This window comes from Rhizobium sp. AG207R (genome assembly GCF_027109195.1).
GTDB lineage: Bacteria > Pseudomonadota > Alphaproteobacteria > Rhizobiales > Rhizobiaceae > Rhizobium > Rhizobium dioscoreae.
Genome location: NZ_JAEPVT010000015.1, coordinates 1 through 57,316, shown reverse-complemented (window position 1 = coordinate 57,316; position 57,316 = coordinate 1). Strand labels below are relative to the sequence as shown.

At 60.2% G+C, this 57,316-nt stretch carries 54 protein-coding genes (1 of these 54 cut by a window edge); 28 read left to right on the top strand and 26 right to left on the bottom strand.

All coding sequences use genetic code 11. The annotated features are described in order from the left end of the window. Both hemJ and hemE read right to left on the bottom strand, forming a co-directional pair. Positions 1-490, bottom strand: partial view of a protoporphyrinogen oxidase HemJ gene (gene hemJ, locus JJQ51_RS29125; protein WP_173004663.1) — the 5' portion only. 56 nt of this gene lie to the left of the window's left edge; 490 of the gene's 546 nt are visible here — the first part of the coding sequence; it begins with the start codon at positions 488-490; its stop codon lies beyond the left edge, outside the window. Next, positions 490-1,524 (bottom strand): uroporphyrinogen decarboxylase, encoded by a 1,035-nt coding sequence (hemE, locus tag JJQ51_RS29120; RefSeq protein WP_113389662.1) that lies wholly within the window; start codon positions 1,522-1,524, stop codon positions 490-492. The genes hemJ and hemE overlap by 1 nt, the downstream gene beginning before the upstream one ends. A 401-nt stretch (positions 1,525-1,925) precedes the next feature. Between hemE and JJQ51_RS29115 the strand changes: the two genes are divergently transcribed. Genes JJQ51_RS29115 through dnaQ form a run of 5 tightly spaced genes read left to right on the top strand, consistent with a single transcriptional unit; the run spans position 1,926 to position 5,565 of the window. Continuing rightward, a complete protein-coding gene (locus JJQ51_RS29115) occupies positions 1,926-2,747 on the top strand; it encodes a pyruvate, water dikinase regulatory protein (protein ID WP_113352854.1) in 822 nt (273 codons plus the stop codon). A gap of 33 nt (positions 2,748-2,780) precedes the next feature. Continuing rightward, positions 2,781-3,380: a Maf-like protein gene (locus JJQ51_RS29110; protein ID WP_113389661.1), complete on the top strand. Its 600-nt coding sequence runs from the start codon at positions 2,781-2,783 to the stop codon at positions 3,378-3,380. Continuing rightward, positions 3,373-4,230, top strand: a complete 858-nt coding sequence (locus JJQ51_RS29105; RefSeq protein ID WP_113420571.1) for a shikimate dehydrogenase — start codon at positions 3,373-3,375, stop codon at positions 4,228-4,230. Before JJQ51_RS29110 ends, JJQ51_RS29105 begins: the two co-directional genes overlap by 8 nt. 1 nt (position 4,231) lies before the next feature. Continuing rightward, positions 4,232-4,831 (top strand): dephospho-CoA kinase, encoded by a 600-nt coding sequence (gene coaE, locus JJQ51_RS29100; protein ID WP_269245596.1) that lies wholly within the window; start codon positions 4,232-4,234, stop codon positions 4,829-4,831. A gap of 17 nt (positions 4,832-4,848) precedes the next feature. Continuing rightward, positions 4,849-5,565 (top strand): DNA polymerase III subunit epsilon, encoded by a 717-nt coding sequence (dnaQ, locus tag JJQ51_RS29095; protein ID WP_113389659.1) that lies wholly within the window; start codon positions 4,849-4,851, stop codon positions 5,563-5,565. Positions 5,566-5,639: 74 nt separating this feature from the next. On the opposite strand, the gene secB is transcribed toward dnaQ, so the two are convergent. Further along, entirely contained in the window at positions 5,640-6,122 is a 483-nt protein-coding gene (gene secB / locus JJQ51_RS29090) for a protein-export chaperone SecB (protein ID WP_069613913.1), read from the bottom strand. A gap of 94 nt (positions 6,123-6,216) precedes the next feature. Beyond that, on the bottom strand, positions 6,217-6,735 hold the full coding sequence (locus JJQ51_RS29085; protein ID WP_113333428.1) for an FxsA family protein: 519 nt from the start codon (positions 6,733-6,735) through the stop codon (positions 6,217-6,219). Between the two features lie 146 nt (positions 6,736-6,881). Here JJQ51_RS29085 and JJQ51_RS29080 point away from each other — a divergent pair, with 146 nt between their 5' ends. From JJQ51_RS29080 to gyrB, 5 genes are all read left to right on the top strand, one after another. Beyond that, a complete protein-coding gene (locus JJQ51_RS29080; protein ID WP_113333427.1) occupies positions 6,882-7,583 on the top strand; it encodes a Tim44/TimA family putative adaptor protein in 702 nt (233 codons plus the stop codon). Continuing rightward, the gene (gene mltA, locus JJQ51_RS29075; protein WP_113395796.1) at positions 7,580-8,698 is read left to right on the top strand and encodes a murein transglycosylase A; all 1,119 of its coding nucleotides are present in this window, start codon (positions 7,580-7,582) and stop codon (positions 8,696-8,698) included. The genes JJQ51_RS29080 and mltA overlap by 4 nt, the downstream gene beginning before the upstream one ends. Continuing rightward, a complete protein-coding gene (locus JJQ51_RS29070; RefSeq protein WP_269245595.1) occupies positions 8,698-9,282 on the top strand; it encodes a Smr/MutS family protein in 585 nt (194 codons plus the stop codon). The genes mltA and JJQ51_RS29070 overlap by 1 nt, the downstream gene beginning before the upstream one ends. Next, entirely contained in the window at positions 9,279-9,644 is a 366-nt protein-coding gene (locus tag JJQ51_RS29065) for a helix-turn-helix domain-containing protein (RefSeq protein WP_113333424.1), read from the top strand. The genes JJQ51_RS29070 and JJQ51_RS29065 overlap by 4 nt, the downstream gene beginning before the upstream one ends. Positions 9,645-9,792: 148 nt before the next feature. Beyond that, a complete protein-coding gene (gyrB, locus tag JJQ51_RS29060; RefSeq protein ID WP_269245594.1) occupies positions 9,793-12,222 on the top strand; it encodes a DNA topoisomerase (ATP-hydrolyzing) subunit B in 2,430 nt (809 codons plus the stop codon). Between the two features lie 65 nt (positions 12,223-12,287). On the opposite strand, the gene JJQ51_RS29055 is transcribed toward gyrB, so the two are convergent. Both JJQ51_RS29055 and JJQ51_RS29050 read right to left on the bottom strand, forming a co-directional pair. Next, complete coding sequence (locus JJQ51_RS29055; RefSeq protein WP_113389657.1) at positions 12,288-12,887, bottom strand: nitroreductase family protein; 600 nt, start codon at positions 12,885-12,887, stop codon at positions 12,288-12,290. Between the two features lie 78 nt (positions 12,888-12,965). After that, a complete protein-coding gene (locus JJQ51_RS29050) occupies positions 12,966-13,256 on the bottom strand; it encodes a DUF2218 domain-containing protein (protein WP_269245593.1) in 291 nt (96 codons plus the stop codon). Positions 13,257-13,418: 162 nt separating this feature from the next. Here JJQ51_RS29050 and JJQ51_RS29045 point away from each other — a divergent pair, with 162 nt between their 5' ends. The 11 genes from JJQ51_RS29045 to JJQ51_RS28995 all read left to right on the top strand — a co-directional run bounded on the left by JJQ51_RS29045 (position 13,419) and on the right by JJQ51_RS28995 (position 25,449). Continuing rightward, complete coding sequence (locus JJQ51_RS29045; RefSeq protein WP_269245592.1) at positions 13,419-14,372, top strand: glutathione S-transferase family protein; 954 nt, start codon at positions 13,419-13,421, stop codon at positions 14,370-14,372. A 63-nt stretch (positions 14,373-14,435) separates the two neighbouring features. Beyond that, the gene (locus tag JJQ51_RS29040; RefSeq protein WP_269245591.1) at positions 14,436-15,854 is read left to right on the top strand and encodes a pyridoxal phosphate-dependent decarboxylase family protein; all 1,419 of its coding nucleotides are present in this window, start codon (positions 14,436-14,438) and stop codon (positions 15,852-15,854) included. A gap of 149 nt (positions 15,855-16,003) precedes the next feature. Then, complete coding sequence (locus tag JJQ51_RS29035) at positions 16,004-16,846, top strand: fumarylacetoacetate hydrolase family protein (RefSeq protein ID WP_113333418.1); 843 nt, start codon at positions 16,004-16,006, stop codon at positions 16,844-16,846. A gap of 298 nt (positions 16,847-17,144) precedes the next feature. Beyond that, positions 17,145-18,422 (top strand): polyhydroxyalkanoate depolymerase, encoded by a 1,278-nt coding sequence (gene phaZ / locus JJQ51_RS29030; RefSeq protein ID WP_269245590.1) that lies wholly within the window; start codon positions 17,145-17,147, stop codon positions 18,420-18,422. A 320-nt stretch (positions 18,423-18,742) separates the two neighbouring features. Next, the gene (locus JJQ51_RS29025; protein WP_113333416.1) at positions 18,743-19,183 is read left to right on the top strand and encodes a DUF2852 domain-containing protein; all 441 of its coding nucleotides are present in this window, start codon (positions 18,743-18,745) and stop codon (positions 19,181-19,183) included. A gap of 89 nt (positions 19,184-19,272) precedes the next feature. Further along, positions 19,273-20,034, top strand: a complete 762-nt coding sequence (locus JJQ51_RS29020; protein WP_269245589.1) for a M48 family metallopeptidase — start codon at positions 19,273-19,275, stop codon at positions 20,032-20,034. Positions 20,035-20,307: 273 nt separating this feature from the next. Then, positions 20,308-20,982 carry a phosphoribosylanthranilate isomerase gene (locus tag JJQ51_RS29015; protein ID WP_269245588.1) on the top strand — a complete coding sequence of 225 codons (675 nt, stop codon included), beginning with the start codon at positions 20,308-20,310 and terminating at the stop codon, positions 20,980-20,982. Next, positions 20,979-22,193, top strand: a complete 1,215-nt coding sequence (gene trpB / locus JJQ51_RS29010) for a tryptophan synthase subunit beta (RefSeq protein ID WP_269245587.1) — start codon at positions 20,979-20,981, stop codon at positions 22,191-22,193. The genes JJQ51_RS29015 and trpB overlap by 4 nt, the downstream gene beginning before the upstream one ends. Positions 22,194-22,203: 10 nt before the next feature. Next, entirely contained in the window at positions 22,204-23,043 is an 840-nt protein-coding gene (gene trpA, locus JJQ51_RS29005) for a tryptophan synthase subunit alpha (protein WP_113389651.1), read from the top strand. A gap of 109 nt (positions 23,044-23,152) precedes the next feature. After that, complete coding sequence (gene accD, locus JJQ51_RS29000) at positions 23,153-24,064, top strand: acetyl-CoA carboxylase, carboxyltransferase subunit beta (RefSeq protein WP_069613931.1); 912 nt, start codon at positions 23,153-23,155, stop codon at positions 24,062-24,064. 56 nt (positions 24,065-24,120) lie between these two features. Continuing rightward, a complete protein-coding gene (locus JJQ51_RS28995) occupies positions 24,121-25,449 on the top strand; it encodes a bifunctional folylpolyglutamate synthase/dihydrofolate synthase (protein WP_173002577.1) in 1,329 nt (442 codons plus the stop codon). Between the two features lie 270 nt (positions 25,450-25,719). On the opposite strand, the gene trxA is transcribed toward JJQ51_RS28995, so the two are convergent. The 13 genes from trxA to JJQ51_RS28930 form a co-directional block, all read right to left on the bottom strand. Continuing rightward, entirely contained in the window at positions 25,720-26,040 is a 321-nt protein-coding gene (gene trxA / locus JJQ51_RS28990) for a thioredoxin (protein WP_069613933.1), read from the bottom strand. Between the two features lie 75 nt (positions 26,041-26,115). Continuing rightward, a complete protein-coding gene (addA, locus tag JJQ51_RS28985; protein WP_269245586.1) occupies positions 26,116-29,682 on the bottom strand; it encodes a double-strand break repair helicase AddA in 3,567 nt (1,188 codons plus the stop codon). After that, positions 29,675-32,866: a double-strand break repair protein AddB gene (gene addB / locus JJQ51_RS28980; RefSeq protein ID WP_269245585.1), complete on the bottom strand. Its 3,192-nt coding sequence runs from the start codon at positions 32,864-32,866 to the stop codon at positions 29,675-29,677. The genes addA and addB overlap by 8 nt, the downstream gene beginning before the upstream one ends. A gap of 4 nt (positions 32,867-32,870) precedes the next feature. After that, positions 32,871-33,602, bottom strand: a complete 732-nt coding sequence (locus JJQ51_RS28975; RefSeq protein WP_113352875.1) for a nucleotidyltransferase family protein — start codon at positions 33,600-33,602, stop codon at positions 32,871-32,873. A gap of 143 nt (positions 33,603-33,745) precedes the next feature. Then, a complete protein-coding gene (locus tag JJQ51_RS28970) occupies positions 33,746-34,459 on the bottom strand; it encodes a hypothetical protein (protein WP_113352876.1) in 714 nt (237 codons plus the stop codon). A 34-nt stretch (positions 34,460-34,493) separates the two neighbouring features. Then, positions 34,494-36,005, bottom strand: a complete 1,512-nt coding sequence (gene tsaE, locus JJQ51_RS28965) for a tRNA (adenosine(37)-N6)-threonylcarbamoyltransferase complex ATPase subunit type 1 TsaE (protein ID WP_113389646.1) — start codon at positions 36,003-36,005, stop codon at positions 34,494-34,496. Further along, complete coding sequence (locus tag JJQ51_RS28960; RefSeq protein ID WP_269245584.1) at positions 36,002-38,581, bottom strand: PAS domain-containing sensor histidine kinase; 2,580 nt, start codon at positions 38,579-38,581, stop codon at positions 36,002-36,004. Before JJQ51_RS28960 ends, tsaE begins: the two co-directional genes overlap by 4 nt. 204 nt (positions 38,582-38,785) lie before the next feature. Beyond that, positions 38,786-40,186: an adenosylhomocysteinase gene (gene ahcY / locus JJQ51_RS28955; protein ID WP_113352879.1), complete on the bottom strand. Its 1,401-nt coding sequence runs from the start codon at positions 40,184-40,186 to the stop codon at positions 38,786-38,788. A 183-nt stretch (positions 40,187-40,369) separates the two neighbouring features. Further along, positions 40,370-40,645, bottom strand: a complete 276-nt coding sequence (locus JJQ51_RS28950) for an HPr family phosphocarrier protein (RefSeq protein WP_069613940.1) — start codon at positions 40,643-40,645, stop codon at positions 40,370-40,372. Positions 40,646-40,664: 19 nt separating this feature from the next. Then, the gene (locus JJQ51_RS28945) at positions 40,665-41,066 is read right to left on the bottom strand and encodes a PTS sugar transporter subunit IIA (RefSeq protein ID WP_015338202.1); all 402 of its coding nucleotides are present in this window, start codon (positions 41,064-41,066) and stop codon (positions 40,665-40,667) included. A gap of 140 nt (positions 41,067-41,206) precedes the next feature. After that, complete coding sequence (locus tag JJQ51_RS28940) at positions 41,207-41,671, bottom strand: HPr kinase/phosphorylase (protein ID WP_113333405.1); 465 nt, start codon at positions 41,669-41,671, stop codon at positions 41,207-41,209. A gap of 8 nt (positions 41,672-41,679) precedes the next feature. Then, positions 41,680-43,473, bottom strand: coding sequence for a sensor histidine kinase (locus tag JJQ51_RS28935; protein ID WP_186450364.1), 1,794 nt, complete (start codon positions 43,471-43,473; stop codon positions 41,680-41,682). 105 nt (positions 43,474-43,578) lie between these two features. Beyond that, a complete protein-coding gene (locus JJQ51_RS28930; RefSeq protein WP_197044218.1) occupies positions 43,579-44,310 on the bottom strand; it encodes a response regulator transcription factor in 732 nt (243 codons plus the stop codon). A gap of 351 nt (positions 44,311-44,661) precedes the next feature. Here JJQ51_RS28930 and JJQ51_RS28925 point away from each other — a divergent pair, with 351 nt between their 5' ends. The 3 genes from JJQ51_RS28925 (at position 44,662) to JJQ51_RS28915 (ending at position 47,719) form a co-directional block, all read left to right on the top strand. Continuing rightward, complete coding sequence (locus tag JJQ51_RS28925; RefSeq protein WP_113352881.1) at positions 44,662-46,272, top strand: phosphoenolpyruvate carboxykinase; 1,611 nt, start codon at positions 44,662-44,664, stop codon at positions 46,270-46,272. A 117-nt stretch (positions 46,273-46,389) separates the two neighbouring features. After that, the gene (gene arfB / locus JJQ51_RS28920; RefSeq protein WP_069613945.1) at positions 46,390-46,824 is read left to right on the top strand and encodes an alternative ribosome rescue aminoacyl-tRNA hydrolase ArfB; all 435 of its coding nucleotides are present in this window, start codon (positions 46,390-46,392) and stop codon (positions 46,822-46,824) included. A gap of 286 nt (positions 46,825-47,110) precedes the next feature. Then, positions 47,111-47,719, top strand: coding sequence for an alpha-ketoglutarate-dependent dioxygenase AlkB (locus JJQ51_RS28915; protein ID WP_113352882.1), 609 nt, complete (start codon positions 47,111-47,113; stop codon positions 47,717-47,719). A 3-nt stretch (positions 47,720-47,722) separates the two neighbouring features. Here JJQ51_RS28915 and coaA read toward each other — a convergent pair whose 3' ends face one another. The 7 genes from coaA to hisB are packed head-to-tail and all read right to left on the bottom strand — an operon-like array spanning position 47,723 to position 52,389. Then, complete coding sequence (coaA, locus tag JJQ51_RS28910) at positions 47,723-48,718, bottom strand: type I pantothenate kinase (RefSeq protein ID WP_113352883.1); 996 nt, start codon at positions 48,716-48,718, stop codon at positions 47,723-47,725. A gap of 5 nt (positions 48,719-48,723) precedes the next feature. Continuing rightward, the gene (locus JJQ51_RS28905; RefSeq protein WP_113352884.1) at positions 48,724-49,038 is read right to left on the bottom strand and encodes a phosphoribosyl-ATP diphosphatase; all 315 of its coding nucleotides are present in this window, start codon (positions 49,036-49,038) and stop codon (positions 48,724-48,726) included. Positions 49,039-49,051: 13 nt separating this feature from the next. After that, positions 49,052-49,840: an imidazole glycerol phosphate synthase subunit HisF gene (gene hisF / locus JJQ51_RS28900; RefSeq protein WP_113250780.1), complete on the bottom strand. Its 789-nt coding sequence runs from the start codon at positions 49,838-49,840 to the stop codon at positions 49,052-49,054. Continuing rightward, a complete protein-coding gene (gene hisA / locus JJQ51_RS28895; protein ID WP_113352885.1) occupies positions 49,837-50,580 on the bottom strand; it encodes a 1-(5-phosphoribosyl)-5-[(5-phosphoribosylamino)methylideneamino]imidazole-4-carboxamide isomerase in 744 nt (247 codons plus the stop codon). Before hisA ends, hisF begins: the two co-directional genes overlap by 4 nt. 25 nt (positions 50,581-50,605) lie before the next feature. Beyond that, positions 50,606-51,256: an imidazole glycerol phosphate synthase subunit HisH gene (hisH, locus tag JJQ51_RS28890; RefSeq protein WP_113352886.1), complete on the bottom strand. Its 651-nt coding sequence runs from the start codon at positions 51,254-51,256 to the stop codon at positions 50,606-50,608. Positions 51,257-51,258: 2 nt separating this feature from the next. Continuing rightward, entirely contained in the window at positions 51,259-51,756 is a 498-nt protein-coding gene (locus tag JJQ51_RS28885; protein ID WP_113352887.1) for a DUF2628 domain-containing protein, read from the bottom strand. 24 nt (positions 51,757-51,780) lie between these two features. Then, positions 51,781-52,389, bottom strand: a complete 609-nt coding sequence (gene hisB / locus JJQ51_RS28880) for an imidazoleglycerol-phosphate dehydratase HisB (protein ID WP_015338215.1) — start codon at positions 52,387-52,389, stop codon at positions 51,781-51,783. Positions 52,390-52,602: 213 nt separating this feature from the next. Here hisB and hslV point away from each other — a divergent pair, with 213 nt between their 5' ends. From hslV to JJQ51_RS28860, 4 genes are all read left to right on the top strand, one after another. After that, a complete protein-coding gene (gene hslV, locus JJQ51_RS28875) occupies positions 52,603-53,130 on the top strand; it encodes an ATP-dependent protease subunit HslV (protein WP_113333876.1) in 528 nt (175 codons plus the stop codon). 47 nt (positions 53,131-53,177) lie between these two features. After that, positions 53,178-54,488, top strand: coding sequence for an ATP-dependent protease ATPase subunit HslU (gene hslU / locus JJQ51_RS28870; RefSeq protein ID WP_095433434.1), 1,311 nt, complete (start codon positions 53,178-53,180; stop codon positions 54,486-54,488). A 163-nt stretch (positions 54,489-54,651) separates the two neighbouring features. Next, entirely contained in the window at positions 54,652-55,605 is a 954-nt protein-coding gene (locus tag JJQ51_RS28865) for a DUF1402 family protein (RefSeq protein WP_113352888.1), read from the top strand. Positions 55,606-55,724: 119 nt separating this feature from the next. Then, positions 55,725-57,119, top strand: coding sequence for a cytochrome P450 (locus tag JJQ51_RS28860; RefSeq protein WP_113333878.1), 1,395 nt, complete (start codon positions 55,725-55,727; stop codon positions 57,117-57,119). Positions 57,120-57,316: the final 197 nt, after the last annotated feature.

Here is a 57,316-nt window from a genome sequence, read left to right as displayed (position 1 = left end):
GCGCCTCGTTCATCATTCGCCAATAACGCGCCGAGCGCTTGTTTTCATCCCTGGCGAAGGCGCGCACTGCAGCGCTGAAATGGCCGTGAACGGCCGATAGCAGCACAACAAGTCCGATCTTGGCGTGCAGCCAGCCGCCCTGGAAATCATAGACAGACCAGGCAAGATAAAGCCCGAATATCCAGGTCAGGATCATCGCCGGGTTGATGATATAGCGCAGCAGACGCTGCTCCATCACCTTGAAGGTCTCGGATTGCTGCGATCCCGGCGCGGCATCGGTGTGATAGACAAACAGCCGAGGCAGATAGAACATGCCGGCCATCCACGAGATGACGGCGATGATGTGCAAAGCCTTGATCCAGAGATAGAGATCGGCCGGATGCCAGGCGAACAGACCGATCGCCAGCACCGCAAAGATCAGGATCATGAAATAGGCCCGCCGTCCGGCCTTCTGGCCCGGCGCGGAATCCGTCTGCTTTTCCACCGTCATCAGCTCCTCCATCCCCGCACGCGTTCGACCAGCGCCGCCACATTGGCCGGATCGGCCTGCGGCGTGATCCCATGCCCGAGATTGAAAATCAGCGGGCCATTTCCGAGTTGCTGCAGGATATCGTCGATACCGTCGTCCAAAGCCTTGCCGCCGGCAACCACGCGCATCGGATCGAGATTGCCCTGCACCGGCCCGTCCTTCTGCAGTTCCCGAGCAAAGGCCAAAGGCACCGACCAGTCGAGGCCGATCGCATCGGCACCCGTCTTCTGCCGATAGGTTTTCAAGAGATAGCCCGCACCCTTGGCGAAGGCGATCACCCGAGCCTGTGGCCGCCGCGCCTTGATCGATGCGATCATCTTCGCGACCGGTTTGACGGCAAAAGCCTCGAATTCCTTCTCACCAAGCACACCAGCCCAGGAATCGAAAATCTGCACGGCATCCGCACCGGCATCGATTTGCGCCACGAGGTAATCGGCTGATATGTCGGCAAGCAGCATCAGCAGGTGTTCGAAGGCCTTGGGATAGCGATAGGCAAATAGCCGCGCAGGGGCCTGATCCGGCGTGCCGTGTCCGGCGATCATATAGGTCGCAACGGTCCAGGGAGCGCCGCAGAAGCCGAGAAGCGTGGTTTCCTGAGGCAAGTCCTGCCGCAGCCGGCGCACCGTCTCCATGACAGGCTCCAGATACGCCGTGATGCCCTCCGGTTTCAAAGCCATGATGCCCGTCTCGTTGATCGGGTCCATTTCCGGCCCATGTCCTTCGGTGAAACGAACATTCCGCTTCAGCGCATCGGGGATGACGAGAATATCGGAGAAGAGAATGGCCGCATCAAAGCCATAACGGCGGATTGGCTGCAGCGTCACTTCGACGGCGTGATCCGGCGAATAACAGAGATCGAGAAAGCTTCCCGCCTTCGCACGCGTTTCACGATATTCGGGTAGATAACGGCCTGCCTGTCTCATCAGCCAGAGCGGGGGAGGGGTGAGCGTTTCTCCGCTCAAGACCCGCATGATCTTCCGGCGTTCATCGGTCACAGACGTCGTCCTATATAAAACCAAACATATATTGAAAGGTTTCTATTTCTTAGAGTCGGTGAGTAGCAAGGATTAAAGTTCATCCCTTGCCTGTCCAATTTGTCGCGCCTCGCGCATAAATTTGGAGAGATTTCGAGATCGCAAGCCAATATGTGGATAAGAGAGGCGATTTTTCAATCTTTTGAGGAGGTTGAAGAGAAATTCGGCTTTTCGCCATCTGGGGACAAGTCGGGGATGGGCGAGGTGTTGTCGATCTTATCCACATTGCTCACAGCCACTGCGAAAGCCATCTCTCGAAAATTCCAAATGTGGAAAACTCGGCCGTTTTCCACTTGCCCAAGATGGCACCCTTCCCGTACCTCTCTTTTCTCCCGAGATATCAACAGGCGACGGAAAGTAGCGTGGAAAACCGGACGAGCTTCTTTCATCTGCACCTGATTTCTGACTCAACGGGCGAGACTCTCATCTCCGCCGGCCGCGCTGCCTCTGTGCAATTCCATGCTAGCCAGCCGATTGAGCACGTCTATCCGCTGATCAGAAATCGCAAGCAGCTTCTGCCTGTATTGGAAGCGATCGATCACAGCCCCGGCATTGTCCTCTATACGATCGTCGATCGCGAACTTGCCGATTTCATCGCCGAGCGCTGCAGGGAGATGGGCGTACCATCCGTCAATGTTCTCGAGCCGGTCATGAACGTCTTCCAGACCTATCTCGGCACGGCGTCGCGTCGGCGCGTCGGCGCGCAGCATGTGATGAATGCGGATTATTTCGCCCGCATCGAAGCGTTGAACTTCACCATGGATCATGACGACGGCCAGATGCCCGATGACTATGATGATGCCGATGTCGTCATCATTGGTATCAGCCGCACCTCGAAAACACCGACGAGCATCTATCTGGCGAACCGCGGCATCAAGACGGCCAATATTCCGATCGTCCACGGCGTGCCATTACCGGAAAGCCTGATCAAGGCGACAAAGCCGTTGATCGTCGGATTGGTGGCGACGACAGACCGGATCTCGCAGGTTCGCGAAAATCGCATCCTCGGTACGACTCCTGGCTTCGACCGCGGCGACTACACCGATCGGGCCGCCATCTCCGAAGAGCTGAAATATGCCCGCTCGCTCTGCGCCAGACATAACTGGCCGATCATCGATGTCACGCGTCGTTCGATCGAAGAGACTGCTGCCGCGATTGTTGCCCTCCGACCCAAGCTGCGCTAAGCGCTGCACATGATTATCTCGGAGGCAGCCGTCATGACCTCGCCCCTTATCCTCGCATCGTCCAGTCCGTTCCGCCGGATGCTGATGGAAAATGCTGGACTGCATTTTCAGGCTATTGCTGCCGATATCGACGAGCGCGTGATCGAAGCACCCCTGGAAATGGGTGGTGCCAGCCCGGATGCTGTCGCGCTCGTGCTGGCAAAGGCGAAGGCAAAAGAGGTGAGCGATCGCTTCCCCGGATCGCTCGTGATCGGTTCGGATCAGACCATGTCGCTCGGTGCTCAGGTCTTTCACAAGCCGAAGTCGATGGCCGAGGCGGAAAATCATCTGCGGACACTATCGGGTAAAACCCATCGGCTGAACAGCGCCATCGCTTTGGCACGCAACGGCGACATCATCTGGGAGCATGTATCCCACGCCGATCTGACCATGCGGGAGCTGCCGGCCGATTTCATCCATCGACATCTGAGCCGCGTCGGGGAAAAGGCATTGTCGAGCGTCGGCGCCTATCAGCTTGAGGGCGAGGGCATCCAGCTTTTCTCGAAAGTCGACGGCGATTATTTCACCATCGTCGGTTTGCCGATGCTGCCGCTTCTGGAAAAACTGCGAGAGTTGGGGACGATCGATGGATGATTCACGTGAAACACAGAGCGTAAACGCTTTCGTAACGGGTTATCCGGTCCGGCATTCGCGCTCGCCCTTGATCCACGGTTACTGGCTGAAGCAGCTCGGGCTTGCCGGTAGCTACCGGGCACACGAAGTTCCCGTAGAGGCTTTCGAAGCCTTCATCTCATCCTTGAAGGATGGTTCCAGCGGCTTCGTCGGCGGCAACGTCACCATCCCTCATAAGGAAGCAGCCTTCAAGCTCGCCGATAGGCCCGACGAACTTTCGGAAGAATTGGGCGCGTCCAACACCCTGTGGCTTGAAAATGGCAAGCTGCATGCAACGAATACCGATGGCCGCGGCTTCACAGCGAATCTCGACGAGCGTCATCCCGGTTGGGATCGCAATGATCGTGCGGTCATCCTCGGAGCAGGAGGTGCCAGCCGCGCTGTCATCCAGGCGGTGCGCGACCGCCGCTTCAAGGAAATCCATGTGGTCAACCGCACGGTTCAGCGAGCGCAGGAACTGGCGGATCGCTTTGGCGCGAGGGTTCATGCGCATCCGATGGCCGCACTCGGCGAGGTCATGCAGGGTGCCGGCCTCTTTATCAATACGACCTCGCTCGGCATGGATGGCGAAGTGGCACCCCGGATCGATTTCTCTCCTCTTGTGGAAGACGCCGTCGTCACCGACATTGTCTATGTACCGCTGAAGACGCCGCTTCTCGCTCAGGCCGAGGAGCAGGGCTTCGCCATCGTCGATGGTCTTGGCATGTTGCTGCACCAGGCCGTGCCGGGCTTTGAAAAATGGTTCGGAAAGCGTCCTGCGGTCGATGAAACCTTGAGGGCATTGATCATCGCCGATATGGAAAAGCACTAGCATGATCAGGATCGGACTGACGGGATCGATCGGTATGGGAAAGTCGACCTCGGCGAAACTCTTCGTTGAAGCCGGAATCCCGGTGAACGATTCCGATGCGGTCGTGCATGATCTCTATAGCGGCGAAGCCGTTCCCTTGGTCGAAGCTGCTTTCCCCGGGACAACGGCTGACGGCAGGGTCGATCGGCAGAAGCTAAGCCGAAAGCTTGCTGGCGATCCCTCTGGCTTCAGGCGTCTCGAAGCCATCGTTCATCCGCTGGTGCGCGATCGCGAGCGTCAGTTTCTGGAACGTCAGCGCAAGGCCGGCGCCGATATGGTGGTGCTGGATATCCCGCTGCTCTTCGAAACCGGCGCCGACAAGCGATTGGATAAGATCGTCGTCGTCAGCTGTGATCCACAGATTCAGCGGGAGAGGGTGCTTGCTCGACCGGGCATGACGGAGGAAAAATTCAACATGATTCTCTCCCGCCAGACGCCGGATGCGGAAAAGCGGGCACGCGCCGATTACGTCATCGATACGAGTGGAAGCATCGAGGCGGCCGGCGAACAGGTCAAAGAGATCATCGCGGATCTGCGGCGCAAACAGCAGAGCAAGAAATAGGAAAGCGGAGTTTCGATATGCGCGAAATCATTTTCGATACGGAAACCACCGGCCTCGACAACAGGGCTGACCGTATCATCGAAATCGGCGGCATCGAGCTCTTCAACCATTTTCCGACCGGAAAGACGCTGCACATCTATATCAATCCGGGCGACCGCAAAGTGCATCCCGATGCTCTGGCCGTGCACGGCATTACCGATGAGTTCCTGACGGGCAAACCCCTCTTCGAAACCGTCGCGGACGAAATTCTTGAATTTTTCGGCGACGCCAAATGGATCGCGCACAACGCCACCTTCGACATGGGCTTCGTCAACGCGGAGTTCGCAAGGCTTGGCCGCCCGCCGATCCTGCCCGACATGGTGATCGATACGCTCGCCATGGCGCGCCGCAAGCATCCGATGGGGCCGAATTCGCTGGACGCGCTTTGCCGTCGATACGGCATCGACAATTCGCACCGCACGAAACATGGAGCGCTGCTCGACTCCGAACTGCTGGCCGAAGTCTATATCGAGATGATCGGTGGCCGGCAGACGGCGCTCGGGCTCGGCAGTTTTGTCGGTTCATCGGCGCGCTCGCGCCAGAGTGAGGATGCTGGCGAGGTGGTCGTCGATATCTTTACTCGACCCAATCCATTACCCATTCGGCTGAGCGAGGAGGAGCTTTCGGCTCATGCTGCACTGGTCAGCAAGCTCGGCGCGAAGGGCATCTGGTCCAAATATCGCACATCCGAGTAAATTGCTTTTCTCGCGTACAAAAAGAAATGCCCGGATTGGTGTCCGGGCATTTCTGTTTCCAAGAGATGGAAATCTTAGTTCGGAACAGCCGAAACCTGAGCGCGGGCCTGTTCTTCGGCCATGCGCTGCGTGAACATCTGCGCAAAATCGATCGGGTCGATCATCAGCGGCGGGAAGCCGCCATTGCGCGTGACGTCGGCGATGATCTGACGTGCGAAGGGGAACAGCAGGCGCGGGCATTCGATGAAGAGCAGCGGCAGCATGTGTTCCTGCGGGAAGCCGGTCACGCGGAAGACGCCGCCATAAACCAGCTCGGTGTGGAAGAGAACGCGCTCGCCATCTTTGGCTTCGGCACTCAGCGTCAGGACCACGTCGAAATCGGAATCCGACAGCGGGTTGGCGTTGACGTTCACATTGATATTGATGTCGGGAGCATTTTCCCGGGCCTGGAGCGAGCGCGGAGCACCCGGATTTTCGAAGGAAAGATCCTTGGTGTACTGAGCAAGGATGCTGAGGCTCGGGCTGGCTGCACCGTTGCCGTTGGTCTCGTTGGCCATGGGGTGTCCTCTCACGTCTCGATGGGTGTCGCCATCTAGCATTTAGAAAAGGGGCTTACAACCCTTATGGCTCCGGCGCTCCGGAGGCCGTTGTCTAGTCTTCCAGCCGCTTTTGATCCGACCAGGGCGAGTTGCGGTTCGGCTCCCGATGGAAATCGCCTTCGTCGAGATCGACGACGTTTCCGGGTTTGTTCGGCCGGCCTTGCGGTCCGGCGCCCGGGCTTTGCCCGCGGCGGAACGCCCGCGAATTGCCGACGACGACGATGCGCTTGCGCAAAACCTGCCAGGCGAGATCACGTACGGCCGGGATGAAAAGCAGCAAGCCGATGATATCGGAGATGAAGCCGGGCAGCATCAGGAAGAAGGCGGCAACGACGATCATGGCGCCATGCACCATCTCGCGGCCGGGATCGCCGCCGTTGCGGCTTTCGGCCGAGATGCGCTGAAGAATACCGATGCCCTGTATCCTCAAAAGAGCGGCACCGAGTAATACGCTGAGGATGACGAGCCCCAGTGTCGCCCAGACGCCGATCATCTTTCCGACGACGATGAATCCGGCGATTTCAGCCAGAGGCATCAGAAAAACGACGATAGGAAGAAGTGATAGGCGCATGTTACGGTGGTCCTGAGAGCGGGTTTCTTCGCGTAAGCGTTGGTTTCTCGCATATAATAAAGAAACCGGGCCGCTATTTGAATGATAGATCGATGCGGACTATATGGGGACTGATCTTTTAATTTTAACGGTGGTTCCGATACGAGATGGGTGCAAACGACTTTGTGACGATCTTTTTCCTGGTGGCGGCGGTGCTGATCTTCTTTCAGCTGCGCAGCGTTCTTGGCCGCCGCACAGGAAATGAGAAGCCGCCGCGCGATCTCTACGGCTCCGCAGATCCGGTAAACGGCCCGACGCCGCCGGATGCCGGCAAGGTGGTGACCTTGCCGCGGCGCGATGGCACCGAAGAGGAAGACCGTTTTGCCGCCATCGATGCCTTCACCCCGGCCGGCACGCCGCTTAATGATTCGCTGCGCGAAGTGAGCAAAGCCGATCCTTCCTTTAATCCGAAGGAATTCGTCAACGGTGCCCGCATGGCCTATGAGATGATCGTCATGGCCTTTGCCGAGGGCGATCGCAAGTCGCTGAAGGGACTGCTGTCGCGTGAGGTCTATGAGGGCTTCGATGCCGCCATCGCCGATCGCGAAGCCAAGGGTGAAAAGGTCAAATCGACCTTCGTCGGCATCGACAAGGCCGATATCGTCACCGCCGAAGTGAAAGGCACGGATGCCCTGATCACCATGCGCATCATCAGCCAGATGATCTCTGCCACCTACGACAAAGCTGGCACCTTGATCGATGGCGATGCTGAAGCTGTTGCCGAGATCAGCGACCTCTGGACCTTTGCGCGCGACACACGTTCGCGCGATCCGAACTGGAAACTCGTGGCGACCGAATCGGAACAATGACGAGCCCATCGCAGGAATTCAGGCTGGAGCCGGTAACCTTCGCCAATCTGAAGGGCTGGGAGGAGGACGATCCTTCCAGCCTTTTTCGCGCCATGAAGGACTGTCGCACTCACATCCGCGATGTGAAGCCCTATCGCACGGGTGCGGTGGGACTGACGGCCGACGATCTCCTGACGCTCCTCGATGCCGCAGAAGGGAAGGAACCGCGCAATGCGGCAGAAGCCCGTGCTTTTTTCGAGGAGCACTGCCAGCCTTTCTTCATTCGCCGGGATGGCGGTGCCAGTGGTTTCGTGACCGCTTTCTTCGAGCCGGAAATAGCCGTTTCGGCTGTGCCAGACGGAACCTATCGGTATCCCTTCTATCGCAGACCGGATGATCTGATCGATTTGGATGATAGCAACCGGCCCGCCGAAATTGATCCGTCCTACATGTTCGGCAGGCTTCAGGGTGGCGCAATTTCCACCTATCCAGACCGCGGCGAGATCGATCGGGGCTATCTCGAGGGCAAGGGGCTGGAAATTGCCTGGGCGAAATCCAAGGTCGACGTCTTCTTCGTGCATGTACAGGGCGCGGCGCGTCTGCGCTATCCGGACGGGCGCCTCGGCCGCATCACCTATGCCGCCAAGGCTGGTCATCCCTTCTCGGCCGTCGGGCGTTTGCTGATCGACCGTGGGCTGCTGGATCGCACGACGATCTCCATGCAGACGATCCGCGACTGGCTCTACGCACATCCGGAGCAGGTCGATGAAGTCCTCTGGCACAATCGGTCCTATATTTTCTTCCGTGAGGCCGATGTCAGCGATCCCGCTCTCGGGCCGATTGCAGCGGCGAAGGTGCCGCTGCTGGCTGGCCGTTCTCTTGCGGTCGACCGGCTCATTCACACTTTCGGTTTTCCCTTCTTCATTCGGTCTGAAAGCCTGACCCATCTCGATGCCGGCAAGCCCTTCGCCCGGCTGATGCTGGCGCTCGATACGGGTTCCGCTATCGTCGGGCCGGCGCGCGGGGATATCTTTACCGGTTCGGGCTACGATGCAGGCGAGCTGGCCGGCACCGTGCGCAACGATGCCGATTTTTATATACTCATTCCGAAGGCGGCGGCGCAGAGGTTCGGCTGATGGCCCCGGAACGGAAGGACAAGGAACGAAAGCTCAGCGCGGAGGATCGCATCCTCTGGGGTAAGGTCGCCAAGAGCACGCGCCCTATGCCAGGACGCGTGGCTGATATCGAGGCCTTCGAAGCCGCACTGCAGGCAGAAACCGAAAGCGAGGAACGCACCCGGGCTGCAAAGACGAAACCCGTATCTCCCTCGGCTGAAACGCAGGAAGCCCCGGCGCCGGCCAAGCAGCCCGCCGGTCGTCATCATCCGCTCGAACGTCCCGTCAAGCGCAAGATCGCGAGGGGTCATCTGGCGCTGGAGGCGAGGATCGACCTTCACGGCCTCTTCCAGAGCGAGGCCCATGGCATGCTTCTGGATTTCCTGATGCGCGCCCATAGCCGCGGCCTGCGCCATGTGCTCGTCATAACAGGTAAGGGCAGCTCCATGGGCAGCGAGGGGGCGCTGAAGCGTGCCGTGCCGCTGTGGTTCTCCAAACCTGAATTCCGGTTCTTGATATCGTCCTACGAGACGGCAGCGCAGCATCATGGCGGCGAAGGTGCGCTCTATATTCGCCTGTCGCGCCTGAAAGGGGAGAAGCCTTGACCCCGTTCGGCGAAGCGGTTCGCAAGCTGCGCCTGCGCAAGGGCGTCTCGCAGAAGCAGATGGCGGCTGCGCTGAACGTGACTCCGGCTTATTTATCCGCCTTAGAACACGGAAAGCGCGGTCTGCCGACCTTCGATCTCCTGCAGCGCATCGCCGGATACTTCAACATCATCTGGGACGAGGCCGAGGAATTGTTCCTGCTCGCGCGATTTTCCGACCCGCGCGTCGTCGTCGATACCTCTGGGCTTGCACCGGAATATACGGCCTTTGTCAACCACTTAGCCGGCAAGATCCGCAACCTTGACGCGGCAACGATCCGCGAACTGTCAAAGGTTCTGGAAAATGCCGGAAAAACCGGCTGAAAACCGCCTTAATCCCCTGTTTTATACCTGATTTCGGGGCCTTCCGTTTGGAACTTCAGGGTGAAACATCCTATATTCAGGCTAGGAAAAACCGCTGATTCGCAAGGGATCGGCGATATTCTCTAAACGCTGGAAAGACTTCAATAAAATGACCGATATTACCGATAATGGCGGCAATGCCGAATATGGTGCAGATAGCATCAAGGTTTTGAAAGGCCTTGATGCCGTGCGCAAGCGTCCGGGCATGTATATCGGTGACACGGATGACGGCTCGGGCCTGCATCACATGGTTTATGAGGTCGTCGACAACGCAATTGACGAAGCCCTGGCCGGCCATGCCGATATCGTAACGGTGACGCTCAATCCCGACGGCTCCGTCACCGTCACGGACAATGGCCGCGGCATCCCGACGGATATTCACAGCGGCGAAGGTGTTTCGGCGGCTGAGGTTATCATGACCCAGCTTCACGCCGGCGGTAAGTTCGACCAGAATTCCTACAAGGTCTCCGGCGGCCTGCACGGCGTCGGCGTTTCGGTCGTCAACGCGCTTTCCGTCTGGTTGCGCCTGAAGATCCGCCGCCAGGGCAAGATCCATGAGATGAGCTTTACCCACGGTGTTGCCGACGCGCCGCTGAAGGTAACAGGCGATGCCGGCGAAGCCACCGGCACCGAAGTCAGCTTCATGCCGAGCGCTGAAACCTTCACCATGACGGAATTCGATTACGGAACGCTGGAGCATCGCCTGCGCGAACTCGCTTTCCTGAATTCCGGCGTCCGCATTCTTCTGACCGACAAGCGGCATTCCGACGTCAAGCAGGAAGAAATGCTCTATGACGGCGGCCTGGAAGCCTTTGTCGCCTATCTTGATCGCGCTAAAAAGCCGCTGGTTCAGAAGCCGGTGTCGATCCGCAGCGAAAAGGACGGCATCACCGTCGAAGTGGCAATGTGGTGGAACGATAGCTACCACGAAAACGTGCTCTGCTTCACCAATAACATTCCGCAGCGCGACGGCGGCACCCATATGGCCGGCTTCCGCGCGGCTCTGACGCGCCAGATCACCTCCTATGCCGATTCGTCTGGCATCACCAAGAAGGAGAAGGTGACGCTGACGGGCGACGACTGCCGCGAAGGCCTGACCGCCGTGCTGTCGGTCAAGGTTCCCGATCCGAAATTCTCCTCGCAGACCAAGGACAAGCTGGTTTCATCCGAGGTTCGTCCGGTGGTCGAAAGCCTGGTCAACGAAGCCCTCAGCACCTGGCTAGAAGAACATCCGTCCGAAGCCAAGGTTCTGGTCGGCAAAGTCGTCGAAGCTGCTGCGGCTCGCGAAGCCGCTCGCAAGGCGCGCGAACTGACGCGCCGCAAGGGCGCACTGGATATTGCCTCGTTGCCCGGCAAGCTTGCCGACTGCTCCGAGCGCGATCCCGCCAAATCCGAAGTCTTCCTCGTCGAGGGTGACTCGGCAGGCGGTTCGGCCAAGCAGGGCCGTTCGCGCGAAAACCAGGCCATCCTGCCGCTGCGCGGCAAGATCCTGAACGTCGAGCGTGCCCGCTTCGACAAGATGCTGTCGAGCCAGGAAATCGGTACGCTGATTACGGCGCTCGGCACCGGCATCGGCAAGGACGAATTCAACGCCGAAAAGCTGCGCTATCACAAGATCATCATCATGACGGACGCAGACGTCGACGGCGCGCATATCCGCACCCTGCTGCTGACCTTCTTCTTCCGGCAGATGCCCGATCTCATCGAGCGCGGCCATCTCTACATCGCCCAGCCGCCGCTCTATAAGGTGACGCGCGGCAAGTCGGTGCAATATGTCAAGGATGAGAAGGCGCTGGAAGAGTATCTCATTGGCCAGGGCACCGAAGATACCAGCCTGCGCCTCGGCAACGGCGAAGTCCGTACTGGCCAGGATCTGCGCGAAGCGATCTATGATGCGCTGCGCCTGCGCACGCTGATCGATAATCTGCATTCCCGCTACAATCGCGCCGTGGTCGAACAGGCTGCAATCGCAGGGGCCCTCAACGCCGAAATGGTCAGCGATCCCACGCGGGCGGAAGCGCTCGTCAACGACGTTGCCAAGCGGCTCGACGTCATCGCCGAGGAAACCGAACGCGGTTGGAGCGGTGCTGTGACCGGCGAGGGCGGCCTGCGCTTCGAGCGCACGGTGCGTGGCGTCAAGGAAGTCGTCTTCCTCGACATGGCGCTCATCGGTTCACAGGATGCCCGCCTGATCGACCAGCTCGGCTCGCGGCTGAAGGAAGTCTATGTCACACCGCCGAAGCTTGTTCGCCGCGATGGCGAGACGGAGATTTCCGGTCCCCGCCAGCTACTGGACACGATCTTTGCCAGCGGCCGCAAGGGGCTGACGCTGCAGCGCTATAAAGGTCTTGGCGAGATGAATGCCGAGCAGCTCTGGGAAACGACGCTTGATCCGAACGTGCGCTCGCTGCTGCAGGTAAAGGTCACGGATGCGACCGATGCCGACGGTCTGTTTGCCCGGCTCATGGGCGATGAGGTCGAGCCGCGGCGCGAATTCATTCAGGATAACGCGCTGAGCGTTGCCAATCTCGACATCTGATCGTTTACATCACATGCAAAAAGGGGCCCGCCGGATGTTTCGGCGGGCCCTTTTCTTTTCATCGGTTACTTGGCGATGAAGGTGCCGTTGAAAGCAAGTTCCGAAAGTGGTTTGCGCTGGCTCGGCACCTCGCGCTCGCGCAGCTTTTCCGGAAGCTGGTTCTTGTCACCGATCTTGCCAATCGCGACGGCCGCTTCGACGCGGAAGCCATCCGGAATACCGAGGACTTCATAGGATTTCTCGACGTGGAAGCCAGTCATGCCATGGGCTTCATAGCCGGCTAAATGTGCCTGTATTGCCAGGAAACCCCAAGCCGTTCCGGCGTCGAAGGAATGGCTGTAGCTCGGCTTCTGTTCGGCCGAACCAAGCTCGCCGCTGTGGGTGCGGGAAATGACGAAAAGCAGCGCGCCGGCGGATTTCACCCAACCTTGATTGAAGTCGATCAGGACGCTCAAAAACCGATCCCAATGTTCCGAGCCGCGCAGCGCATAGAGGAAGCGCCAGGGCTGCAGGTTCGAGGCGGAAGGTGCCCAATGCGCCGCTTCCAGAATGGTCAGCAGGTCTGCTTCCGGCATCGCCTCGTTGGAATAGGCGCGCGGCGACCAGCGGTCGAGAAAGAGCTTATCGATCGGATATTGGGATTCGCGGCTGTTGCTTGATGTCATGAGGGCTTCTTTCCTTGGAGATGATTGGCCGTGGGCGGTCGAAGCTGGCCGTTGGCTGGTTATGAAAGGGACGGAAACTTAAACTGGAGCAGTCCAGCTCGCGTCAAGCTCCTCGCGGAAGGCGAAGCGCTTGAGGTGGTCGGCAACGACGTTCTGCATGCGCTCAAGGTCTTCGGGCTTTTCGACCGTCAGCGTCATGACGAGGGTGCCGGGCTCGGCTGCCAGATCGAGGAAAGTTTCCGCGCTGAACGGCACCTTGCCGACAGCCGCATCGAATTCCACGCTGAAGCGATGGCTCCAATGCTTGCAGAGCTGCTGGAGATAGCGACTGGCATGGTCGGTCCTGACGTGGGAAACGGATTTTGCCATGGGATTTCTCCGATAAACCTGTTCGCAAACGCGTTGTTTGATACATAGAGGCATCTACATTCGCCAGGTAGACAGTCTGTTTCAAGTTTGCGTTATTCCGGTGAAATTCTGTTTCGCTATGCTGAGCGTCGATAGGAACGTGTGCGACGCGGAGATAGAGTCTTGCTGGTAAATGGAAAATGGACTGAGGATTGGCAGCCTGTCCAGGCCAAGGATGAGAAGGGCGGTTTCGTTCGCCAGATTTCGAGCTTCCGCAACTGGGTGACGCCGGATGGCCGGCCGGGGCCGACGGGCGAGGGCGGTTTCAAGGCGGAAGCTGGCCGCTATCACCTCTATGTCGCGCTGATCTGCCCCTGGGCGTCGCGTACCCTGATCGGCCGCAAGCTGAAGGAGCTGGAAGAGGCTATTTCGGTTTCCGTGGTCGAGCCGGCGCTCTCCAATCAGGGCTGGCGGTTCGGCGATTATCCCGGCGCGACAAAGGACCCTATAAACGGCGCTACCTATATGCATGAAATCTACACGAAGGCCGATCCTCACTTTACCGGCCGCGCCACGGTGCCAGTCCTATGGGACAAGCAGAATGGCACGATCGTCAACAACGAGTCCTCAGATATCCTGCGCATGCTGAATGACGGCTTCGGCGATCTTGCCCGCAACGAGATCGATCTCTATCCGGCCGGCAAGCGGGACGAGATCGACAGCTTCAATGCCCGGATCTATCCCGCGCTCAACAACGGCGTTTACCGCGCTGGCTTTGCAACGACGCAGACTGCTTATGAAGAGGCCTTCAATGAGGTGTTCGATTGCCTCGATCAGGTCGAGACGGAATTAGAGGGCAAGGACTTTCTCTTCACCGGGCATCCAACCGAAAGCGATATCAGGCTCTTCGTCACGCTCGTCCGTTTCGACGTCGCCTATCACGGCCTGTTCAAATGCAATCTCTGCCGGCTGTCGGACTATGCCAATCTCCAGTCCTTCTGTCGCCGGATGCTCGATTGGCCGGGTGTTGCCGAAACGGTGAATTTCGATCATATCAAGCGCGGATACTACTCGATTTCGACGCTCAATCCCACCGGTATCGTGCCGCTCGGACCGGCGCTGGACGAGCTGTTCTGATACTCGACCGAGTTCCAAAACCGGTCTAAGGTCCCCTCGTTCGATGGATCAGGGAGGATCGTCATGAACTGGGAAGAGTTCCGGCAGTGGTCGGAGAAAGCGGCACATTGGGGCGCAGATTACCGCGCGTCGCTTCGTGACAGGCCGGTCCGGGCGAAGATGGCGCCGGGCGAAATATCGGCGCATATAGCTGATTCTCCATCGGAATCGGGCGAAGCGATGGAGGATATCTTCAAAGATTTCGAGGATATCCTGGTGCCCGGCATGACGCACTGGCAGCACCCGCGCTTCTTTGCCTATTTCCCAGCCAACGCCGCTCCCGTCTCGGTGGTTGCCGAATATCTGGTCAGCGCCATCGCCGCTCAATGCATGCTCTGGCAGACGTCACCTTCCGCCACCGAGCTTGAAACGAAAGTTGTCGATTGGCTGCGGCAGGCCCTCGGTCTGCCGGAAAGCTTCACCGGCGTCATTCAGGATTCCGCCTCGACAGCAACGCTTGCCGCCGTCCTCGTGATGCGCGAAAGAGCGCTGGACTGGCAGGGCAACAAACGCGGACTTGCGGCCAACAAAGCGGTGCGCATCTATTCGACCGATCAGGTCCATACGTCCATTGACCGCGCCATCTGGATTGCCGGGGTCGGGCAGGAAAATCTGGTGCGGATTCCCTCTGGTGGTCCCAACAAAGCCATGGATCCGAAAGCACTTGCCGATGCGATCGAGCGTGATCGCGCTGCTGGACTGCTGCCGGCCGGCGTCATCGCCTGTGTCGGCGGCACCAGCGTCGGTGCCTGCGATGATATCGCCGCTGTCGTTAAGGTGGCCCATGCGCATGGGCTCTACGTCCATGTCGATGCCGCCTGGGCTGGCTCGGCAATGATCTGCCCGGAGTTCCGCACCCTGTGGCACGGCGTCGAGCATGCCGATTCCGTCGTCTTCAACCCGCATAAATGGCTCGGCGCGCAATTCGATTGCTCCGTCCAGTTCGTGCGCGAGCCGGAGACGCTGGTCCGCACGCTGGCGATCCAGCCCGAATATCTCCGCACGCATGGCCATGACGGTATCATCAATTACTCGGAATGGTCGGTGCCGCTTGGGCGCCGCTTCCGCGCGCTCAAACTTTGGTTCCTGTTGCGCTATCACGGCCTGGAAGGATTGCGGACGATGATCCGAAATCATGTGTCCTGGTCGCAGAATCTGGCTAAGCGTCTCGCCGCCGAGCCCGATTTCGAAATCGTCACCGAACCGTTCCTATCGCTGTTTTCCTTCGATCACAAGGCGGCCGAGGGTATCGATCAGGAAAGCCACACCCAGGGGCTACTCAATGCCATCAACAATGATGGCCGCATCTATCTGACGCAGACCCGCGTTGGCGGCAGGTTGGTCATCCGCTTTCAGGCCGGCCAGTTTGAGGCGACGGCTGATGACATCGATATGGCTTTCGATGTCATCGTCGAAATCGCCAGGTCATTATCCCCGAACTAGAAAAGCTGTTTTTCCGGCGCGAAGAGCCGAGCCGTGCTAGGCTCCTCAAAATCGATTGGTGACACTGGTGAATAACTCGTTCATATATGGTGCCAGCAATTTTATCGTAAGAGTAATATCGTCTTTGAAGATGCAGGGAAGGAAAATCCATGAAACTGTTGCGTGTTGGCGAAGTCGGCAAGGAAAAGCCGGCGCTTCTGGATAGCGACGGCAAGATCCGCGATCTCTCCGCCCACGTGGCCGATATCGGCGGTGAGGCCATTTCGCCGGCAGGTCTTGCGAAGATCGCAGCCCTCGATCCGAAAAGCCTGCCTGAATTGCCGGAAGGCCGCCTCGGTGCCTGCGTTGCGGGCACCGGCAAGTTCATCTGCATCGGCCTGAACTTCTCTGATCATGCCGCCGAAACCGGCGCGACCGTGCCGCCGGAGCCGATCATTTTTATGAAGGCAAGCTCGGCCATCGTCGGCCCGAACGACAATGTGCTGATCCCGCGCGGCTCCGAAAAGACCGACTGGGAAGTCGAGCTTGGCGTCGTTATCGGCAAGACGGCAAAATATGTCAGCGAAGCCGATGCGCTTGATTATGTCGCCGGTTACTGCGTTTCCCACGACGTCTCCGAGCGCGCCTTCCAGACCGAGCGCTCCGGACAGTGGACCAAGGGCAAGTCCTGCGACACCTTCGGCCCGATCGGCCCCTGGCTGGTCACCAAGGATGAGATTGCCGATCCGCAGAATCTCGGCATGTGGCTGAAGGTCAACGGCAAGATGATGCAGAACGGCTCGACGAGGACCATGGTCTATGGCGTTGCCCATCTCGTCTCCTATCTCAGCCAGTTCATGTCGCTGCATCCCGGCGACGTCATCTCCACCGGCACGCCTCCGGGCGTCGGCATGGGCATGAAGCCGCCGCAGTACCTGAAGCCGGGCGATGTCGTTGAGCTGGGCATAGAAGGCTTGGGCACGCAGCGCCAGACCTTCCTGGCCGACGCATAAGGCGTGCGAAGCTCAGGAACTTTAACCTTTTGAGATCATTCTTGATGCCGGGGAAGCAATTCTCCGGCGTTTTTTATCGATAAGAACCAATTGTAGTTATGTTGCTCTGCAGCAAAAACTGCTAGGTTGGATCATAGGAAGGATAATGATCGCGCACGAGGAGCCGTCATTATCCTGCTGCACAGCGCGACCGGAGGAGCGCAGCAGTGAAGGCAGCGACACGCAAGGCGCGTGCGCTTCAATGATTTAGGTGATCTGCGCGGCCGAATGCCCTCGCATCACGAAAGGTAAAGCCCCCATGTTTTATCAGTTTTACGAACTCAATCACGCCGCTCTCGCACCCTTTCGCGCCGCGGCGGACATGATGCGCCTGGCCTATGCCAATCCCCTTAATCCCCTTTCGCATACGGTATTCGGCCGCACCTTGACGGCCAGTCTCGAAGTTTTCGAGCGCACCACCCGGCGCTACGGCAAGCCGGAATTCGGCCTTCCGGAGACGGTGATCGACGGCAAACCGGTCTCGGTTCACGAAAAGATCGTCTGGAAGAGGCCCTTCTGCAATCTCATCCATTTCGAGCGCAGCCTGCCCGCCGGCCACAGCGCCGATCCGCGCATCCTGATCGTCGCGCCGATGTCGGGCCATTATGCGACGCTGCTGCGCGGCACCGTGGAAGCACTGCTGCCGGGTGCCGATGTCTACATCACCGATTGGATCGATGCCCGCATGGTGCCGATGACTGAAGGCACCTTCGATCTCGACGACTATATCGATTACGTCATCGAGATGCTGCACCACCTCGGGCCGGATACGCATGTCGTCGCCGTCTGCCAGCCGTCAGTGCCTGTCCTGGCCGCCGCTGCTGTGATGGAAGCGGCGGGTGATCGCCTGGCACCCTCATCCATGACGCTGATGGGTGGACCGATCGATACCCGCATCAATCCGACGGCGGTCAACCAGCTTGCCAAGGAAAAGCCGCTGGAATGGTTCGCCGACAATGTAGTCATGAACGTGCCCTGGCCGCAGCCGGGCTTCATGCGGCCGGTCTACCCCGGCTTCCTGCAGCTTTCCGGCTTCATGTCGATGAACCTCGACCGACACATGATCGCGCACAAGGACTTCTTTGTGCACCTCGTCAAGAATGACGGCGAACCGGCGGAGAAGCACCGCGATTTCTACGACGAATATCTGGCGGTCATGGATCTGACGGCGGAATTCTATCTGCAGACGGTCGATCAGGTCTTCATGAAGCATGCGCTGCCAAAGGGCGAGCTGATGCATCGCGGCGAGCGCGTCGATCCCTCAGCTATTCGCAACGTCGCGCTTCTAACCGTCGAAGGCGAAAACGACGATATCTCCGGCGTCGGGCAGACGCATGCGGCGCAGACCATCTGCACCAATATCCCCGACCATATGCGCATGCACTACCTGCAGCCGGATGTCGGCCACTACGGTGTCTTCAACGGCTCGCGCTTCCGCCGCGAAATTGCGCCGCGCATCCTGGCCTTTACCCGCGAACATGCCCGCACCGGCCGGTCCGTGGTCAAGCGGGTCATCAAGGGCGGAAAATCCGCTTGAAAGAAGTAAGATCAAATAGATAGGGCAGTTCGGAACTTGTTGATGAGCCGAACTGCCCTACTATGCAAAATATTAGCTTTTGTTGAATTATCCGCGCCGATTCAAGCACTTGTCCGATTCCATCAAGCGATCCCATTGAAGCCTCACGAACAGGTTACCATCTCGATTCCGGCGGTACCGCAGAGATGATCGGGCCGTTTACCGCGCCGCGCGTCCTTGGAACGCGCTGAGATGCAGGTAGAGCTTTAAAAACCGCGCAGAAGCCTGACCATTGACCGGTGTCGGTCGAGGGGCAATGCGCCGTGCGAGGATACCTGACAATGAACCAATCTGCATTGCTTCGCCCGGATTGGACTCCGGCTACTATTGCCCTGATGGTGCTTGGCTTCGTGGTCTTCTGGCCGCTTGGCTTCGCCATGCTCGCCTATATTCTCTTCGGAGAACGTTTGCGGGAATTCAAACGGGATGTGAATGAAAGGACCGACGGCATGTTTGCTGGCTGCGGACGCTATCGCAATCGTCATCGCCATTCCTTTTCCTCCACCGGCAACGTCGCCTTCGACGACTGGCGCCGGGCAGAGCTTGAGCGCCTCGAACAGGAGCGCCGCAAGCTGGACGAAATGCGCGCCGAATTCGATGCTTATGCTCGCGAACTGCGCCGCGCCAAGGATCAGGAAGAATTCGACCGCTTCATGCGCGAGCGCAACAGCGTCAAGCGCAATGACAATGGCGGCTCGCCAACCGAGTTCAAGACGCCGTGACGGGAGTTCCGTCACGAGGTCAAAACCGGCATCGCTCGATGCCGGTTTTTCTTTGCCAGAAATCCCCGCGAATCATATAAAACTGCCTCATGTTTCCGCTGCTCTCCAGACCCCGCAAACCGCAAGCCAAGGTGGCCGCACCGGAAACGCGTACGCTCGATGTTGCCGGCCGGTTGATGCCCCTGACGATCCGCCAGCACGAGCGCGCCACCCGCATCACGCTCCGGATCGAGCCTGGCGGGCGATCGCTGAAGATGACCATCCCGCGTGGCCTCGCGGCACGCGAGGTCAATGCCTTCCTCGATAGGCATCAGGGTTGGCTGCTGACCAAGCTCGCGAAATTCTCCGTCGACAACAGCCTGCGCGGCGGCAGCGAAATCCTCCTGCGCGGCGAGCGCCACCGGATCGAGCACACCGGAACCTTGCGGGGCCTCACCGAAGCCATCGTCGTCGAGGGCGTTCCGGTGCTGCGCGTCAGCGGCATGCCGGAACATGCCGGCCGCCGCATCGCCACTTTCCTGAAGAAAGAGGCCCGCGCCGATCTGGAAAAGCTCGTGACTGTCCACGCCAAGGCCATCCGCGCCAGCGTCACGTCCGTCACCATGAAGGATACCCGCAGCCGTTGGGGCTCCTGCTCCTCGCAAGGGAACCTGAGCTTCTCCTGGCGCATCGTCATGGCGCCGCCCCTGGTCATCGATTACCTCGCCGCCCACGAAGTCGCACATTTGCGCGAAATGAACCATGGCCCGCGCTTCTGGGCGCTCTGCCGCAAACTCTGCCCCGATATGGACGAGGCCAAAGCCTGGCTGAAGCGCCACGGCAGCCAGCTGCATGCGATTGATTTTGATTGAGCTGCATAGAGGTGCGCAAGGCAATCGCATATAGGCAGGTTGGCCCATCATCCGTCCTCTCACAGTTCGCTTCGCTCAACTGTTCGAGTCCACCTTCTCCCCGCACGCGGCGAAGGAGTTTTGCCAGATTGCCCCTCTTCCCGTCAAAACGGGGAGAGGGCTGGGTGAGGGGCACTTTCTATTTCATATACGATGGCCTTGGAGCCACGCAAAAATCCCGCCAACGTCGCCTTTAGGCTCGACTCTTGCGAAATTTCGTGTCACTCCGCTGCCATGAACCCCGATATCAAAATTTGTGGTCTGAAGACGCCGGAAGCGGTGGATCGTGCTCTCGAGCGCGGCGCCACCCACATCGGCTTTATCTTCTTTGAAAAAAGCCCGCGCTATATCGAGCCGGATCTCGCCGGCGAGCTTGCCGAGCGCGCGCGCGGCAAGGCGAAGGTCGTTGCCGTCACGGTCAACCCGACCAATGACGATCTCGATGAGATCATGTCGCTGGTGAAGCCGGATATGCTGCAGCTCCACGGCAATGAGAGCCCCGAGCGTGTCTTGACCATCAAAGCGGTCTATAATGTCCCCGTCATGAAGGCCATGTCGGTGCGCACCGCTGATGATCTGAAGCGGGTGGAATCCTATATCGGCATTGCCGACCGCTTCCTGTTCGACGCCAAGCCGCCTGTTGGTTCGGAGCTGCCGGGCGGAAATGGCGTATCCTTCGATTGGAGCCTGATGAGTTGGGTCGACGATCGGGTGGACTATATGCTGTCCGGCGGTGTCAACAAGGACAATGTCGCCGAGGCACTGGCCTCCACCAAGGCCAGCGGTATCGATCTTTCCTCGGCGCTGGAAAGTGCGCCTGGTGTGAAGGATCTCGGCAAGATCGACCAGTTTTTCGACGCTTTTGCAGAAGCATGTCTGCCGGAACCGGCAGCAGGGAGTAGAAAGTGAACCAGACGCCTAAACCCAATTCCTTCCGCTCCGGCCCCGACGAGGATGGCCGTTTCGGCATTTACGGCGGACGTTTCGTAGCCGAAACGCTCATGCCGCTGATCCTGGATCTGCAGGAGGAATGGGCGAAGGCGAAGGACGATCCGGCCTTCCAGGCGGAGCTGAAGGCTCTCGGCACGCATTATATCGGCCGTCCCAGCCCGCTTTATTTCGCCGAGCGCCTGACGGCAGAGCTTGGCGGCGCGAAGATCTACTTCAAGCGTGAAGAGCTGAACCACACCGGCTCGCACAAGATCAACAATTGCATCGGCCAGATCCTGCTCGCCAAGCGCATGGGCAAGACCCGCATCATCGCTGAAACCGGCGCCGGCCAGCATGGCGTGGCCTCGGCAACCGTTGCCGCCCGCTTCGGCCTGCCCTGCGTCGTCTACATGGGCGCGACCGATGTCGAGCGCCAGGCGCCGAACGTCTTCCGCATGAAGCTCTTGGGCGCCGAGGTTGTTCCGGTAACGGCCGGCAGCGGCACGCTGAAGGACGCGATGAACGAAGCCCTTCGCGACTGGGTCACCAATGTCGACGACACCTATTATCTGATCGGTACGGCCGCCGGCCCGCATCCCTATCCGGAAATGGTTCGCGATTTCCAGGCCGTGATCGGCACCGAAGCCCGCGCGCAGATCCTGGAGGCCGAAGGCCGCTTGCCGGATCTCGTCATAGCGGCTGTCGGCGGCGGCTCGAATGCCATCGGCATCTTCCATCCGTTCCTGGATGACGAGGGCGTCAAGATCGTCGGCGTCGAAGCCGGCGGCAAGGGCCTGCAGGGTGATGAGCATTGCGCCTCCATCACCGCCGGTTCGCCCGGCGTGCTGCATGGCAACCGCACCTACCTGCTGCAGGACGGCGACGGCCAGATCAAGGAAGGTCATTCGATTTCGGCCGGCCTCGATTATCCCGGCATCGGCCCGGAACATTCCTGGCTGAACGATATCGGCCGCGCCGAATATGTGCCGATCATGGACCATGAGGCGCTCGAAGCCTTCCAGACGCTGACGCGCCTCGAAGGCATTATCCCGGCGCTCGAGCCGAGCCATGCCCTCGCCGAAGTGATCAAGCGCGCCCCCAAGATGGGCAAGGATGAGATCATCCTGATGAACCTCTCCGGCCGTGGTGACAAGGACATCTTCACCGTCGGCAAGATTCTGGGAATGTGAGTTAGACGCCATGACCGCACGTATGGACAAACGCTTCGCCGCTTTGAAGGCTGAAGGCCGCCCGGCACTCGTCACCTATTTCATGGGCGGCGATCCCGATTACGAGACCTCCCTCGGCATCATGAAGGCGCTGCCGGAAGCCGGCGCCGACGTTATCGAACTCGGAATGCCCTTTTCCGATCCCATGGCCGACGGTCCCGCGATCCAGCTTGCCGGCCAGCGCGCCCTGAAGGCCGGCCAGACGCTGAAGAAGACCCTGCAGCTCGCCGCCGATTTCCGGAAAGTCGATGCCGATACGCCGATCGTGATGATGGGCTATTACAATCCGATCTACATCTACGGTGTCGAAAGGTTCCTCGATGATGCGCTGGCTGCCGGCATCGACGGCCTGATCGTCGTCGACCTGCCGCCGGAAATGGATGACGAGCTTTGCATTCCGGCGATCCGCAAGGGCATCAACTTCATCCGCCTGGCAACGCCGACCACCGACGACAAGCGCCTGCCGACGGTTCTGAAGAACACGACCGGCTTCGTCTATTACGTCTCTATGAACGGCATCACCGGTTCGGCGCTGCCGGATCCGTCGCTGGTGTCGGGCGCCGTCAAGCGCATTAAGCAGCACACCGAGTTGCCGGTCTGCGTCGGCTTCGGCGTCAAGACCGCCGAGCACGCTAAGCTGATCGGCGCTGCCGCCGATGGCGTCGTCGTCGGTACTGCGATCGTCAATCAGATTGCCACCAGCCTCACGAAGGATGGCAAGGCAACGGCAGACACCATCCAGGCTGTCGCCACCCTGGTGCGCGGCCTGTCGACGGGAACGCGTTCCGCCCGCCTTGTTGCCGCCGAATAGTTTCCCCATATAGGCCTCTCAGCAATCCCCTGCGGATTGAGGGAAAAGCCCTATGGGCATTTGGTGACGACTAGGATATCGATTAATTCGGTCGATTAGGAGTTTCGAATTGAACTGGATCACGAACTACGTCCGCCCGCGGATCAATTCCATGCTGGGCCGTCGCGAGGTTCCGGAGAATCTCTGGATCAAGTGCCCGGAAACGGGCGAAATGGTCTTCCATAAGGATCTGGAAGAGAACAAGTGGGTCATCCCCGCATCCGGCTTCCACATGAAGATGCCGGCCAAGGCCCGTCTTGCCGATCTCTTCGACAATGGTGAATACGAAGCCCTGCCGCAGCCGAAGGTCGCGCAGGACCCGTTGAAGTTCCGCGACTCGAAGAAATATACCGACCGCCTGAAGGACAGTCGCCTCAAGACCGAGCAGGAGGATACGATTCTTGCCGGCCTCGGCAAGGTCCGTGGTCTGAAGCTCGTGGCTGTCGTGCATGAATTCAACTTTATCGGCGGTTCGCTCGGCATGGCCGCCGGCGAAGCCATCGTGAAGGCTTTCGAGCGCGCTATCGCCGAAAAGTGTCCGCTGGTCATGTTCCCGGCTTCGGGCGGCGCCCGCATGCAAGAAGGCATCCTGTCGCTGATGCAGCTGCCGCGCACGACGGTCGCCGTCGACATGCTGAAGGAAGCTGGCCAGCCCTACGTCGTGGTTCTGACCAACCCAACGACCGGCGGCGTCACGGCCTCCTACGCCATGCTGGGTGACATTCATCTCGCCGAACCCGGCGCCGAAATCGGCTTTGCCGGCAAGCGCGTGATCGAGCAGACGCTGCGCGAAAAGCTTCCCGAGGGCTTCCAGACCTCGGAATACCTGCTGGAGCACGGGATGGTGGACATGGTCGTCAAGCGTCATGACATTCCGGACACTTTGGCGACGCTTCTGAAGATCCTGACCAAGGCGCCGGCAAACGACGTATCGGTCAAGAACAAGAATGGCGCGGCACTGGCGATAGCAGCGAGCGCCTGACATCATCGATTGCCGACGGGCGGAGGTGCGGGATGACGTCTATGGATCAGTCCGCAATGAGCGAGGCAGCACGCGAGATCGAGAAGCTCATGGGATTGCATCCCAAGGGCTTCGATCTGTCTCTGGAACGAATAACCCGCCTGCTCGACGTCCTCGGAAATCCCCACCAGAAATTGCCGCCGGTGATCCATGTCGCCGGCACCAATGGCAAGGGTTCGGTGACGGCCTTTTGCCGTGCACTGCTCGAAGCGGGTGGCTATAGCGTCCATGTCCATACCTCGCCGCATCTCGTCAACTGGCACGAGCGCTACCGTATCGGCGTCAAGGGTGGCCGCGGCAAGCTCGTCGACGATACCGTGTTCGCCGATGTGCTCAGGCGCATCGCCAAGGCGAATGAGGGGCAGAAGATCACCGTCTTCGAAATCCTGACGGCCGCGACCTTTCTCCTCTTTGCCGAGCATCCGGCTGATGTCGCGATCATCGAGGTCGGACTTGGCGGCCGTTTCGATGCCACCAATGTCCTTTCCGATCCGGCCGTTTCCGTCATCATGCCGATCTCGCTCGATCACCAGCCCTATCTCGGCGACCGCGTCGAACTGATCGCAGCGGAAAAGGCAGGCATCATGAAGCCGGGCCATCCCGTCGTCATCGGCCATCAGGACTATGATGCCGCGCTCGACGTGCTGATCTCCACGGCCGAGCGGCTTCGTTGCCCGACCGCCGTCTTCGGCCAGGATTTTTCCGCCCATGAGGAATATGGCAAGCTGGTCTATCAGGACGAGTTCGGTTTGGCCGATCTGCCGCTGCCGCGGCTGCCGGGCCGTCACCAATATGGCAATGCCGCTGCCGCCATCCGCGCCGTCAAGGCCGCTGGTTTCGTCGTCACCGAAGCGATGATGGAAAAGGCGATGACATCGGTCGAATGGCCGGGCCGCCTGCAGCGGCTGACGGAAGGCGATCTGGTGGCAAATGCGCCCGAACGCGCCGAGATCTGGATCGATGGCGGCCACAATCCTGGCGCCGGCGAAGTCATCGCCGAGGCCATGGCCAATTTTGAAGAGCGTCAGCCGCGGCCCTTATTCCTGATCATTGGAATGATCAACACCAAGGATCCAATCGGCTATTTCAAGGCTTTTGCCGGTCTTGCGGAGAAAGTCTATTGCGTGCCGATTCGCGGCAGCGAAGCCATGGTCGATCCGGTCATCCTGGCGAATGCCGCCTACGATGCCGGTCTGATCGCAGAGCCCATGTCGACTGTGGGCGAGGCGCTGGATGCGATCAAGGCTATGACTGTGGCGAATTCGCCGGCACCGCGCATCCTGATCGGCGGTTCCCTCTATCTGGTCGGCGATGTTCTTGCCGACAACGGCACGCCGCCGCGGTAATTCCGGCGGGGTTGTTACTCACCACCTGCTCTCGTGCTTCGAGACGGCCCTGCGGGCCTCCTCACCATGAGGGCCGCTCCTCATCTGGTTGGCAACTCGCTCCACCTCATCCTGAGCCTGTCGAAGGATCAGGGCGGCGGCCCATGAGCAAGTGCAAGCACAACACCGTTGTCGAGGCGCGAAGCCTCGAAGGGAGAAGATGGCCTGTGCTCTCCGACCAACAAAAAACCCCGCCGAAGCGGGGCTCTTGTTCCATACAATCGATACCGATTAGGCTGCGCTGGAGATCCAGCTCTGCAGGGCCGTCTTGGGAGCGGCGCCGACCTTGATGTCAGCGACTTCGCCAGCCTTGAACATGGCGAGCGTCGGGATCGAGCGAACGCCGAACTGGGCGGCCAGTTCCGGATTCTCGTCGATGTTGAGCTTGGCAACCTTGACCTTGCCTTCGAACTGCACGGCGAGCTCTTCCAGAGCCGGGGCGATCATCTTGCACGGACCGCACCATTCGGCCCAGAAATCAACGACGACAGGCTCTGCAGACTGCAGCACTTCGGTGGCGAAGTTGGAGGTATCGACTTTAACGGTAGCCATAGGCTGCTCCTTACCAGGATTTACGGGTTGCTAGATATGTGATGGTGCGGTGCCCAGATTTCAATATCTGGTATTTCACTTTGTCTCGAGCTCCGCAAGCGCCAATGCAAGCACCTCGTCCGACAGCGTGTAGATCGAGGCATTTTCGGTATAGACCAGCATGCAGTCGATGCGCTTTCCCGGATAGAGCGGCGAAAGGATCTCGCGATAGATGGCAAGCTGCGCCTTATGCGCGAAGGGGATGTTGCTTTCCCAGTCAGGCGGCACGCGATTCGTCTTATAGTCGAGGATGACGACGCGGTCGTCCAGATCAGCCAACCGGTCGATGCGGCCGGAGACGGCATAGGATTGGTTGCCGAGCTTCAGCGTACCCATGATCGAGACTTCGGCTTGCGCATGGGTGCTGAAGGTGCCCTGCAGGTCAGGATGCGACAGCAGCGCCATGACGGACTTCACCAGCGCCTCTTGCTCGGCCTGAGGCCAGAAGCGCGCCGCTCGTTCGGCATAGCGATGGGCGGCATCGGCGCGCTCCTCGGGCGCGATTTCGGGCAAGGTCTGCAGCATGCGGTGAATGAAACGGCCTTTCTGAAGGGCGCGGTCGGTTTTGGTTTTCTCGCCGAAAAGCGCCGAAGTCACCAACAGATCGTCGGCTTCCTCGTCGATGACGGTGCCGACGCCGGAGGGGCTGAGCGGCCGCGGCAGGCTTTTTTGCGGCGGCAATGGCCGGCTGAGACCCGCCGGCAGGCCGACGCGCTCCGAACGCTTCTCATGCTCTCTTGCGGTCTCGAATTCGAGCTGGACCTGGGCAACCCGCCAGCTCAAGCCCTGCCAGTCGCCATCCGGGCCGGTGAAGGTCTTCTGCGTGCAGTACAGTTCTTGCCCGCGCAGCGCCGCGGAAATCATCGCATGCCAGGTATCGGCATTCTCGCGGATGCCGCGGTAGCCGCAAATGATCAGGCGGTCGGCGGCGCGTGTCATGCCAACATAGAGCAGGCGGCGATATTCCTCCTCCGCCAGTGCCTGCAGCCGCGCCGTATCGGCCTGCGTCAGCGAATTGGCGAGCGCCGAGATCGGCACCCAGACCGGCAGCGGGATTTCGTCCCTATCGGTTTCGATCAGCCGCAGCTTCGGCAGATGCGTATGGGTAAAGGCCTTGCCGCCACCATCGACGAGGAAGACGATCGGTGCCTCCAGCCCTTTCGAGGCATGCACCGTCATGATCCGCACTTCGTTGCGGCCCTTGTCCTGCTCGCGCTTGACCGTCGGTGCTTCCAGCTCCAGCGTCGAGATGAAGGATTGCAGGCCGGGCAGGCCGCTGGTTTCATGATCGAGCGTGAAGGTCAGGAATTCGTCGAGAATATCGCTGACTTCGGTGCCGAGCCGCGCCAGAAATTTCCGCCTGCCGCCGAAGCTGCCAAGCACGCGGGCATAGAAATCATGCACGGGCAGGCTCTTGGACAGAGCAAGAAAGGTTTTCAGCCGTTCGACCACCTGCCTGAAGCGGTCATGGCCGTCGGCGGCAAATCTCTGCAGATGGCTCCAGACGCCTTCCTCGTCATCGCGATAGGCGGCGACCGCAAAGACATCCTCTTCGCTGAGGTCGAACAAGGGGCTCTTCAGCAGCGCACAGAGCGAGAGATCGTCCTCCGGCAGCAACAGGAAACGGCCAAGCGCCAGAAGATCCTGAATGGCGATATGGCTCGTCAGCACCAGACGATCGGCGCCGGCGACGGGAATGTTGCCGCGCCGCTTCAGCGCTCGGGTTAGCGCGTTGACGAAGCTGTCGCGCTTGCGCACCAGCACGAGAATGTCGCCGGCCTCGATGAAACGCGCCTTACCCTTCTCAATGATCGTTTCCCGGCCGATGAGATTGCCGATCGTATGCGCCATCCGCCGCGCCAGGATGGCAGCAGGTGCGCTCTCCGGGGTCGAATCGAACGGTGCCGTCCAATCCTCTTCCTTGGCGGCCGGCTCAGGCGCAATCATTTCCCAGAGATCGACGGCGCCGGGGTGGCCGATGCGGCTGGAACGATGCACGACAGGCTCGTTAACGGCGCTAAGCCCCCGGGCATTCTCCGGACTGGTAAAGACATGATCGACGGCGCCGAGCACATCGGCCGTCGAGCGGAAGGACAGCGGCAGGCGGATTGATGAGAATTGCTGGCCGCTCGCCGCCACGCGCCGTCTTGTGCGGTCGCTCTCCTCGGAGAATCGTTCGGGACGGGCGCCCTGGAACGAATAGATCGACTGCTTCTCGTCACCCACGGCAAAGATCGTGCGCAGCGTCGGCCGGGCGCTGTCACCGGAGAAGAAATCCTCCGCCAACGACTGGATGACGCTCCACTGGATCGGGCTCGTATCCTGCGCTTCGTCGACGAGAATGTGATCGATGCCCTGATCCAGCTTGTAGTGGATCCACGGCCCGACATCCTTCTTGGTCAGAAGGTCGGCCGTGCGGGTGATGAGGTCTTCGAAATCGAGCTGGCTGCGCCGCTTCTTCAGCTCCTCATAGTCGCGATTCAGACGATCGGCGAGAATGAGCGCAGCATGGGTGGCCCGATACATCCGCATCAGCTTCAGCCGGTCGCGGCTGGCAACGACATGGGCGCGCGCCGCAGCCACGGCATCGGCGAGGGCAGGCACATCGGCGAGCATTGCCTTGACGAAGAACTGGCTGTCCGATTTCGGCTCGCCCTTGGCGGTCAGCATGGCCTTTTCGAGGATCTCGGCGCGGGCAAGCGGATCTGCCTCGCGCTTGGCAAGGCGCAGCGCATAAGCCACTTCCTGAGCCTTGGCACCGCCCTTCTCGTCGGCAAGCGTTAGGTAAAGCTCCAGCGTTGCACCAGACAGACCGTGCAACGGCCAATATTGCTCGGCAATGCTCCTTTCCGTCTCACCGGGCGAAAGGCCAAGCCGAGCAAGCAACGCAGTTTCGACACCGCCGTTGCGTTCGGCCGTCTCGGTAAAGCGGCGGATCGCATTGCGATTGGCAATGATATCGCCAAGTAGCGTCTCAAGTCCCGATTCGTCACCGAGATCGAGGACATAATCGAAGGCCCGCGCCAATTCGGCGTCGCCGTGGGGCGTCGTGGATGTCAGCAGCGCACGGCGCGCATCGTCGAGCAGGACTTCGGCCGCCCGATCATCGAGTACGGAGAAGTGGCCGGCGACATTGGCCTCGAGCGGGAACTGATGCAGCAAGGCCTCGCAAAACGCGTGGATGGTCTGGATCTTTAGTCCGCCTGGCGTTTCCAGCGCCTTGGCAAAAAGCCGCCGCGCCGCTGCGAGCTTGAATAGATCCGGCTCCTTGCCCTCGATATCGGCAATACGCGTCTTCAGCTCGTCGTCCGGCATGGTTGCCCAGGCAGCGAGCCTGTCGAAGACGCGGTTGGACATTTCGGAGGCCGCGGCCTTGGTATAGGTAAGGCAGAGGATCGCCGAGGGCCGCGCGCCGGAAAGAAGCAGGCGGATGACGCGTTGCGTCAGCACATGCGTCTTGCCGGAGCCGGCATTGGCCGAAACCCAGGCCGAGCGTTCGGGGTCGGAGGCGATCGATTGCTGGATCGTCGTCCAGCTGATCCAGACGCCGGGATCGTCGCTTTCGGGCAGGATGGCGATATCATCGGCGGGAAAGTCACTCATCGCCGCCGCCTTCCTGCTCGGTCTCGGCCGTCGACCATTCCGAAACGCGGGCGAGGTGATCGTAGTCACCGCCATATTCGAACTGCTGGGCGGGGATCAGCCGCGAGGAAAACCCCTTGTCGCCCGATTGCAGCAGCGACACGAATTTCACCAGCTGGTCCATCGATTCCTGCGCGAGATCCATAGCCGACTTGGTTTCCGCCTTGCCGCCGCGGCTGGAATGCTCGTTGTTGACCTGGTCGACCTTGAAGCGATCGCCGGGCCGCAGCCTGACATAAAGCAGGTTCTCGGGGATCAGTGCGCCGATATTGCGGAAAGCACCGGCCTTCAGCGCATAGGCTTCCAGTGCCAGCTGTGGATCGAGCAGCGCACGTGCCTGTGGCGGAGAGGGATTGTAGCCGGTCTTGTAGTCGATGAGGTCTGCGCCCTTGTCGTTCTTGATGTCAATACGGTCGGCAACACCGGTCAACCGAATGCCGATCGGCTCGATCTCCACGCCGGCCGGCACTTCCGTCGCCGTCTTGCGAACCGCCGGCCGCCGGCCCGCTTCCCAATCAAGGAAGGCGCGCGCCACCTCGCGAAAACGCGGGCGCCAGACGCTGTCGATATGGACGGGCAGCCGCTCGGCATCGAAGAGCTCGGCGATGATCCGATCCATGGCCAGCGCCGCATCCGCCGTGCCGGCCACATGCCCTTCGCGGACGAAACGATCGATGATCTTGTGATAGAGCGTACCACGTTCGGCTGGGCCGGGATCGCGATTGAATGGCTCCACAGGATCGAGCCGCAGCACGCGCCGGGCATAGATCGCATAGGGATCGCGCCGCAACCGGCCCACTTCGCTAAAGGAATAGCTCTTCGGCTGCAGCTCTGCAGGCGGCTTCGGTGCCGGGCGCAGCGCCGGCGCCTGGTTTTCTCCTTCGTCGATCATCCCTGCCCAATGGCGATACTGGTCGCCGCGCGCCTTCATTGCGTCCTCTAATTCTTTGCCGCCAAGCGCTATCAGCCGCTGCAGCCAGCGCGACGCGACTGTCGGTGTCGAGCCCTGACGCAGCGCGCGGGAATAGATCAGATCGCGCGTGCCGTTCGCCATTTCGAAATCGTGCGCGAGCTGGCCGATGCGGCGCTCCGGTGGCTCCAGTCCGATCTCTGTCTTCATGCCGCGCGAAATGAAGGGATTGTTTGCCGTCTGCCCCGGCCAGGATCCTTCGTTCAACCCGCCGAGGATCAGCGTATCGACGCTCTGCAGGCGCGCTTCCAGCGTACCGAAGATGAAGAGGCGAGGATGGCTGAGCGCCCGCGGCTTCACCGCTTGGCCGACGCAGAGCGCGGCCATGATATCGATCCACTGCACGCCATCGGCCTCAAGCTGACCTTCGGTCTCAATGATATCCCGGAGTAGGCTGGCAAGCGTGTCCCCGGCTTCGCCCGCCCAAAGGCCTGCCAGGCTGCCACGCTCGTCGACGGCGACGGCTTCCAGGGCACGGCCGGTGCGCTCCGCCCAATCCGAAAGTGTGAGGAGGCCTTCTGACGCGGGCAGGGAAAGCGTCGATACCAGAGGTTCGCATGCCGCGGTCACTCGCTGGGCCAGCGCCCGCGCATGCTCGATGGTCTCAGGCGGCAGCGCTTTGCGCCATTGCGGCGTATGGCGGTCATTGGCCTGCTCCGCCACGCGGTCGTCAAGCAGGGCTCCCAGCCGACTGATCTCGACGTGATCGACGCCGCCCCTGAGCGCAAGAACCTCCAGCGCATCGACTCCTGGCTGGTGTATTTCCGCCGACAGGCCGAACAAGGCGAGGGGATGCTTGAGCAGTGAGACGACGGCAACGGGATCGCCAGGGCGAAGGGATGCCTCCAGCAGCAATTGCAGCAACGTACCCTGTGGCGTGGCATTCAGCGGCGTCCCGGCCGAATCGTCGGCGGTAATGCCGAAACGGGCAAGCTCGGCCGTCACACGCCGGGCGAGATTGCGGTCGGGCGTGATCAAGGCCGCCTGGCTTTCACCGCCGTTGCGCCCCGGCTTATCCAACGCCAGCCGCAAGGCGATGGCGATCGCGGTCGCCTCCTCGCGTTCATTGGCTGCTTCGATCAGCGCGACATCGGCAAATGCGCCCGAGATCGCATCGGGAGCGAGCGTCTTGCGCCAGCTTCCCCAGCCGCTCGTCGCCTTGGCCGGCGCCAGCGCTCGAGACAGGATCTGCGCCCGCATCTGCATGGTTTCAGACGCATCCGCGACAGTTTCGACATCACGCCGGGTGACCTGCAATCGTTTCAGCAGCAGCGAAAGACCATATTGCGGATGGCTGCGTGTGGTCGGATCGGCTCTCTCGCCAATCGATGTCTCCGGCGCCACCAGCTGCCAATCTTCCTCAGGCATCGAAAGATCGAGGCCGGGGAGCACGATGACACCTTGCGGCAGGGCGGCAACGGCTGCGATCAGCTCAGCCGTTGCCGGCACCGAGCCCGTCGAGCCGGCAATGATGACCGGGCCGGGATGGCGCATGGTGGACATGCGCTGCGCTTCCGCACGCAGAATGGCGTTGCGGTTGCGGGTGGGCGATGATTTGCCGAGTTCTTCGAGGCGCGCCGGCCAGAAGGCGCTTGCGATCGCCAGAAATTCGGCCGTCAGCTGCCACCAGAGCGCATGATCCTCCGCGCTGAGGCTGGCAAGCTCGCTCCATTCGCGATCCTCGGTCTCCAGCGAGTCGATGAGCTCGGCGAGATTGCGTGCGAGCCATATGGCATCCGCTGGGCTCGCGGGTGCGACTAGCGGCGAATCGGAGTGAATGTCGCGGACGATCTGCGGCAGCTTGTTGCGCCACGCAAGGATCAGCCGCGCCAGCTCAAGAAGTCGCGCCGTATTGGCAAGCGGTTGCGCGAGATCCGCCGTTTCGGGCAAGGCTTCTTCGAAATAGCCGCTGTCGTCATCGGTTTCTCCAAGAGGGCGAATGACCGGCAGGATGGCGGAGCGGCCGCCGAGCAGATCGACGAATTCCGAACGCAGCACGCGCGCCGCGCGCCGCGTCGGCAGGAAGATGCTGACCTTGGCGAGCGACAACGGGTCGCTCGGATCATGGTGGAAATGCTCGGTCAGCCGGCCATCGCAGAGAGCCGACGCCAGCGTTTTCAGGAAGGGCAGGCCTGCCGGAATCGTCAGAATGCGCTGCCGGTGTCCGCCTGCCATAGGCTCACGCAAACGCCCGGAAATTCCGGATCGCTTCCTCCGCCTCGCCGATTGCTTCCGGCGTACCGACTGTCAACCAGTGACCATCCATCAGGGTGCCGTAGAGCCGGCCGCGCTCGATGGCCTTGTCGAAGTAGATATTGACGTTGAAAGCATCATCAGGCGCATCATCGAGGAAAGAGGGGCTCATCGCAATTGCGCCGGCATAGACGACGCCGTCGCGTCCGACATCGCGGTAGCGGGCGAGCCTTCCGTCTTGCGCCATGGCGAAGTCATTCTTGCCGTTATGGCCTGTAGTCCGTTCTAGTTCGACGCAGAGCATAGCCATGTCCATGCGCTGCTCATCGTAGAATCCGGCTAACTTTTCCAGATTGGTGGGATGGCCTGGCTTCTCACCGATCCAGAACAGATCGGCGTTCATAACGAACACCGGATCGCGGCTCAGAAGTTTCAGGCCTTTGACGAGGCCGCCGCCATTGTTCATCAGCGCGTCCCGCTCGTCGGAAATCAGGATTTCAAGCCCGCGATAGCTGCGGAGATGCGCCTCCATCTGGTCGGCATGGTGATGGACGTTGACGACGGCCCGCTCGACCCCCGCCTGCACCAATGCATCCAGCGTATAATCGATCATCGGCTTGCCGGCGATCTTCACCAGTGGCTTCGGGATGGTGTCAGTGATCGGTCGCATGCGGGTTCCAAGCCCCGCGGCCAAAACCATGGCTTGCTTGATGGTCATTTCGTCTCGAACTTTCGATTCATATCTTCTTTCCATAGCACAAGGCCGGAAAGCCGTCGCCAGTCTTGGTTCGGTAGAGCAGTTCTGCTTTTCTTCGCCGCCACGCGTCGAGTCGTTTCCAGCCATTGCCGCCAATCCGGCCGTCAGAGCGATCGCATCTGAGCCAAGTGTCCTATCGAAGGTGTTGTCGCGAAGTCAGTACCAATTTTTAATGGATTGATACTCCACTTCTCGGCTAGCAGCGATGGATTATCCTCCGAGCCAAAAATCCAACGGTCGTATAAAGGATCGGATGCTTTGGTGAGATACTCCGGTGTAAGCGCCGAAATTTCCGGCAGGCCGAGATCCATTTCATCGCGCGTTGTCGCGCCAAAATTCAGAGTAACGGTACCATCGGCTACGCTGAAAGCCCGCTCCATTGCGCCGTGGCGTGCGCGTTGCCATACTTGAGCGTTGACCACTCGATAAGAGGCAAAATACTGGGCATCGCCAAATCTATTCGACAGATCGCATAAAGCTTTCCGTAAAGCCTCGCTATCACCATCAACGTTTAGCCCTGTGACAACGAGCGTCCAGCCATTGATTGGTGGGCACACAAAAACGGGAACTCCCTTCGGGGGATAGGCATGAGTTTCTTCGAGCCCTCGTCGCCATGTCGCGGCCTGCACCTGGGTTAGTCCGAGTTGATTAATGACCGCAGTCGTATCACTGGTGCTAATTGCCAACCAACCAGTCTTGTAGCCGAAAGGCTCTGGCTTATCAGGACTGGCCAAATCGTCTCCAAAACCGCGCTTTACCAAAAACATAAAGCCGGAAAGCCAAGCAATCGAAAATAACGTCCGGCGTCCTAAAAGCATGTTCCGATTTTGCCTATTGCAAAGTCTCCATAACTCAAACCTGGCCAATGCCGGCCTTTTCGCACCATTCTCGCAGAGGTGCGAGCGCTTCGTGTTCGAGAGCGATGGCGAGGTAGGCGAGTGTGCGCGGCATGTGCTTCAGATATCCCGGCTTGCCGTCGCGCTGCAAGAGCCGGACCCAGAGACCGGCAAGCTTGCAATTGCGCTGTGCCGACATGATCGCCCAGCTCTTCAGGAATTTCGTCTCGTCGAAGTCGCCTTGGGCATGACGAAGTGCGAGATAGTCGACCAGAAGCTGGTCATGCAGGTCGCGTTCGATCGTCACGCGCGCATCCTGCACCAGCGAGGCGACGTCGTAGGAGGTCGGCCCGATCATCGCATCCTGGAAGTCGATGAGGCCGATACGCTTTATGCCCTGTTCATGCGCCCGCCAGATGATGTTTGGCGAATGCATGTCACGCAGCAGCAGGTTCTTTTCCGCATCTTCGAGCTGATCGATCAGCTTGTCCCAGATCGCGAGATAGTCGGCCCGTTCCTCATCGCTTGCCGGCGTGCCGCGCTTCCAGGGCAGATGCCAGTCGAGCAGCAGCCGCGCTTCCATCTTCATGGCGGTCCGGTCGAAATCCGGAATGTGATGGATGTGATCCGGCGTGACTGGAATATCGCCGGGAATCGAAAGGCTGTGTAGGTGCGCAAGGCAGGCAACGCTGGCCCGATAGCGCTCGGCAATCGGCTTGCCTTCGGCATCGAGAACGCCATCGGTGCCGAGGTCCTCGATCAGAAGAATGCCCTGGTCGTAATCGGCGGCAAAGATTTCCGGAGCGGCAAAGCCGTTTTGGCGGAGGATATTGGCGATCGCCACGAAGGGATAGGCATCCCAAGCGAGATGCGCGACCTTCGGATAGGGTTTCCCATCGAGCACCGGCGGCCCTTCCGGGAGGCGCGGCCAATCCATCAGGATCACGCGGCTGCCGCCATCCTTTGGATAGATGGACTCATAGGCACGCAGCGAGGCATCGCCCGTGAGGAAACGTCTGGCGGAACCGCGATAGCCATGCGAATCGAGAAAGGCGCGTATAGCCAGTACGCGCTCGATGCGTGCGATCCGCTTGGCCGGTGCCGTGATGATGGCGCGCCGTCCTTCGCCTTCATGCGTTAGCTTGAGGTCGATGCGCTCCTTCGGCAGCTCGCCTTCGGCCATTTCAGGCCATTCCACAAGGCAGATGCCGGTCTGGAGGGCCTCGTCGAAGCCGAGTTCCGTTAATTCGCTGGGATCGCCGAGGCGATAGAGATCGAAATGCGAGACGGGGATACGCAGCTCGTAGGATTGCACGAGCGTAAAGGTTGGGCTTGGCACGTCCAGTTCGGAATCGTCGGCCATGGCGCGTAGTAGCGCGCGTGCCAGCGAGGATTTCCCCGCGCCGAGATCGCCTGATAGCGCCAGACAGTCGCCGACCCTTAGGGCCAGCGCCAGATCCTCGCCGAGCTGCGCCGTGGCGGCGTCATCTGCGAGGAAAAGGGAAATGCTGTTGTCGGAGGCTGTCATTCTGCTGCGACGGAGTGAGGCAGCTCGGCTGAAGGAATCCGGCAGGTGACCGTCGTTCCCTTGCCCGGCTGGCTTTCGATCGAAACCTCGCCTTCATGCAGGCTGACGAAGCTTTCGACGATGGAAAGGCCAAGGCCGGCACCGCTGCGCTTGCCGCCCTTGCCACCGGAGGCGAAGCGGTTGAAAACCGTGTTGATCAAATCCTCGGGAATGCCGGGACCCTTGTCCGAGACGGAGAAGACGAAATCCGTGCCTTCGCGTCCGCATCTCAACGAGATCGTCGATCCCTCGGGCGCGAAATTGGCGGCATTGGTCAGAAGTTTCAGCAGGATCTGCTTCAGCCGCTGCTGATCGGCAACGATAGAGCCGAGATGCGCCGGCACGGTGATTTCAAGCATCACGCCGCTTTCCTGCAGCCGGTCGGCGATCTGCATCGAGACTTCGTCGAGGAGATCGTTGAGCATGATTTCGGAATAGTTCAGCCGCATGATGCCGGCGTCGAGCGTCGCAAGATCGAGAATGTCGTTGACCAGCGTCAGCAACACGGAAGACGAGGTCGAGATATGATCGACATATTCGGCCTGCCGCTCGTTCAGCGAGCCGATGCCCGGCGTCTTCAGAAGGTCGGTGAAGCCGATGATGTTTGTGAGCGGCGAACGCAGCTCGTAGGAGACGTGCTGGACGAAATCGTTCTTCAGTTCGTCGGCCTTCAGCAGTGCTTCGTTCTTCTCGGTCAGGGCGCGTTCGGCGCGCACGCTGTCGGTCTTGTTGACAAATGTCAGCATGGTCTGTGCATTCGGCAGAGGAATGACGGCGTAGTCGAGTACAAGATTGGAGTAAAGTTCCAGAGTGCCCTGCGATGAGGGCCGCTCGTCGTTGAAACTGGTGATCTGCTCGGCAAACCGCTTCCACCCGTCCGGCCGGTCGTAAGAAGGCGCGCACGCCTCGGCCAGGGCTTGAATATGCGTCCCGGGCTTCGCCTGTGCCTCTGTGATGTTCCAGAGAATGCGGAAGGCCGGATTCGACAGGCGGATGCGGCCATCGGGACCGAAAACGGCGACGCCTTCGGACAGATGGTCGATGGTTTCGCCCTGAACCTTGACCAGGGTGTTGTAGCGGGTTTCGAGATCGACCTGTTCAGTCAGGTTCTCGAACACCCATGTCGCACCCCCTTGAGGATGCGCCGTGGCGAAGACCCGGAGAATCTGGCCGTTGGGCAGATGCCAGAGATCGGTCTGTGTATCGAGTGCGCGATAGACCGAAAGTACGCCGTCCTTCCATGTCTTCCAGTTCAGCTGCTCGGGCAGCTTCTTGGCGCTGCGCAGCCTGTCCAGAAGCTCGCTGTTGTCGGGTCGCTTTTCGAGGAATGCGATGTCAAGTTCCCACAACTGGACGAAAGCCTGATTGTAGAATTGCAGCCGCCGCTCGCCGTCGAAGATCGCAACCGGCGTTGCCAGATGATCGAGTGTTTCGGCATGGCTCTTCAGCGTGCGTGCGAGCTCCGCTCGAACGCCTTCTGCCTCGGAGACGTCGATGGCGATGCCGGCGGAACCGTTCGGAGCCTTCACATCGACGACATCGAAGAAAGTGCGGTTGCCATGCACGACGGTTGAAATCTTGTCGTGGAATGGCGACTCCGGCGTGGCTGCCGCACGAATGCGCTCGCGGGTCACGGTCGTCAGGAATTCCCGTCCCTCGCGCACCGCTTCATCGGTCGAAACCGCTTCCACGGCCTCGCCATAGGCCTGATTCACCCAGGTGAGCTTGCCTTCCGCATCGCGCTGCCAGACCGGCAGGTCGATGGCATCGAGCAAATTCTGGAAGGTAGAGATCGAGGTCATCAGCCGGTCGCGTTCGATCTTCAGCTCAGCGAGTTCGGCGCGCAGGTTGTTGAGCGCGATGAAGCGTACAAAAGCGCGCCCGCCGGAAATGCGGCCCTGCGCCTCCAGAATTTCGTCGCGATTGGTCTCGACCACCATGTCGAAGCTCTGGCCGCTGCTGCGCAGCGTGTCGATAGCCTTGTCAAGCTCGCCGGCCGACCATGATTTCAGCCAGCGACCGAAGGCGAGGAATTCATTGTCCTGCGGCGCGCCGGTCTCGACCGGAAGCTGTCCGAGCAGTTCGGGCCGCGCATTCGGGCCATCCCAGATGACGATGCGGCGGTTCTTGTCGGCAATCAGCGCCTGATATTGCGAAATACGCTGGTTGGCATCCGAAAGGGCCGTGCGGATCTCGCGGCTTTCGCTTTCCATGTTGCCGCGCTGTCGGACCATCCACATGGTCGAGAGGAGTGCGGCGGAGATCACGCCAATGATGACGGAGAAGATGGCCATTTCCGAAGAGGTGAAGAGGCGCATGCTCGCCTGCGCGGCATCATTGCTTTGAGCGAGAACGGGACCTGCCAGGCCGGTCACGAGACCGCCGAAAACGCTGAGCTGCAGTAAGCGGCTCAGGCGCACCAGCCAACCTTTGCCCAGCTTCGCTTTTGCCGAAAGCCAATATGCACCGCCCTGCCGCAACCGCGTCGCCACTCGATGTAGCGCTGGTTGATGCAGGTTGTCTTCCCCTTCAAACATAAGAGGTCTGTCTCCGTCCTATAATGTGCCGCATCCTGACAAGACATCCCATTTTCATGGCTCCGGGCACGCCCGGTTCGTCACGAATCAAGTGTAAAAACAATACTGCCTAGGAGAATCTGGGGGAAGGGAGCTGGCTAAAAAATAAGCCCCGGCATTTGTCAATGCCAGGGCCACAAGATGTTGTGGATACTGTTTTAATAATCAGTATCTGTAGTGGTCAGACTTGAATGGGCCCTTCGGCGTCACGCCGATATACGCAGCCTGCTCTTCCGAAAGCTCCGTCAGCTTCACGCCGAGCTTGGCAAGATGCAGACGGGCAACTTTCTCGTCGAGGTGCTTCGGCAGTACGTAGACTTCGTTCTTGTAGTGCCCGGGCTTGGTGAAGAGCTCGATCTGCGCCAGCGTCTGGTTGGTGAAGGAAGCCGACATCACGAAGGATGGGTGGCCGGTGGCGTTGCCGAGGTTCAGCAGGCGGCCTTCCGATAGCAGTATGATACGGTTGCCCTTGGCAAACTCGACCATGTCGACCTGCGGCTTAATGTTCGTCCACTTGAGGTTCCGCAGGGCGGCAACCTGGATCTCGTTGTCGAAGTGGCCGATGTTGCCGACGATCGCCATGTCCTTCATCGCGCGCATATGGTCGATGCGGATGACGTCCTTGTTGCCGGTCGTGGTGATGAAGATGTCGGCCGAGGAAACGACGTCCTCGAGCTGAACGACTTCATAGCCGTCCATGGCGGCCTGCAGGGCGCAGATCGGGTCGACTTCGGTGACCTTGACGCGGGCGCCGGCGCCGGAGAGCGAAGCGGCAGAACCCTTGCCAACGTCACCATAGCCGCAGACGACGGCGACCTTGCCGGCCATCATGACGTCGGTAGCGCGGCGGATACCGTCGACCAGCGATTCCTTGCAGCCATACTTGTTGTCGAACTTCGACTTGGTGACGCTGTCGTTGACGTTGATCGCCGGGAAGGGCAGCAGGCCCTTCTGGCTGAGCTGATAGAGGCGGTTGACGCCCGTGGTGGTTTCTTCGGTCACGCCCTTGATGGCGTCGCGCTGCTTGGTGAACCAGCCGGGCGTTGCCTGCAGGCGCTTCTTGATCTGTGCGAAGAGGATTTCCTCTTCTTCCGAATGCGGATGGGAGAGTACGTCCTCGCCGGCTTCGGCGCGGGCGCCGAGCAGGATGTACATCGTGGCGTCGCCACCGTCGTCGAGGATCATGTTGGAGAGACCGCCATCCGCCCACTGGAAGATCTTGTCCGTGTAGGTCCAGTAGTCCTCAAGGCTCTCGCCCTTGACGGCGAAGACCGGAACGCCGGAAGCGGCGATGGCCGCGGCGGCATGGTCCTGCGTCGAGAAGATGTTGCACGATGCCCAGCGCACCTGAGCGCCGAGGGCCACCAGCGTCTCAATGAGAACGGCCGTTTGAATCGTCATATGCAGGGAGCCAGTGATGCGTGCGCCCTTCAGCGGCTGCGCTTCGCCGAATTCGGCGCGGCAAGCCATCAGGCCTGGCATCTCGGTTTCGGCGATTGCGATTTCCTTGCGACCATAGTCGGCAAGGCCGATATCGGCGACGATGTAGTCCTTTTCAGCGCTCATCAATGAGTCTCCAGCCTGAACGATGCAATCGCGCCGCGGGCAGACGCCTCAGCCGAATGCAACAAGAATTGCACGCTATAGCGTGTAGGAATGATGCCGTGTAGCAGGCTTCAGGGTGGAAATCAATAATGATATAAAGAAGTCTTTATGTCTTTATATCCACAGGGGAGGAGGCGGAAAAGCCTAGATTTCCTCGCCGAACTTGTTGGCGACGAGCTGGTCGAGCGCCTCAAGCGCTTCGGCGGCCTGATTGCCGCTTGCCGTGACAAGCACGCTGCAGCCGGGGCTGGCGGCAAGCATCATGAGGCCCATGATCGAGGTGCCGCCGACGGTGGTGCCGTCCTTTGAAACGGTGATGGCGGCGTCGTAGGCTTCGACGGTCTGCACGAATTTCGCCGACGCACGGGCATGCAGACCCCGCTTGTTGATGATCAGGAGTTCCCGGGAAAGCTCGGTCATGGGGGCGGTGTTTGCCTCGTTATTTGCCACTGAGCACACGGCTGGCCACGTTGATATATTTACGCCCGGCCTCTGAAGCTTCCACCAGGGCCCTTTCCATGTTGTTGTCGCCGCGCACGCCTGCAAGCTTGATCAGCATCGGCAGATTGACGCCGGCGATAACCTCGGTGTGGCCGCTATTCATGACGGAGATTGCGAGATTGGAAGGAGTGCCGCCGAACATATCGGTGAGGATGATGACGCCGTGCCCGTCGTCGGCACCGGCAACGGCCTGCAGAATATCCTGCCGCCGCTTGTCCATGTCGTCTTCGGGACCAATGCATACCGTTTCTATGAACTTCTGCGGACCAACGACATGCTCGACAGCATGCCGAAACTCTTCAGCCAGCTTGCCATGAGTGACAAGCACAAGTCCAATCATGATATTACTGCTCCCATCGCATACGCAAACAGGTGGCCCATATCGCAATGCAGCAATGTCGTCCACCAGTGGGGGGACATCTTGGCGATGAAAAGACGAAGTGCAAGCTTAAAATACAGGATTTACGCGCCTATGCGGGCCTAAATGGCCGATTCACCAAAACTTGCGCCGGTTTTCGCCATTATTACGGCAAGCGGATTCGCAGAGGTTGCAGCCAATCGGATCAACGGCAACCGAGCAGACGCGGTAATATCGATCTGCTCATCCTCGGGTGGTAGTCTTTCCGCGGTTGCCGGGTCGACAGGGCGAACGGCAAAATGCATTTCGGCCTCGGAAATATAAGGCATGCGAACGATACCGGTGTAGCGGATTTCCATAAGCCCTGCGATCGAGGGCGGGCATTTCGCAATAATGGAGCCGTTCTGTTCGGCAATCAGCACGCGGTCGTCTGCGACCAGGCTTGCCGTCAATCCCAGCGGCTTGGCAGCCGCAAGGCAGGAGAAGGCGAGGGCGGATTTGCCGCTGCCCGAGGGGCCAAGGAACAGCAGCCCTATCCTGCCAATGACGATCGCCGTTGCGTGGGAATTGGTCGCCTCACCCGTCATGCGGCCGCTCACGCCGTCGTCTGGGCTGGCAGCGACAGGATGAAGCGGGCGCCAAGCAGCGTCGAGCCATCGCTGTCGACGATATTCTCGGCGCGCAGCGAGCCACCATGCGCTTCGGCGATCTGCCGGCTGATCGACAGGCCGAGGCCGGAATTCTGCCCGAAACCTTCGGATTCGGGCCGGTCGGTATAGAACCGTTCGAAGATGCGGTCGATATTTTCGGCCTGAATGCCGGGACCGTTATCCTCGATATAGATGACACAGCGCGTCCGCGTCCGCGTCAGCCGCACGGTGATCTTGCCGGTTTCCGCGGGGACGAAGGATCGTGCGTTTTCGATGAGATTGGTGACGATCTGGCCGATGCGCAGGTCGTGGCCGTCGACGGAGAAGTTCGCCTTATTGCCTGGCTTGCGGTCGACAATATAGTCGATCTCGACAGATTTCTTGCTGTGCCCGACCTGTCTGGAAATATCGATCATGTCGCGCAGCAATACTTCCAGATCGAGCGACTTGGCATCCGAACGTGCAAGCTCGGCATCGAGGCGCGATGCATCGGAGATATCGCTGATCAGGCGGTCGAGGCGGCGAACGTCATGCTGGATCACATCCATCAGCCGCTTCTTGGAATCGTCGCTCTTGGCGAGCGGCAGCGTTTCGACGGCGCTGCGCAGAGATGTCAGCGGATTCTTGAGTTCATGGCTGACATCGGCCGCAAAGCTTTCGATCGCATCGATGCGATCGTAGAGCGCCGATGTCATATCCCGCAGCGCGATCGACAGATTGCCGATCTCGTCCTGGCGAGCGGAAAAGTCCGGAATCTCCTCGCGCTCCTTCGCCCCGCCGCGGCGCACGCGGATGGCCGCAGCCGAGAGCCGGCGTAGCGGATTGGCGATGGTGGAGGACAAAAGCAACGACAGCACGACGTTGACGAGCGTCGCGACGCCGAAGACGCGCATGATCGCGAGGCGCTCGGCATGAACGATCTTGTCGATATCGCCGGCCTGGGTCGACAGCAGCAGCACGCCGAGCACGGCGCGGAAGCGCTGGATCGGCACGGCGACCGAGACGATCAGTTCGCCCTTCTCCGTGGTGCGGACCACGGCGCCGCGCACGCCGGTCAGCGCATTCATGACCTCGGGATAGATGGAGCCGTCGCCGCCGGGCGCTTCCTTATAGACAGGCAGGTTACCCGGCTGCAGCATCTTGTTGAGCAAGCCGCTGAACCAGTCGGACCAGCTCTGCTTCTCGTCGTCGACGGGTGGCAGATCGTAGCGCAGCACCTGGCCGCGGGAATAGAGATGGCGGCTGTCGAGCAGCAGGTTCGCGTCGGCATCGAAGATGCGTGCGCGCGTGCGCGTCGGCGAGATCAGCCGCGTCAGCACCGGCGCCACCTTTTCCGGATCGATCGGGAATTCCAGATCCTCGTCGTTCGGAACGGGCGTGATGCTCTGGCCGGCCTGCAGCTCCAGCAGCTTCTGCGGATCGATGGTGATGGAGTTGGTGTCGACCGATGCCGAAGCCGAGACGGCACCGGCGATGATCTCGCCCTGCGTCAAAAGGCTTTCGACACGGGCATCGATCAGGCCCTCGCGGAACTGATTGAGATAGAGAATGCCGCCGACCAGAACGACGAGGGCGGCCAGATTGAAGAACAGGATGCGTCGCGTCAGGCTCGAAAAGACGGCATTGCCGAAGATGCGGCGGATCAGGACGAAGGGATGGGTCCAGCGCCGGCGCGCGATTCGAGCGCCGCTCGGGCTTTCCGAGTCGTCTATATCCCTGTCCTGCACCAGCTGTGCCAAGCCTACGGCCCTTTCGAAGAACGGGGTCGGCGACCCCGTCCGCATGCTCTTAATCCATTGTCCGCCGTATGGTCCAGTTAACTATCCGTATGGTCTAGCTAACTATTATGCTGCTTCGCGGAAGCGATAGCCCACGCCATACAGCGTCTCGATCATATCAAATTCGAGGTCGACCATCTTGAATTTCTTGCGCAGCCGCTTGATGTGGCTGTCGATCGTGCGGTCGTCGACATAGACTTGCTCGTCATAAGCCGCATCCATCAGCGCGTCGCGGCTCTTGACCACGCCGGGGCGCTGGGCAAGCGAATGCAGGATGAGGAATTCGGTGACGGTGAGCGTCACCGGCTCGCCCTTCCAGGTGCAGGTATGGCGTTCCTGGTCCATCACGAGCTGCCCCCGTTCCAGCGAGCGGGCCTGCTGCACAGCACCCGGCTTGGCGGCGGCTGCGCCGCCGGCAGCGTTTGCGGCGTCTCGGGCGGAGGCACGGCGGAGAACAGCCTTGACGCGTTCGACCAGCAAGCGCTGCGAGAACGGCTTGGTGATGAAGTCGTCGGCGCCCATCTTCAGGCCGAAAAGCTCGTCGATCTCTTCATCCTTCGAGGTGAGGAAGATCACGGGCAGATCGGACTTCTGCCGCAGGCGGCGCAGGAGCTCCATGCCGTCCATGCGGGGCATCTTGATATCGAAGATCGCCAGTTGCGGCGGCCGGGCAAGCAGGCCGTCCAGCGCCGAAGCTCCGTCCGTGTAGGTTTCTACCTTATATCCCTCTGCTTCCAAGGCAATCGATACGGAAGTCAGGATATTGCGGTCGTCGTCAACGAGCGCGATTGTCAACATGGTGTTCGTCTCCGTCATCAGTGCGCGTCTCCCGGATTTGGAATCCAGCCCAGGCGGTCTGCCAGCTCGGTCGGCGGTAACCTGGCGCGCTTATGGGGATAAAGGTGGAACAAATTGTGGCAAAGATAAAGGGGAGGATTGTTGTGAGGAAAAACCCTTGCGCAGAGGTTGTGTGACATGACGTCCCTCCACCCTCTATTCAAACGATTTAAAATTGAGGAAATTTATTTAAATCGATTAAATAACTGATATCATTAAATATTTCTCGCTTCTAGCTCTTGTGCTTTTAAAAAGAGCCCTCTACGCTTTAGTTAGTTCTAACGGCCAAGCCCCTTTGTAAAGGAAAAAGTGATGGAGCAATTCGGCGTCCGCAATCCCGCGACTGAACTGGGATCGATCGGCCTGGGAGCCGCCGCCAGTGTGCGCTACAACCTCATGGAAGCTCACCTTTACGAAGAGGCGATTCGCCGCCGCGAAGCCGATCTGACCGCCCATGGCGCGCTCAGGGCCTTGACCGGCCAGCACACCGGCCGTTCTCCGAAGGACAAGTTCGTGGTGCGCAATGCCGCCACGGAAGACCAGATCTGGTGGGATAACAACAAGCCGATGTCGCCGGAGCATTTTGAGCTCCTGCATGAGGACATGCTGGCCCATGCCCGCGGCAAGGATCTCTTCGTGCAGGATCTGATCGGCGGCGCCGATGTCGACTATGCTTTGCCAACGCGCGTCATTACCGAATTCGCCTGGCACTCGTTGTTCATCCGCAACCTGCTGATCCGCCCGGATCGCGCGGCGCTGGAAAGCTTCGTGCCGCAGCTGACGATCATAGACCTGCCGAGCTTCCGCGCCGATCCGGAGCGCCATGGCTGCCGCACGGAAACGGTGATCGCCTGTGATCTCGTCAATGGCATCGTCCTTATCGGCGGCACCTCCTATGCCGGCGAAATGAAGAAATCGGTCTTCACCGTCCTGAATTACCTGCTGCCGGAACGCGGCGTCATGCCGATGCATTGCTCTGCCAATGTCGGTCCCGAAGGCGATGCCGCGATCTTCTTCGGCCTGTCGGGCACGGGCAAGACGACGCTGTCGGCCGATCCGACCCGTACGCTCATCGGCGATGACGAACATGGCTGGGGTGAAAACGGCATCTTCAACTTCGAAGGTGGCTGCTACGCCAAGACCATCCGTCTTTCGGCCGAGGCCGAGCCGGAAATCTACGCCACAACGCGCCGCTTCGGCACCGTCCTGGAAAATGTCGTGCTCGACGAGCATGGTAGGCCGGATCTTGATGACGGTTCGCTGACGGAAAACACCCGCAGCGCCTATCCGCTGCATTTCATCCCGAATGCATCGGAATCCGGCATCACCGGTCATCCCGAGACGATCATCATGCTGACGGCCGACGCTTTCGGCGTCATGCCGCCGATCGCCAAGCTGACGCCGGATCAGGCGATGTACCACTTCCTGTCCGGCTACACCGCCAAGGTCGCCGGCACGGAAAAGGGCGTCGTCGAGCCGGAAGCCACCTTCTCGACCTGCTTCGGCGCTCCTTTCATGCCGCGCCATCCGGCTGAATATGGCAATCTCCTCAAAGAGCTGATCGCCCGCCACGGCGCCCGTTGCTGGCTGGTCAACACCGGCTGGACCGGTGGCGCCTATGGCAAGGGAAGCCGCATGCCGATCAAGGCGACGCGCGCTCTGCTCGCGGCGGCTTTGAAGGGCGACCTCGATAATGTCGAATTCCGCACGGACGCGAATTTCGGCTTCGCGGTTCCGGTCGCGGTCGACGGTGTCGATACTGCGATCCTCGATCCTCGCTCCACCTGGGCCGATGGCGAAGCCTACGATGCCCAGGCCAAGAAGCTAGTACAGATGTTCGTCACGAACTTCGCCAAGTTCGAAGATCATGTGGACGGCAACGTCCGTGATGCCGCTCCGGGGATGCCGGTCGCTGCAGAATAATCATCCAGAGCGGAATGACTCACGTGAAACCCGGCGACCGATTCGCCGGGTTTCGTTTTATCCGGTAGTGGTTTTCAACCGCGCATCAATGTGGGATAGACAGGCGCGGAGAAAATCATGGCCAGCGAAGCGCTTTACATTAACGACCGGATCACGATTGCCGGCTGGGAGCTGACGGAACAATTCGTTCTGGCGGGCGGTCCCGGCGGCCAGAACGTCAACAAGGTCGCAACCGCAGTTCAGCTTTTCTTCAACGTTCAGAATTCCCCATCGCTGACGGATCGCGTCAAGGCGAATGCGGTTAGACTTGCCGGTCGTCGCGTCTCCAAGGAAGGTGTTCTGATGATCGAGGCCAGCCGCTTCCGCAGCCAGGATCGCAATCGCGAGGATGCGCGCGAGCGGCTGAAGGAACTGATCCTCGAAGCGGCCGCTCCGCCCCCGCCGCCGCGCCGAAAGACCAAGCCGACGAAGGGATCAATCGAGCGCCGGCTGAAGGAAAAATCCGGACGCTCCGAGGTCAAGAAGATGCGCGGCAAGGTCGGCGGCGACTAGGGTTGGCTTTCGGGCTGCAGTTTTGAGTTGGCTGAGTAAAATGAGGCTTGTCAGGCGAGTCCGGCGTTGCTGTAGTTCTGTGCCTGGACTCTCATCCTAGCCTTCTCTCGGCATGTGGGAGAAGGGACGACAGCGTGAAACAATAAGTCTCCCTTTGAGGCGGCTAAGTTGAGGCAGATTAGACCCCCTCGCCCTGCCGGCGGGGAGAGGGTTGGGGTGAGGGGCCATGCATGAAGGCGCGGCAATGGCGCACTGACCTGACCAGTGTTGCGCAAAGGAAGTATGGATGCTGCTCCCCAACGGAATTCGCCATCTGCCCGGATATCTCGGCCGTCCCGCCCAGGAAGCGCTCGTCGAGACGATTCGCGATATCGTGGCCGAGGCGCCGCTGTACACACCGGTCATGCCGGGTACCGGCAAAGAAATGTCGGTGCGCATGACCAATTGCGGTTCGCTCGGCTGGGTGACGGACAAGCAGCGCGGCTATCGCTATCAGCCGACGCATCCGGTCACCGGTCGCCCCTGGCCGGCCATGCCATCGCAATTGCTGGATTTCTGGCACGATATAGCAGGCTATGAAAAACCGCCTGAAGCCTGTCTCGTCAATTTCTACAGCGATGATGCACGCATGGGCCTGCATCAGGATCGCGACGAACAGGATCTCAAGGCGCCGGTGCTATCGATCTCGCTCGGGAACACCTGCCTCTTTCGCGTCGGTGGCCTCAACCGCAATGATCGCACGCTATCCTTCAAGCTGGCGAGCGGCGATATCGTCGTTCTCGGCGGCGAGGGAAGATTGTGCTTTCACGGTGTCGACCGCATCTATCCTGCAACCTCGACATTGCTGAAGAATGGTGGGCGGATCAACCTGACTTTAAGGCGTGTTCAGCCCTGAGCCTCAGAGTTTCCTCAACGCCACCTGCTCGATCAGATGATTCTTCCCCTTCTGCAGGATGAGGTCGGCGCGCGGCCGCGTCGGCAGGATGTTCTGGCGCAGGTTCTTCAGGTTGATGTTCTTCCAAAGTCCTTCAGCGATCGTCAGCGCCTCTTCCTCGCTGATCGAGGCATAGCGATGGAAGAAGGAGTTGGGATCGCGGAAGGCGGTCTCGCGCAGCCGCATGAAACGGGCGACATACCAGTTGTGGATCAGCTCCTCGTCGGCATCGATATAGATCGAGAAGTCGAAGAAATCAGAGACCATCGGCACGATCTTGCCGTCGGCGGGTAGATGCCGCGATTGCAGCACGTTGATGCCTTCGAAGATCAGGATATCCGGGCGGTCGACCGTCTTGAATTCGTTCGGCAGCACGTCATAGACGAGGTGCGAATAGGAGGGCGCCTGCACATTCGGCTGGCCGGCCTTGATCGCCGAGAGGAAACGCAGCAGTGCCGCCGTATCGTAGCTTTCCGGAAAACCCTTGCGCTGCATCAGGTTGCGGCGCTGCAGCTCGGCGTTCGGATAGAGAAAGCCGTCCGTGGTGACGAGATCGACCTTCGGGCTCGATGGCCAGCGGCCCAGCAGCTCCTTCAGGATACGGGCCGTGGTGGATTTGCCGACAGCGACCGATCCGGCGATGCCGATGACGAAGGGCGTCTTGGCGATATCGGAAAGACTGAGGAAGCGATTGCGCTGCTCGAAAAGGATCTGCGAGGATTCCACATGCGAGGACAAAAGCCGTGACAGCGAAAGATAGATGCGCCGGACTTCGTCGAGATCGATCGGGTCGCCCATGGAGCGCAGCCGCGTCACTTCGTCGGCGGTCAGCGTCAGCGGTGTGTCGGCCCTGAATTTCGCCCATTCTTCCGAGGAGAAGAAATAGTAGGGCGAATAGGCTTTCGCCTGGAAAATATCGAGCGTCTCGTGTGTTGGCTCGGTCTTGGTCGCTATCGTCATCGGTTTTACCGGCTTGCCTTCTCTTGAAGGCCGGATTGACTGGTGCGCCTTTCGAGCTCACCCATGACATTCTCTAACGGAATGCCGGCAATCTTCAATACGACTAAAAGATGATACAGCAGATCGGCCGCCTCATAGGTGAGGTTGTCGCGATCATTGACGACCGCCGCCATCACCGCCTCGATCGCCTCTTCGCCGAGCTTCTTCGCCGCTTTCGGCTGGCCGGCAGCAAAAAGCTTTGCCGTCCAGGATTCGCCCGGCGAGGCCTTGGAGCGTTCCTCGACGATCCGTTCGAGGTCGGAAAGGGTAAATCCGCTCATCGCTCGCTGTCTCCTAATCCAGCCGCATGGGAATGCCGCGCTCGGCCATGTAGCGCTTTGCTTCGCCCACCGAATAGGTGCCGAAGTGGAAGATCGACGCCGCAAGTACGGCCGTCGCATGACCTTCCTTGACGCCTGCGACGAGGTCGTCGAGATCGCCGACGCCGCCGGATGCAATGACGGGCACGCGCACCGCATCGGCGATCGCCCGCGTCAGCTCCAGATCGTAGCCGACTTTGGTGCCGTCCCGATCCATGGAGGTGACGAGCAACTCGCCGGCGCCGCGCTCCACCATCCTGCGGGCAAAATCGACGGCATCGATGCCCGTCGCATTGCGGCCGCCATGGGTATAGATCTCCCAAGCGCTCAGATTGTCGCCTCCGAGCGCCTCGGTGCGTCGCCGCTTGGCATCGATGGAAACGACGATGCACTGGTTGCCGAATTTGTCGGCCGCCTCGGCCACGAAATCGGGATTGTTGACTGCCGCCGAATTGATCGAAACCTTGTCGGCGCCGCAAAGCAGCAGCTTGCGGATATCGGCAATAGTGCGCACGCCGCCGCCGACCGTGACCGGCATGAAGCATTGTTCTGCCGTGCGGGCCACCACGTCGAAGATCGTGTCGCGATTGTCGGAAGAAGCAGTGATATCTAGGAAGCAGAGTTCGTCGGCGCCGGCAGCATCATAGGCCTTGGCGGCTTCGACGGGATCGCCGGCATCGACGAGATTGACGAAGTTGACACCCTTGACGACGCGGCCGTCCTTGACGTCGAGGCAGGGGATGACGCGGGCTTTCAGGGTCATTGCGCTGCCTCCTTGGCCTGTTTGATCAGCGCCAGTGCTTCCTTCGGATCGATCCGGCCATCATAAAGCGCGCGGCCGGAAATCGCACCTTCCAGTTTGCGGGCATCCGGCTGAATCATGCGGCGGATATCGTCCAGCGAGGCAAGCCCGCCGGAGGCGATGACGGGGATGGAAACGGCATTGGCCAGTTCGAGCGTCGAGTCCCAGTTGATGCCAGTCAGAACGCCGTCGCGATCGATATCGGTGTAGATAATGGCGGCAACGCCAACGCCCTCGAATTTCTTGGCGAGTTCGATGACGCCGAGTTCGGAAGCCTCCGCCCAGCCCTCGACTGCCACTTTGCCGCCTTTGGCATCGATGCCGACGGCGATGTGACCCGGATAGCGCCTACAGGCTTCGACGACCAGCGCCGGGTCACGCACGGCAACCGTGCCGAGGATGACGCGGGCAAGCCCGCGCGACAGCCAGTTTTCGATATGATCGAGCGTGCGGATGCCGCCGCCGAGCTGCACCGGATTTTTCGTCGCCTTGAGGATGGCGTCGACCGCAGCGCCGTTCACGGTTTCGCCGGCGAAGGCACCATTGAGATCGACGACATGCAGCCATTCGAAGCCCTGGTCTTCAAAGGCTTTCGCCTGAGCGCCGGGATCGGGATTGTAGACGGTCGCCTGCTCCATGTCTCCGAGCTTGAGGCGCACGCATTGGCCGTCTTTTAGGTCGATAGCGGGAAAAAGAATCATGATGTCTGTCCTTGGAGCGCGAGCCTTATGGCTTCCAGCGCAGGAAATTGGCGATCAGGGCAAGGCCGAGTTTCTGGCTCTTTTCCGGATGGAACTGAGCGCCGGCAATGTTGTCTCGACCGACGAAAGCGGTCATCGGCCCGCCATAATTCGTCGTCGCGATCACGTCGTCGCTGTGGTCGGCGGCCAGATGGTAGGAATGGACGAAATAGGCATGCAAGCCGTCAGGCCCGGTCGTAATCCCGTCGAAGAGCGCATGCGGGTGGCGGATGTCCAGCGTGTTCCAGCCGATCTGCGGGATTTTCAGGTTGGGATCGCTCGGCGTCATTTCCTTGACGTCGCCCTTGATCCAGCCGAAGCCTTGCGTGATCGTCTTCTCCAGCCCGCGCGACGACATCAGCTGCATGCCGACGCAGATGCCAAGGAAGGGGCGGGCCTTGTGTTCCACGACGTCGATGACGGCTTCCGTCATGCCGGGAACGGCATCGAGGCCGCGACGGCAATCGGCATAGGCACCGACGCCGGGAAGCACGATGCGATCCGCGGTGGCGACGCGCTCGGCGTCATCGGTGAGGTCGATCTCGGCGTCGATGCCCGCCTCGCGGGCCGCCCGCTCGAAAGCCTTAGTAGCTGAGCGCAGATTGCCGGAACCATAGTCGATAATCGCGACGCGCATGGTCAGCGTCCTCCATCATAGCCGGGAAGGCCGAAGCTCGGGCCTGGGCGGCTGGTATTCGTGTTGGTGGCCGGGATATCCCAATTTTTCACATGGATATTCGGGTTGGGCGCCTGCGCTAGTTCGGAAAAATGGATTTCCTCTGCTGTCGCCAAATCGTGTGCCGAGACGAGGTTTTCAACCGTCCAGCCGCGGGCGAGGAGATGATTGCTGATCGCGTGCCGGCCCTCAAGAGCCGCAAGGACATGCACGCCAAGCAGAAGTGCTGCCCCTGCGGCGAAAAAGCCCGGCTGCCGCATCAGCTCCAGCGCGATGCCCTGCAGCAGAAAGGCGGCGACCGCATACAGCCACAGCCGATGAAAGAGCATCCAGAGCGTCGGAAATAGAAACGCCGTCCATGAAAAGCCGTCGCGGATGAATCGCGTGTCATCGCGATACCGATCCGATGCTTCGGACCGGTTCGTCGCTCCGGGCGGAGTCAAAATCAGATAGCTTGCCATTTCCTCAATTCCCCAGTTCGGGGCTCAGGCGAGCGTGCCTTTCGTCGAAGGCACGCGGCCTGCCTGCCGCGGATCGATCTCGGTTGCGGTGCGCAATGCGCGCGCAACGGCCTTGAAGCATGTCTCGGCTATATGGTGATTGTTGGCGCCATAATGGTTGAGGATATGCAAGGTGATACCGGCATTCTGCGCTAAGGCCTGGAAGAATTCGCGCACCAGCTCGGTATCGAAGGTGCCGATCTTCGGGGCGCTGAAGGAAACGTTCCAGACGAGAAAGGGCCGGCCCGAGAGATCGACGGCCGCCTTCGTCATCGTCTCGTCCATGGCGAGGTCGATCGAGGCATAGCGGGTGATGCCGCGCCGGTCGCCCAGCGCCTTGGCAATGGCCTGGCCGATCGCGATCCCGGTATCCTCGACGGCATGGTGATCGTCGACATGCAGGTCGCCCTTGGTGTCGATCTCCATATCAATCAGCGAATGTCGCGACAGCTGTTCCAGCATATGGTCGAAGAAGCCGACCCCCGTCGAAATCGTCGATTTACCGCTGCCGTCGATGTTGACGGAAACGGAGACCGAGGTCTCGTTGGTTTTGCGGGAAACGCTTGCCGTGCGGCTCGCTGCGGTCTCTGCCATGGGCTGCTCCATCGGAATACGGCCGTTCCTTATCAGGCGTATCGGGAAATATCCAGAAGTTACGCGCGGGGCTTATGCGTTTAGCCGGCTTGACGGCATCATTCGGGCGCGGTTGCCATTTGCAATCGCAAAAACCCCTCTTACATAGGTGCTGACGGGGCCGATACGCGGCCCGGCAGAAAGCCCGCCGAAACGGGGGCAAACAGGTGTTAAATGACGACAATCGTGACTATTCGCAAGGGTGGCAAGGTGGTGATGGCTGGTGATGGCCAGGTGAGCCTTGGCCAGACCGTGATGAAGGGCAATGCGCGCAAGGTTCGCCGCATCGGCAAGGGCGATGTCATCGCCGGTTTCGCCGGCGCGACCGCCGATGCCTTCACTCTCCTCGAACGCCTAGAAAAGAAGCTCGAACAATATCCCGGCCAGCTGATGCGTGCCGCCGTCGAGCTTGCCAAGGACTGGCGCACCGACAAATATCTGCGCAACCTCGAAGCCATGATGCTGGTTGCCGACAAACAAGTGACGCTCGCCATCACCGGAAACGGCGATGTGCTTGAGCCCGAACATGGCGCCATGGCGATCGGTTCCGGCGGCAATTATGCGCTCGCCGCCGCACGCGCGCTAATGGATAGCGACAAGTCAGCTGAAGACGTCGCCCGCCGCGCTCTCGATATTGCTGCCGACATCTGCGTCTACACCAACCACAATGTGGTCGTCGAAACGCTCGATGCCGAAGCCTAAGACGTTCCTCTCTTGATAGTTTCCAGCCCTGATAGGGAACATACGAAATGACCACTTTTTCCCCCCGCGAGATCGTTTCCGAGCTCGATCGCTATATTGTCGGCCAACATGAGGCCAAGCGCGCCGTGGCGATTGCACTGCGCAACCGCTGGCGCCGCCAGCAGCTCGAGCCCGAGCTGCGCGACGAAGTCATGCCCAAGAACATCCTGATGATCGGCCCGACCGGTGTCGGTAAGACGGAAATCTCCCGCCGCCTTGCCAAGCTCGCCGGCGCCCCCTTCATCAAGGTCGAGGCCACCAAGTTCACCGAGGTCGGCTATGTCGGCCGTGATGTCGAGCAGATCATCCGCGATCTCGTTGAAGTCGGCATCGGCCTGGTGCGCGAAAAGAAGCGCGCCGAGGTGCAGGCCAAGGCGCATATGAGCGCCGAAGAGCGCGTGCTCGATGCGCTGGTTGGCGCCACTGCCTCGCCGGCGACGCGCGACAGCTTCCGCAAGAAGCTGCGTGATGGCCAGCTCGACGACAAGGAAATCGAGATCGAAGTGGCCGATACCGGCTCCGGCATGCCCGGCGGCTTCGAGATTCCCGGCATGCCCGGTGCCAATATCGGCGTGCTCAACCTCTCCGAAATGTTCGGCAAGGCTATGGGCGGCCGCACGAAGAAGGTGCGCACGACGGTCAAGGATTCCTACAAGGAGCTGATCCGCGACGAATCCGACAAGCTGATCGACAATGAGGCAATCCAGCGCGAAGCCGTGCAATCGGCCGAAAATGACGGCATCGTCTTCCTCGACGAAATCGACAAGATCGCCGCCCGCGATGGTGGCATGGGTGCCGGCGTCTCCCGTGAAGGCGTACAGCGCGACCTGCTGCCGCTTGTGGAAGGTACGACCGTTTCGACGAAGTATGGTCCGGTCAAGACCGACCATATCCTCTTCATCGCATCGGGCGCGTTCCATGTCTCGAAGCCTTCGGACCTTCTGCCGGAACTGCAGGGCCGCCTGCCGATCCGCGTCGAGCTCCGTCCGCTGACCAAGGAAGACTTCCGCCGCATCCTCACCGAGCCGCAGGCGAGCCTCATCCGCCAGTACAAGGCACTGATGGAAACCGAAGACCTGAAGCTCGACTTCACCGATGATGCCATCGACGCGCTCGCCGATGTCGCCGTGCATCTGAATTCGACCGTCGAGAATATCGGCGCCCGTCGCCTGCAGACGGTCATGGAGCGGGTGCTCGACGAGATCTCCTACAATGCCTCGGACCGCGCCGGCGTATCGGTGACCATCGATGCCGCCTATGTCCGCGAACATGTCGGCGACCTCGCAACGAACACCGATCTGTCCCGCTTCATTCTGTAAGCGGGCGGGTGAAGGCGATCTAAAACAGTAAATACTCGACAACGGGCCGTTAACTTTTTAGTTAGGGGCCCGTTTCCTTATGTCGGATGGCTTTATTCGGCCAAGATTATCCGCCAGTCCGTCGCACGGAAACATCGGTTGAAACTTCGACGGGGCAGCCATCGTGCGACGCATACTGATCACTCTCCTTCTGGCGGTCGCCAGCTTCTCCTGGATACCAGCCTATGCGGATGCGGCGACCACGGTGCCTCCGGGCAACCGCAATGCCGAGCAGCCGCCGGTTCCCGGCGCCTCCGTCCGGCGCACGCGCGGCACGAATTCGACCTTCGAACGCAAGTACCAAAAGGTCCGCGAACTGCTGGCGACCGATACGAAGCTGATGTCGAAGATCAAGTCGACGGCGCGGGCCTACGGCATCGATCCGATCCACATCATCGGCGCATTGGTCGGCGAGCATACCTATAATGTGGATGCCTATGACGGCCTGCAGTCCTATTACGTCAAGGCTGCCTCCTATGCCGGCCAGAGCTTCCGCTTCGCTTACAACGGCGAAAACGTCGACGATTTCGTTGCCCGGCCGCAATTCGACACCTGCAAGGGCAAGGGTGATTCCTACAGCCTGTGGACCTGCCGCGAGGATGTCTGGGACGACGATTTCCGTGGCAAGACGGTTGGCGGCAAGTCCTATCCCGACAATCGCTTCAGTGCCGTCTTCTTCCAGCCCTTCTATGCCGGTCAGACCTTCGGCCTCGGTCAGGTCAATCCGCTGACGGCGCTTGAACTCTCCGATCTCGTCAGCCGCACCTCAGGGATTCCGAAGCTGGATGAGAAGGATGCCGGCGGCGTCTACAAGGCGATCATGGATCCGGATCTGTCGCTCGCCTTTGTCGCCGCCTCGATCCGCAAGTCGATCGACGACTATCGCTCGATCGCCGGCATGGATATTTCGGGCAATCCGGGCATCACCGCGACGCTCTACAATCTCGGCAATTCCCGCAAGCGCGCTGCCGCCCTTGCCGCCAAGAACCGTGGTTCCTCGCAGCCGGTCTGGCCGGAGGAAAATTACTATGGGTGGCTCATCAATGATAAGCTCAGCGACCTAAAATCGCTTTTATAAGCGCGCAGCGCGACGTTTTATCGTCTGGATTTTGCCGGCGGCGTTCCCCATATCGGATGGGCACGCCGTTCCAGCGGCTTAGATTAAGCAACGGTTGCTTTTCGAGGGGAATTGATCTGATGGACATGATTCCGGAAGCCTTCTCCCCGCCGGCACCGATTCCGCGCACCGTGCCGCCCTCCCGTTTGACGATCATCCGCACGATCCTGCGCAATCCGCTCGAACTCTGGGGCGAGCCCTCCTATACGCTGCCCTGGATCAAGACCAAGTTCTTCAACGAGCGGACGCTGATCGTCAATGATCCAGGCCTGATCAAGCATGTTCTGGTCGACAATGCCGCCAACTACCGCATGGCCGATATCCGCCAGCTCGTGCTCCGGCCGATCCTGCGCGACGGTCTGCTGACGGCGGAAGGATCGGTCTGGAAGCGCTCGCGCAAGGCGGTGGCGCCGGTGTTCACGCCGCGTCATGCCCAGGGTTTCGCCGGCCAGATGCTGAGCCAGAGTCTAGACTATGTGAAGAAATACGAGGATGTCAGCAAGGAAGGCGCGGTGTTCGATATTGCTGCCGACATGACCGAGCTGACCTTCGCCATTCTGGCGGAAACCTTGTTTTCCGGCGAGATCGTCACTGAAGGCGAGCATTTCGCCGATGAGGTCAATGAGCTCCTGCATCGCATGGGCAGAGTCGATCCCATGGATCTTTTGCGTGCCCCCGCCTGGGTGCCGCGCATCACCCGCATCGGCGGCCAGCGCGTGCTCGACAAGTTCCGCGGCATCGTCCGCACCACCATGGACCAGCGGCTGGAAAAGATGCGGAGGGACAGAGCCAGCGCACCCGACGATTTCCTGACGCTCCTTCTCGAAAAGGCCGGTCCGGATGGGCTGACCATGGAAGAGATCGAGGACAATATCCTCACCTTCATCGGGGCCGGGCACGAGACGACGGCCCGAGCATTGGCCTGGACGCTCTATTGCGTCGCCAATAGTCCGCACATTCGCGAGGCCATGGAAGAGGAAATCGACCGGGTACTGGCAACTGATGCGGAGCCGGTCGCCTGGCTCGATCTCATGCCGCATGTCCGCGCCGCTTTCGAGGAGGCGATGCGCCTCTATCCGCCGGCCCCCTCGATCAACCGCGCCGCGATCGCCGATGACGAATGGACAAGCGCCAAGGGCGAGCGCGTGACGATAGAGAAAGGCATCACCGTCCTGATCATGCCCTGGACGCTGCATCGCCATGAGCTTTATTGGGAAAAGCCGCGCGCCTTTATGCCGGAGCGCTTTCTTCCGGAGAATCGAACAAAGATCAATCGCTTCCAGTACCTGCCTTTTGGCGCAGGCCCCCGCGTCTGCATCGGCGCAACCTTCGCGCTGCAGGAAGCGGTCATCGCCCTCGCCGTGATGATGCGCCGCTTCCGCCTCGACCTGACCGAAGAAACCAATCCCTGGCCGGTGCAGAAGCTGACGACGCAGCCGCGCGGCGGTTTGCCGATGCGGGTGAAGAGGCGGTAGTCAGCGAGGAGACCGTCGTAGTCTCGAATATGACGCACCTTTGTTACCCCCCTCTGTCACTTCGTGACATCTCCCCCACAAGGGCAGGGCTATCGCATATGGAGGCGGATGAGCACCATAAGCTCCTTCTCCCCTTGGGGAGAAGGTGGCCCGAAGGGTCGGATGAGGGGGTTATCGATTTGAATTCATGGATTTTT

Coding starts and splice junctions, on each gene's coding strand:
- JJQ51_RS29110 (WP_113389661.1), top strand. CDS start 2,781: ATGACCTCGCCCCTTATCCTCGCATCGTCCAGTCCGTTCCGCCGGATG.
- JJQ51_RS29105 (WP_113420571.1), top strand. CDS start 3,373: ATGGATGATTCACGTGAAACACAGAGCGTAAACGCTTTCGTAACGGGT.
- coaE (WP_269245596.1), top strand. CDS start 4,232: ATGATCAGGATCGGACTGACGGGATCGATCGGTATGGGAAAGTCGACC.
- dnaQ (WP_113389659.1), top strand. CDS start 4,849: ATGCGCGAAATCATTTTCGATACGGAAACCACCGGCCTCGACAACAGG.
- secB (WP_069613913.1), bottom strand. CDS start 6,122: ATGGCCAACGAGACCAACGGCAACGGTGCAGCCAGCCCGAGCCTCAGC.
- JJQ51_RS29085 (WP_113333428.1), bottom strand. CDS start 6,735: ATGCGCCTATCACTTCTTCCTATCGTCGTTTTTCTGATGCCTCTGGCT.
- JJQ51_RS29080 (WP_113333427.1), top strand. CDS start 6,882: ATGGGTGCAAACGACTTTGTGACGATCTTTTTCCTGGTGGCGGCGGTG.
- mltA (WP_113395796.1), top strand. CDS start 7,580: ATGACGAGCCCATCGCAGGAATTCAGGCTGGAGCCGGTAACCTTCGCC.
- JJQ51_RS29070 (WP_269245595.1), top strand. CDS start 8,698: ATGGCCCCGGAACGGAAGGACAAGGAACGAAAGCTCAGCGCGGAGGAT.
- gyrB (WP_269245594.1), top strand. CDS start 9,793: ATGACCGATATTACCGATAATGGCGGCAATGCCGAATATGGTGCAGAT.
- JJQ51_RS29055 (WP_113389657.1), bottom strand. CDS start 12,887: ATGACATCAAGCAACAGCCGCGAATCCCAATATCCGATCGATAAGCTC.
- JJQ51_RS29050 (WP_269245593.1), bottom strand. CDS start 13,256: ATGGCAAAATCCGTTTCCCACGTCAGGACCGACCATGCCAGTCGCTAT.
- JJQ51_RS29040 (WP_269245591.1), top strand. CDS start 14,436: ATGAACTGGGAAGAGTTCCGGCAGTGGTCGGAGAAAGCGGCACATTGG.
- JJQ51_RS29035 (WP_113333418.1), top strand. CDS start 16,004: ATGAAACTGTTGCGTGTTGGCGAAGTCGGCAAGGAAAAGCCGGCGCTT.
- phaZ (WP_269245590.1), top strand. CDS start 17,145: ATGTTTTATCAGTTTTACGAACTCAATCACGCCGCTCTCGCACCCTTT.
- JJQ51_RS29025 (WP_113333416.1), top strand. CDS start 18,743: ATGAACCAATCTGCATTGCTTCGCCCGGATTGGACTCCGGCTACTATT.
- JJQ51_RS29020 (WP_269245589.1), top strand. CDS start 19,273: ATGTTTCCGCTGCTCTCCAGACCCCGCAAACCGCAAGCCAAGGTGGCC.
- JJQ51_RS29015 (WP_269245588.1), top strand. CDS start 20,308: ATGAACCCCGATATCAAAATTTGTGGTCTGAAGACGCCGGAAGCGGTG.
- trpA (WP_113389651.1), top strand. CDS start 22,204: ATGACCGCACGTATGGACAAACGCTTCGCCGCTTTGAAGGCTGAAGGC.
- JJQ51_RS28995 (WP_173002577.1), top strand. CDS start 24,121: ATGAGCGAGGCAGCACGCGAGATCGAGAAGCTCATGGGATTGCATCCC.
- trxA (WP_069613933.1), bottom strand. CDS start 26,040: ATGGCTACCGTTAAAGTCGATACCTCCAACTTCGCCACCGAAGTGCTG.
- addA (WP_269245586.1), bottom strand. CDS start 29,682: ATGAGTGACTTTCCCGCCGATGATATCGCCATCCTGCCCGAAAGCGAC.
- addB (WP_269245585.1), bottom strand. CDS start 32,866: ATGGCAGGCGGACACCGGCAGCGCATTCTGACGATTCCGGCAGGCCTG.
- JJQ51_RS28975 (WP_113352875.1), bottom strand. CDS start 33,602: ATGACCATCAAGCAAGCCATGGTTTTGGCCGCGGGGCTTGGAACCCGC.
- JJQ51_RS28970 (WP_113352876.1), bottom strand. CDS start 34,459: ATGCTTTTAGGACGCCGGACGTTATTTTCGATTGCTTGGCTTTCCGGC.
- tsaE (WP_113389646.1), bottom strand. CDS start 36,005: ATGACAGCCTCCGACAACAGCATTTCCCTTTTCCTCGCAGATGACGCC.
- JJQ51_RS28960 (WP_269245584.1), bottom strand. CDS start 38,581: ATGTTTGAAGGGGAAGACAACCTGCATCAACCAGCGCTACATCGAGTG.
- ahcY (WP_113352879.1), bottom strand. CDS start 40,186: ATGAGCGCTGAAAAGGACTACATCGTCGCCGATATCGGCCTTGCCGAC.
- JJQ51_RS28950 (WP_069613940.1), bottom strand. CDS start 40,645: ATGACCGAGCTTTCCCGGGAACTCCTGATCATCAACAAGCGGGGTCTG.
- JJQ51_RS28945 (WP_015338202.1), bottom strand. CDS start 41,066: ATGATTGGACTTGTGCTTGTCACTCATGGCAAGCTGGCTGAAGAGTTT.
- JJQ51_RS28940 (WP_113333405.1), bottom strand. CDS start 41,671: ATGACGGGTGAGGCGACCAATTCCCACGCAACGGCGATCGTCATTGGC.
- JJQ51_RS28930 (WP_197044218.1), bottom strand. CDS start 44,310: ATGTTGACAATCGCGCTCGTTGACGACGACCGCAATATCCTGACTTCC.
- JJQ51_RS28925 (WP_113352881.1), top strand. CDS start 44,662: ATGGAGCAATTCGGCGTCCGCAATCCCGCGACTGAACTGGGATCGATC.
- arfB (WP_069613945.1), top strand. CDS start 46,390: ATGGCCAGCGAAGCGCTTTACATTAACGACCGGATCACGATTGCCGGC.
- JJQ51_RS28915 (WP_113352882.1), top strand. CDS start 47,111: ATGCTGCTCCCCAACGGAATTCGCCATCTGCCCGGATATCTCGGCCGT.
- coaA (WP_113352883.1), bottom strand. CDS start 48,718: ATGACGATAGCGACCAAGACCGAGCCAACACACGAGACGCTCGATATT.
- JJQ51_RS28905 (WP_113352884.1), bottom strand. CDS start 49,038: ATGAGCGGATTTACCCTTTCCGACCTCGAACGGATCGTCGAGGAACGC.
- hisF (WP_113250780.1), bottom strand. CDS start 49,840: ATGACCCTGAAAGCCCGCGTCATCCCCTGCCTCGACGTCAAGGACGGC.
- hisA (WP_113352885.1), bottom strand. CDS start 50,580: ATGATTCTTTTTCCCGCTATCGACCTAAAAGACGGCCAATGCGTGCGC.
- hisH (WP_113352886.1), bottom strand. CDS start 51,256: ATGCGCGTCGCGATTATCGACTATGGTTCCGGCAATCTGCGCTCAGCT.
- JJQ51_RS28885 (WP_113352887.1), bottom strand. CDS start 51,756: ATGGCAAGCTATCTGATTTTGACTCCGCCCGGAGCGACGAACCGGTCC.
- hisB (WP_015338215.1), bottom strand. CDS start 52,389: ATGGCAGAGACCGCAGCGAGCCGCACGGCAAGCGTTTCCCGCAAAACC.
- hslV (WP_113333876.1), top strand. CDS start 52,603: ATGACGACAATCGTGACTATTCGCAAGGGTGGCAAGGTGGTGATGGCT.
- hslU (WP_095433434.1), top strand. CDS start 53,178: ATGACCACTTTTTCCCCCCGCGAGATCGTTTCCGAGCTCGATCGCTAT.
- JJQ51_RS28860 (WP_113333878.1), top strand. CDS start 55,725: ATGGACATGATTCCGGAAGCCTTCTCCCCGCCGGCACCGATTCCGCGC.